Genomic DNA, 57,671 nt, shown 5'->3' with positions numbered 1-57,671 from the left:
GCTTCAGCATCCCGCAAAGCCCCGATGCGTTACGACGCCAATCAGGATCTGCTCTGGTTACTAGCCAGGCCCTGGGTGTGGATACCTCGATTGATTCATGTGCTCACCTCACTGCTCACACTGTCGGTGAGAGTGCTGGCTCAGGGCTCTAACAACGACGAAGAGGCACAAAAAAGGCTCGCAAAAAAACTGCTCATCACCCTCACCAACCTCGGGCCTTGCTTTATCAAGGTGGGCCAAGCCCTTTCCACCCGACCAGACCTAATCAAGCGTGAATGGCTCGAGGAACTCACCAGCCTTCAAGACAATCTGCCCTCCTTCAACCATGCCACGGCCCTCGCCACATTGGCAGAAGATCTTGGGGCTCCAGCTAGTCAACTCTTTGAAGAGTTTCCTAACCAACCAATTGCTGCAGCCAGCCTTGGCCAGGTCTACAAAGCTCGCCTACACGGCAATCAATGGGTAGCAGTGAAAGTACAACGTCCTCAACTGGCGTTCATCTTGCGCCGCGACCTCGTCATCATCCGCCTTCTCGGCGTGCTGTCAGCACCAGTGCTCCCGCTCAACTTGGGCTTTGGACTAGGCAACATCATTGATGAATTTGGTCGCAGCCTATTTGAGGAGATTGACTACGAACAAGAAGCTAACAATGCTGAACGATTTGCGGCTCTTTTCGCCAAAGACCCAACGGTGACGGTCCCGAGGGTGGAGAGATTGCTGTCATCCCGCCGTGTACTAACCACAAGCTGGATCGAGGGCACGAAGCTACGAGATCGCAAGGAGTTACAAGCCCAACTTCTTAATCCAACAGCACTGATCAGGACGGCCGTCATCAGCGGTCTTCAACAACTTTTTGAGTTCGGCTATTTCCATGCTGATCCTCACCCAGGCAACATTTTTGCCCTCAGTGGTCAAAGCAAAAGGATGGGTCATCTTGCCTACTGCGATTTCGGCATGATGGATTCAATTAGTGATGACGATCGTCTCACTCTTACTGGAGCAGTAGTTCACCTAATCAACAACGATTTCAATGCTCTAGCTAAAGACTTTCAAAAGCTGGGATTCCTTAGTTTAACAAGTGATCTAACGACAATCATACCGGCACTAGAAGAAGTACTTGGTGGCTCTCTTGGTGAATCAGTGGAGTCCTTCAACTTCAAGGCAATAACCGATCGTTTCTCAGAACTGATGTTCGATTACCCCTTCAGAGTCCCGGCGAGATTTGCCTTGATCATCCGAGCTGTTGTTAGTCAAGAAGGTCTTGCATTAAGGCTAGATCCAGAGTTCAAGATCATCGCAATTGCCTACCCATATGTGGCCAAACGTCTACTGGCAGGAGACTCAATGGAGATGCGAGAGAAACTGATGGAGGTGATTTTTGATAATAATGGGCACCTGCGCCTTGAGCGAATTGAAAGTTTACTGAAAGTGATAAGCCAAGACGCTGTAGCACCAGATGCAGAACTAATCCCTGTAGCAGGAGCAGGCCTAAAACTGCTACTTGGCCCAGATGGATCCACTTTGCGTAGTCGTCTACTGATGACATTGATCAAAGACGAGCGTTTAAGCGCATCTGATATCAAGGCCTTAATGAGCCTGCTAAGGCGAACCTTCAGCCCTCGCAAGGTCGCAAATGGCATGTTGCAAACCCTTACTCCACGAACCACCTAAACATGGGGATGAAGAATAACAATCGCTAGGGGAAAAGAAACCACTCCAAAATAAAAGTCTCTGCCATTCTTTAATGCCCTGATTCCACAATAGCTATCTATCGATTGGCACGAAGATTTAGCAATAATCCAACTAAGTTATACTCATACCATGCTAAACAGGCAATGACAAAGGGAAGAGAATATGCAACTGATACGGACGAGAGTTGGGATAAATTAATCCAGGAATAATCCCTAAAGCTTAGCTTTGGTTGTCGACTCTCAGAAAACTAAAAAGCAAGTTTCAAACCGCCATATAAGCCTCAAGTTCAAACGAAGAGGTTCGCATCAGCGCCAAGCCTTCCCTCTCCAGACGGCGTGTTCGATCGCGACTCATTCCTAAAGTCTTAGCAATCCCGGTGAGGTTCATCGGCTCGCCTCCGTCGATTCCATAACGCATCCGCAGCACACGACCCTGCAGCTCGGGCAACTTTTCTAGCAAGGTACGTAAATCGCCTTTCATGCAATCCACTTCCACCTTCTCACTCGGTAACTCCTCTTCCCCGGCAAGCAACTCAAGCAACTCCGTTTCATCCCCATCTCCCACCTTCATCTCCAAACTCATCGGCTGACGGGCACGGCACATCAGATCCTTCACCTCCTCCTCGGGCAACTCCACAAACTCTGCAAGTTCGCTCACTGTTGGCGTGCGCCCCATCTCCTGACTTAATTCTCGCTGGCCTTTCTTGAGCTTGTTCAGCATCTCCGTGATGTGGATCGGCAGACGGATCGTTCGGCTCTTCTCCGCAATCGCACGCGTGATCCCCTGACGAATCCACCAATACGCATAGGTCGAAAACTTGTAGCCACGTGTTGGGTCGAACTTCTCTACTCCCCTCACCAAGCCGATCGTTCCCTCTTGGATCAAATCAAGCAGCTCCATATTCCGTTTGGTGTACTTCTTGGCAACACTCACCACTAAGCGCAGGTTCGCAGACACCATCCGCTCCTTCGCACGTCGTCCGCTCTGCAACTTCTTCTTGAGCTGCAACGCAGTCAATCCAGCTGCCTTCGCTAGCTCTTTATGACTCGCTGGCTCACCTGTTTGACCTTCCAGTTCAGACTCAAGCTGCTCTAAAGACATCAACTCCTGCACCTGACGACCCAGCGTGATCTCCTGCTCATGGCTCAGTAGCGGCACTCGACCGATATCGCGCAGGTACGAACGCACCAGGTCGACATCTGAAAGCACCGCCAAGGGAGCCATACTGAATAACGAAACAACCAGGTTTCCTAATTTACCATCGTTTGCCATGAGCAAATCAATGGCTTGCGGACGAATTCCACACCATTGCCAAAATGAAGAAGGCTTTAAAATCGAGAATCAACGTTTTATCTTCAAGCGCCATCAATAGAGACAGTCTTTTGATGCGCCAAGCACTTGCAAAGCCTTATCTATAATGATGCCCTCGAAAACCTCACCACATCTTCCAAAACACTCTTCCAACTATTAAATGTTTGGAGATGGATATGGTGCAGCTGGTTCTCGGCGCCCGCTGAAAACCATGCTGACAACATTGGCATGAAGCAACAAAGACTGCAAAAGCTGATTGCAGCGTCAGGACTCTGCTCCCGGCGCCATGCCGAGCAGCTCCTCCAGCAAGAGCGGGTAACGTTGAATGGCCATCTTGCAAAGCTTGGCGACAAGGCCGATCCAGAGCTTGACAAGATCTCTGTAGATGGGCGTGTGCTCAATTCCAACACCGAAACAAGAGTGTTGCTGTTCAACAAACCTGCGGGGGTGATCACTAGTTGTCATGATCCCCACGGGCGAGTGACTGTCTTCAGCATGCTGCCCGACAAACTATGCAAGGGTCTTCATCCTGTAGGCAGACTTGATGCCGATAGCCGAGGAGCTCTGCTAATCACCAACCAAGGAGAGCTCACGCTGCGATTGACCCATCCACGCTATGCACATCACAAGACTTACCAAGTCTTGGTGGAAGGCAAACCCTCAGCCCTAGTGCTCTCAAGCTGGCGACATGGCGTCATGCTTGATGGGAAAACAACCTTGCCCGCTGAACTAGAGCTTTTGCAATCACACTCAAACCAAAGCCTTTTGAAGATTGTTCTAAGGGAAGGCCGCAACCGGCAAATCCGTCGCGTAGCCGAACAACTAGGTCACCCTGTATTAGACCTTCAACGCACTGCGATTGCAAATGTTGCCCTAGACGCATTACCAGAAGGGTGCTGGCGCGCTCTTGACGAGAGAGAATGGACTCCCCTACTGAAAATCACCAAGCCCTCAATGTGTTGATGCGCTTGATAAAGCCATCCAATTGAAACGCCGATGCGACTAAACCTTCCATGGCAAAAATCAAGATCTGAAGTCGAAACCAGACAAGATCCACAACAGATATTCCAGAGTTCATTACTGGAAGCTGGTCGACAACTCAGAGAGCGTCGCGAACAGTGTGGAATGAGCCTGCGTGATTTAGCTGAAGAAACACGAATCACGACCCCCGTTTTAGAAGCAATTGAACGGGGGTGGGTCAAACGACTACCAGAGCCAGCCTATCTGTGCTCAATGCTGCCGCTGCTGGAGCAGCATCTTGAACTAGCCCCAGGCAGCCTCAACGGGGCCATGCCAGAACGCAATGCCAGGAACCAAACTCATGCCAACAGGGGCCTGACGCGATTCACCCCCGGCAGCATCGATGTCTTCACTACCTGGCAAGGGAGTGTGATTTATGCCGTGGTCATGCTCAGCAGCCTCTTGGCCCTCAATCACCAGCAAAAGCATCTTGCTGCACTCAACAGTCAAACACTCTCGCCAATCACAGTCAGCCTTGAATCCCTTGATGATCAGCACGCAAGCGAGACAGCCAACCCCGCCCTTGATGGCCTAAGACCCCTGGAAGAAGCTCAAAAACGATCTCCAGAACAATGGCTCAACGCAACCCTTATCCAGCACCAAGCTCAGGATGAGATAGGTCTACTGGAGATCAATCTCAGTCAGCCACGTATGCTCAAAATCAAGAGCGCTGGAAAAGATCTCACAAATCTCAGAGAAGCTCAGGGGACACTCACTCTTCAATTGCGGCCACCCCTCCTACTAGAAATCAAGCCTCCAGCTGCTCCTGAGGACAGCGTCATTTGGAAGGGCCAGGCGCATACTCCCGAACCCAATCATCCTGGGATTTACCTACTCGCAGATGCCGTCAGCAAACCGGCTGCCGATTCAAGCGAACGTCCCCAGACAGCTCCTCTCTCGCCATAGCCGCTCAGGGCTCCATCAAGAGCTGAATCAAAGCAAGACAACCGCCAACACCAATTTCCCTCGACAGTGCCAGGGGTGTTGAAACGAGCTGCATCATCTAAATGAAGCAAATCCTGCACTGGGGTCATCACTAAACACGCCTCTGTCGCTAGGCCCAGCTCCAGCAACTGCCAACCAGGGGCATGAACGGCACCCTTCAATCGATCTGCGACCCGCTCACGGGCTTCGAGATCAAGCTGCTGCCACCAACCCAGCGTCGTTGGATTGTCGTGAGTGCCTGTATAAACCACCCAGTGATGACCCTGAATATTTTCAGGTAGATAGGGATTACTGGGATTGCCATCAAAAGCAAACTGGAGAATTTTCATTCCAGGCAAACCAAATTGGTCTCGTAGCGCTTCCACATCAGCAGTAATCACTCCCAGATCTTCTGCAACCAGTGGCAAGCTGCCACCAGCATCACGCCTTAGCCGCTTCAATAGAGCGGCCCCTGGAGAAGACCGCCACTCCCCGTGCTCAGCTGTCGAATCGGAACCAGGAACTGCCCAATAAGACGCAAGCGCCCTGAAATGGTCGAGGCGCAAAAGATCCACCTGTTGCCATTGACGCACAAAGCGGCTACGCCACCAATGGAATCCACTCAAGCGATGCCGCCACCAGCGATAAACAGGCGTGCCCCAGAGTTGTCCTGTACTGGAGAAATAATCAGGGGGAACACCACTTTGGATCTCAAGCTCCCCGCCTTGAAGAATCGAAAACAGGCCCTGATGACTCCAGACGTCAGCGCTATCGCGCGCAACATAGAAAGGCAGATCACCAAACAACAAAACGCCAAGCTCGCCTGCTAGATGTCTCAGTGCTTGCCACTGCCGATCAAGCTGCCATTGCAGCAAACGATGTTCAAGCAGAGCCTCCTGATGATGACCTTTCCAGGCATTGAGGGCACTACGTTGATGAGCTGCCAAGCCTGCCGGCCATTCCCACCAAGGAAGGCCTTGATGCTGACGACGGAGCTCCATAAATAAAACATGGTCCTCAAGCCAGAACTGCTTGCCACACCAACTCTCAAAGGCAAGATGATGATCTCTAGCCTGCTCAGACCAAGCCTCCCTTAAGGCTATGCCAAGTCGCTGACTGCGAAGGTCAGCCAGAGCAAAATCAACCGAGGCGCAAGGCTCCTGGATAGGAACTGTTCCTGGCAACTCACGCAGAACGGATGCGGACAGGAAATCCTCATCAACAAGATCATCGGCATCAAGCAACCAAGGGTTCAGAGCAAAGCTTGAAGGGGAGCTGTAGGGAGACCCTGTCGCATCAGGAGGAGCCAAAGGCAACAACTGCCACACACCGATGTCATGGCGAGCAAGTGATTGCAACCAAGCCCTTGAAGGGGCACCGAAACTGCCGCAAACTGGACTGACAGGCAGTGCTGTGGGATGAAGTAACACCCCGGTCGTGCGGACTAACGCTGAACTGCCCTCAACCATCAAAAAACACCAGACAATAAAAACAACAGTGGAATCTGATCGAAGTCAGCATCTAGATCAGCCATTAGCCCCAATCAATCTTGGAAGGGCTTAGGCCGGGTCGTTACATACTCGCAAGATGCCTTGTCAGAAGTCTCGGTTAGGCCAAAAGCCATTGGACTTTTAACCCTAAAGAGCTGTAGTTGAGCAAGACTGTGATGCCGCTGTCCTCAACACGGTTGATGCCTACACAACATTCAGGCAGAACGCCAACGCCATCAAGCGTGGGTCACTGGATGGGGAAATATCCAGGCCGTACCTTGCTACGCCTGGCTGCGACCCTGGGTGGTCTTTGGCTGGCAAGCACGGCCCTGGGGCTGCTCTGGCCGAAGCCCGATCAAGTCGCCAAAGGCGATCCATCAGTGGACAAAGCAACCTCCCTAGCGCCGCTTCCCAAACAACCAATCATCATCTTGTTAGTGGGCATTGATTCGGACCAACTGAACGATCTCACAAACCAAGCTGCACCGATGGGTTCAGCCAATGCAGACAGCCTGATGCTCGTGAAGGTAGCGGCCAAGCAACCTGTTGAAGTGCTTCAACTGCCGATTGAACTCGCTGTGACCCTGCCTGGAAGCAATGGGATGCAACCACTAGCGTCAAGTTACGGGCGGGGGGGGATTGCCCTTACCGCCGATGTGATTACGGAAATCCTCGGCCTTAGAAAAGGACAACCCCACCGCTTTGTGGTGATCCCCCGCAAAGCTCTAAGAGTCCTTGTCGATGGGCTCGGAGATGTGGAGGTGAACCTCAACGCGCCTTTTAAACACCAAGACAATACCCAGAACTATGCGGTGGACTTGCAAGCAGGACGGCAGAGACTCAATGGAGGCCAGGTAGAACAACTGGTTCGCTACCGCGCTGGTCCTGAAGAAGAAAGCGGTCGGCGTCAAAGGCAACAATGGATCCTGAACGGTCTGTCTAGACAATTGCGACAGCCAAACACCCTCGCAAAACTCCCCAAACTTCTGAAAGAGTTTTCAAAAGAAGTGCAAACCGATTTAACCCCTCGTGAGTTGTTAAGCCTCACGGCAGCGGCTCTTAGCAACAATCAATTCCCAATCATCAGCGAATTACCTTTAGCCCCACGAGCCGGGGAACAAACCCTGCGGCAACTCAAGGCAAGCCACCCCATGCCGCTCTGGCCGCAGGGCAACTAACAGGGCCTCATCAATCGGACGACAGCAGCAGCCGTCGACGCAATTGCACCACGACCTCCTCCAAAGAGGGCCCCTGCTGCAAGCCGCCCCCATTAGGGACTGCTGACAAAGCTGAGGGATCATCTGGAAGCAAACCGAACCAAGGCAAACCATCCGAGCGGCGAAGGCTGAGGTTCCATGGGCCACCCAATTGCAGAACCCCAATCAGAGGAACATTGAGGGCCGCACAGAGCGCTACATAAGCAGGTGCCACTCCAGGAATCTCCCCAGAGGGCAAAGGCGACACCATCAAAATGGTGGGCTGGCGCCATGCTCCCAGAGCCTCCAGCCAGCTACCACCATCTGGATGAAACATGGCTGGATCACCACTCAGTTGCACCATTCCCCCCTCCGCAGGCAACAAACCAAGAACCTGATGGGGATTTTCAGAACAGCGATGATGGCTCAACTCAACGCCCCAAGCGCTAGCTAAAAGCAAGCAACCAGACCGCATCCGAACATCAGGGAGGGGGCCTGCACCAACCAGAAAAGGGATGGGAGCAATCATCAGGCGACCCTACATAGAGAAGAAGTTGAGATGAGAGCCTTTGCACCACTAGCATCGGAGTACAGCTGATATTGCTCGCTGGCGACGTGACGAGTTTTCTGACCGCAGCCCGTACCGAACAAGAGAGCATCAGCTATGACATGCAGCGTCTGCGCTTGTTCAGCGGCACCTCAAATCCAGCTCTTGCAAGAGAGATTGCGGCCTACCTAGGTGTTCCCGATGGTCCAAGGATCTGCAAACGGTTCGCAGATGGTGAGCTCTATGTACAAATCCAGGAATCGATCCGAGGTTGTGACGTCTTCCTGATTCAGCCCACCTGCGCGCCAGTGAACGACAATTTGATGGAACTGCTGATCATGGTTGATGCCTGTCAGCGCGCCTCTGCCAGGCAGATCACTGCAGTAGTTCCCTATTACGGCTATGCAAGAGCCGACCGCAAAACGGCTGGCCGCGAGTCAATCACTGCCAAGCTCACAGCAAACCTGCTGGTGAAATCTGGCGTGAACAGAGTCCTCGCCATGGATCTGCATTCCGCCCAAATCCAGGGCTACTTTGACATCCCTTGCGATCACATCTACGGCTCACCAGTCTTGGTTGATTACCTCGCAGCACAAGAACTAAACGAAGTCGTGGTGGTGTCTCCAGATGTTGGAGGAGTCGCACGAGCCCGAGCCTTTGCGAAACAAATGAGGGATGCGCCACTGGCAATTATTGATAAGCGCCGATCAGGTCACAACGTTGCCGAAAGTCTCACAGTGATCGGCGATGTTGCTGGGAAAACAGCCATCCTGATCGACGACATGATCGACACTGGGGGAACCATTTGCTCAGGGGCTCGCCTTCTTCGACAACAAGGGGCTAAACGGGTGATTGCCTGTGCCTCCCATGCCGTGTTTTCGCCCCCCGCCTGCGAACGATTATCCGAAGAAGGATTATTCGAACAAGTCTTGGTTACCAACAGCATTCCCATCGCTGCGGAACGACACTTCCCTCAATTGCAGGTACTTTCAGTGGCCAATATGCTTGGCGAAGCGATTTGGCGCATCCATGAGGAAAGCTCTGTGAGCTCAATGTTTAGAGGAAAACCCTGAGGTTAAGTCTAAAATTAGCTGGCTAAGCAACAGAGGTGACTCTTCTTAGAGCAGCTCCTCAATTTTTTAGGCACTAACATACAAGCTAAAAGCAAAATCAATAAGCCTTAAGCCTCTAGGCCTTTACAGTTAATCCCAACTTGCTTACTCTTTAAATTCTTCATCATTAGGGCACAGGCATTTCAACTAGATAAGACCATAAGAACTATTCGCAAGGCCCTTGCTTACCGATAAAAGTGTGGCGAAAGAAGAAACTCAAACAGACTCTTGAGAAACCTTCTATAATCACTATAGAACAGCCTGATTATTCGTTTCCACAACCTGCAACTCAAAGCCATCAAAAGAAACTGGCTTGACTTGACTAGTGATAGCCACGCAATAAAAACGTTAAGCATTGCCGTTTCACGCTCATTACTCAAGCAACCTTGATGACTTGCATCACCGACCTAAATACATCTGATTCCTTTCGCAAAAGATCGTTTGTATTTAGAGTTTCAACAGACAGCTAATAAGCCTAAAACGAGATCAGCAAAAACAAGACTCCATGTTCATGCCAATCTGTTATTTGGCAAAATTCTATGCTGACATTGCATATATAGAGCGTTAGCTTAATTTGAGAAGATGATGGCTCTGAGCATATATTGCAGTTAAATGCTGCTCTATTATTCTGAACTTAGACATACTATCGTCAAGAACCACCAAATCAACTTCTGCCGGAAAAAGTCCGCCAATTAACACAGACAGGCAGCAGAGAGTAGAAGCTGAATTTCATCTTGAATTCTACGATTACTGTGATCAGCTTGCCATTCGTAACTAGGCTGTATTGACTTGACTCGTCAAAAACTTGTCACTCTCATTCCCTTGCCATGACTCAACTAAGTCTAATTGAGTTAGAAAAGCAGGCCTCTGATGCCGGCCTGCTCTTGAGGCTGCAGGTGAGAAGACCACTCAATCTCTGGTCCTTAAAATTAGTCGTCGCACAAGCTCTCGATCAGGAACGTATACAACTTTGGGGTGAGATGAAGGCTTGGGCCTATTCAGGCGAGAAGGGATTACAGCTCGACACAATGCGTGTTCATCCTGAAGCACCCGCCGGAGTAGGGGATCTCATCTGGGTGGGCACCATGACCTGGGCACTTGAAGCAACTCCTTGTAAACAGGCTCGACTACTGGCAATTTGTGATGAAGGGCGCCAGCACCATCGTTTAATTCGTTATTTCCGGCAACGTGGATTTCTTACTATCCGAGAGCTAGGAGCAGCCCCAATGGATTTCCCACTCAGGATGATCTGGGGGGGAGCCGGAGCGTTAATGGTTGGAAGCTGCAGTGAGGTGCTGGAGCGTAATCAGCGTCGTTGGCAAACCTGCCAGGGATTGGATCACAGAGGTCATTCTTCACCAGCGTGATAACTACTTCGCACTAGAGGCCCACTACGCACCTGAGCAAATCCAAGCTTGCGAGCAACTTCAGCCAAGTTCTTGAAATCCTCAGGATGCCAATAACGATGCACCGGAATATGTGCCAATGAAGGGCGCAGATACTGACCCAATGTGACCCGTTGACAGTCAACAGAACGGAGATCCTCAAGAGTCTGAACAACCTCTTCTTGCTCTTCTCCTAGTCCCAACATCAAGCCTGATTTGGTAGGGATGTTGGGGGCAAGTTCCCGCGCTGCAGCCAGCAGATTGAGAGAATGGTGATAGGTAGCTCCCCGTCGAACCTTGCTCTGAAGCCTTGCAACGGTTTCGAGGTTGTGGTTGAAACAAACTGGTGCAGCCATGAGCAACTGCGTGAGTCGTTCTCTCTGGGCCTCTAATGCCTTGGCCAGATCAGCGACTCCGCCCCAAAAATCCGGCGTCAGCACTTCTATCTCAATAAGAGGATTGCGCTGGCGAATGGCCGCCATGGTCTCAGTAAAAACACTGACACCATGGTCGGGCAAATCATCCCTTGCTACTGAAGTAAGAACCACATAACGAAGACCCATCTGCTGCACCGCATCTGCAACTCGCTCTGCTTCGAGTGGATCGATTGCCTGAGGAGATTGGCCTTTCATGACCTGGCAAAAAGCACAACTACGCGTACAGATCGATCCGCCTAGGAGAAAAGTTGCTGTGCCGGCTGCGTAACACTCGCCGCGATTGGGACAACGCCCTTCCTCACAAATGGTGTGAAGCTGATTCCCCTTCACCAGCTGCTGCATCTGCTCCAATTGGGAGACGCTGCCGATGGGGCGCCGCAACCATTCCGGAAGGCGCTCCCCAGGCAAAATGGTGCTGTATTGGGTTGGACGATGGGTGGAAGACATTGCTTTATTGCATCGCTCGACGCCCTTCAAGCGCACGAGTCAGGGTGACTTCGTCGGCATACTCCAATTCACTACCAACAGGAAGGCCGTAGGCGATTCGACTCACTTGAGTAAACGGCTTTAATAACCGTGCCAGGTAAAGGCTAGTGGTGTCACCTTCCACACTGGGAGTGAGAGCGAGAATGACCTCGCTAATGCCATCACGATCAACGCGTTGAATCAAGCTGGGGATCTGCAGCATGTCCGGCCCGATACCATCCATTGGTGAGATCAGTCCGCCGAGGACGTGGTAACGGCCCTTATATTCCCTGGTTCTTTCAAGAGCTAACAGATCTCGCGAATCAGCCACCACACAAAGCAATTGATCGCATCGCTTGCCATCACGGCAAATGTCGCAAAGAGGCTCCGCGCTGAGATGAAAACAGGTCTGACATTGACCCACTTGAGAACGGGCCGCGAGGAGTGCATCAGCAAAAGCGCGGATTTGATCTTCTGGTTGTCTCAACAGATGCAGGGCAAGTCTCTGGGCCGTTCGTGGCCCAATCCCAGGCAGACGCTCGAACTGGTCGATCAAGCGAGCCAGGGGTCGAGTAAAGCCGCTCAGGGGTCCGCCGCAGATACTGAGAATCTTGGCAGTTCACCAGGTGGCAATTGTTGATCAAGCCAAGACCGTACGCCGGCAGAATGGTCAGCAAGTCCGGTTCTGTTCCAATGCTTGAACTTGTGCGAACCATTTCACGTGTGGGTTTCGCTTGTGCGCTTGTGATGTTGCTCGCTGCCTGCAGTGGTTCATATGCAGGCATGAACTCCTTCCAGAGCCCAGATGGTCGTTATGCATTCCTTTATCCCAATGGATGGAGCCGTGTGAGCATGAATGGAGGGCCTCAGGTGGTATTTCACGACTTAATCAACAGCGACGAAACACTAAGTTTGGCTGTTTCGAAAGTTGACGAAAAGGGAGATCTGCAAGCCCTAGGGAGTCCAATCGCAATTGGGGAACGTTTAAGCCGTGAAGTGATTGCACCTCAAGGCAGTGGGCGAGAGGCTGAGTTAGTAGACGCCAATCAGCGTGAAGCAGGAGGACACATCTTTTACGATTTGGAGTATATCGTTCATCTTGAAGATCGAGAACGCCATGAGCTAGCAACAGTGGTCGTTGATCGGGGGCGTTTATATACATTAGCAGCAAGCACTAACGAGTTTAGATGGAATAAAGTCAAGGGGCTGTTCGAAGAGGTAATCACATCATTTACATTCTTAATCTGATCATTAAAGGCCGCAAAAGAAAACACATAACAGCAATAGTTTATTGTTCAAGGCCAATAAATTGGATACAAAAGCCAACTTCTAGTCTTTATTGCTATTTCTTGCCTATCATGGAGTTGAAGTTGAACAAACACTTCATATCAAATTTCCCATTAAGAGCTCAAGGAGAAAGGAATGATTCAGTTTTGATCTGCCACCGATCGATTTAAAATAGAAATCGGTAAAGTGAGCCATTGGCTTCCGCAGCATCTGGCCATTCAGTATCTAGGTAACTGATGCCATTACTAAAGAATGGCGTAGCTGCTAGCCGCGTTGTTTCAAGTTCAGTAGTACCCATTGCTGTCATTAAGCCTCCAAGCTCCAAAGGCCCCATATCTGTCTTGATGTTACGGCCTGCAGCACTTATCAATGCTGGCAGTCGAATAAGATTCTCAGCTCGAGTGAGCTTACTAAAGAGGCTCTTGAGGACTAGTTGTTGACGACCTAGGCGACCTAAGTCGCCTTCACCATCATGGCGCCAACGCAAAAACCCCTCGAGATCTTTACCTTTCAAGACCTGAGGGCCAGCTTGAAGATCAATATAAAGACCCTGGGATTGATCTTGGTAATAAAGACGCTTGGGCACATCAACCTCAATGCCTCCCAATAAGTCTGCAATAGTTCTGATTCCTTCAAGATTAACAAGGATATGATGACTAATGGGACGATGCATCAGCCGAGTTAACTCACTTTTTACCGCCTCGATACCACCATATGCATACAAAGCATTAACTTTCATTGGCCCAAAACTACGCGAATTGATATAACTATCACGTGGAATCTGGGTGATTCTTGTTTCGCCCCCCGTAACTCGAATTGTGAAGATCACATCAGTGTTACCAAGCCCTGCATCCATGCCGAGCACCACCACATCACGATTACCAAAGCCCTGCCAGGCATTGAAGGGATTGCTAATCGGGAAAAGAGGAGTGGTTGTGCCTGCAGTCTTTTGCGTGAGTGATCGACTGAGTGGAATTGAAAGGAACAGGCCTGCGATCAGCCCCACGCCAATGGCAGTGGTCATTGAACGCCAACCAGAACTGCCTTGATGCTTGGGAGTCATATCACCATCTTAGAGCCCTTTAGATTTTTCTCTAATAAAAGTAGCCTGCGGCTTTAAACAACAATCTAGCCAATGCTCAATTGTGTTGAACAGCTAGAGTTAATCATAAGCTCAATTTGAATTGCCAGCTGTTGCTTGCTTCAAGATCTTTAGTCAGTACAAAGAAGATGCTGCTTTTATTTCTCAGCAGCAGAAGCGAAGACTTACAAAAAATCAAAGCTCTTTTTGGCAACCTGTATCGACAAGACAACCAAATGAGCCATATTGTAGTTAATTAACAACGAAATAATCGTGCCATGTAGACATTGTGCTAATCAGAAGACATCTCACAAATATGATAAACCAAAGACTCGACAAGGGTTGATTCAGGCCAACAGCAATTCATCAGCACGCAACCCAGCCTGAACTCGCCAGAGATCCCTATAGATACCTGATTGCTTCAAAAGTGAATCGTGAGTACCTTGCTCAACAATATTACCTTGATCCAAAACAATAATCTGATCTGCATGCCTCACAGTACTGAGACGATGAGCAATCACAACAGTGGTTCGGTTTTTGGTGATATGCATCAAAGAACGTTGAATCGCTGCTTCTGTCTCATTATCAACGGCAGCGGTGGCCTCATCCAAGATCAGAATCGGTGCCTGCTTGAGAATTGCCCTAGCCAAGGCAATTCGTTGACGCTGTCCACCAGAAAGACGTTGCCCACGTTCACCCACCAACGTATTGAAACCATGCGGGAGGGCTTTAATAAACTCTGAGGCTTCAGCCAAATCTGCCGCATCATCAATTATTTTCTGAGTTGTCTCAGGACTGCCATAAGCAATGTTTTCAGAAACTGTTCCATGAAATAAATAAACTTCTTGACTGACCAGTGCGATTGAACGACGTAGATCCCTTAACTTGAGCATGTCAATCGGCTGTCCATCCAGAAGAATCCGTCCAGAGCTGAGTGGATAAAGCCTCAGCAAGAGTTTCACCAGGGTGCTTTTTCCTGACCCTGTAGCTCCTACAATTCCGATCGTGCAGCCAGCGGGAATATCAAGATTGAAGTGAGTTAGAAGAGGAGCACGGCCTTGGTAATGGAAGCCCACATCCTCAAAGCACAAAGCGCCCCGCACTCGTGCTGTTATCAACGGCTGTGATCCTTCAACGATGGTAATCGGAGTATCGATCAAATCCAGCACACGATTGGTGGAGGCCATTGAACGCTGATATTCGTCAAGTGTGCGGCCAAGGGTTGTAAGAGGCCACAGCAAGCGTTGTGTAATAAAAACGAGCACGCTGTAAAGCCCAACAGCCATTTGCCCCTTCCATGCCTGAAGGCCTCCGATCACCAAGATGGCCAAAAAGGCAAACAAAATGGCAAAGCGAATCAGAGGAATGAAGGCTGCTGAAAGTTTGATTGCCTGCTTATTGCTGCAGCGATAGGCCTCACTGCGATAGCGAATTTGCTCTAGTTCCCAGGCTTCTGTAGCGAAACTCTTGATTGTGAACATCCCGCCGAGGTTGTTGCTGAGATGAGCAGCCAGCTCACCAGCTTTATCTCTGACCTCGCGGTAACGCGGAGCCAACCGCCGCTGAAATTGAATTGATCCCCATAAGATCACTGGGATAGGCAAAAAGGCGAACAAGGCAACACCTGGAGCGACGAAGACCATCGCCCCACCTACCAACAGCACAGTTGTAATCAACTGCAAGATCTGATTGGCCCCGTAGTCGAGAAATCGTTCTAATTGGTTGATGTCGTCATTAAGAACAGCCATCAGCCGCCCACTGCTATCTGCCTCGAAAAACGCCATCTCCAAATTCTGGAGGTGGTTATAGGCCTTCAGGCGAAGATTGTGTTGAGTTGTCTGGGCAAGATTGCGCCACAACACGCCATAAAGATATTCAAAGAAGGATTCAGCACTCCAGATCAGAAAGGAGAGCAACGCAAGAAATCCCAATTGGCTAGGGACAGTGCTAAAGCCAAGATTGGCCAACCAGGAAGTCTGTTCGTGTACGACGACGTCAATGGCCAAACCGATGAGTACCGGCGGGGCAAGATCAAACAGTTTGTTGAGAATGGAGCAAGTGGTTGCCGCAAGAATCAGGCGCCGATGAGGCTTAAGGCTGCTGAGCAGCCTTCTCAGGGGACTTGCAGTGCGCCGAACGCGAGAATCCATAAAACTTGGGCACTACCTTCATTCAAGCGCTACAAGGTTTCGGATCAAAGCATTGAGCTGAAACCTTGCTGAGCAATCCCGTCTGAACTGTTCATTTGGCCTGAAAGGGGGTAGAACTTAAAGACTTGAAGGAGGTTCGATGACCCGTTCGAGAGCGTTCAATCGATTCCATCGCTTCACCGCAAAGAAACGCAGGCTCAGCCTTCGAGCAGCGGTTCCAAATCTGCAAGACGACATTCGTTCTGGCAATGAAGCGGTTAACCACCGCGAAGAGCTCCACCAACGGGCTTGGCAAAAGGATCTAATGCTCGAATTAATCGATCCAGAAGAAACTTATTAAGAGGAATAAGGCCACCCACAGGGTGGCCTTATTGAAAGGGCTAAGGCTACTGATTTACCAGCGGTTGCCGCCACCGCCACCGCCGTAGCCACCGCCACCGCCACCGCCACCGCCGTAGCCACCACGGCCACCGCCACCTGTGCGTTCACGTGGTGTTGCTTTATTCACGCGAATCATTCGCCCCATCCATTCAACGTCCTGAAGATCGTCAATCGCTTTTTGTTCGTCGGCATCGTTTGTCATCTCAACGAAGGCAAAACCACGCTTGCGCCCCGTCTCTCGATCGAGAGGGAGGCTGCATGTCTTGACTTCGCCGTATTGGCTGAACAGGTCGAGCAAGTCCTCCTGTTCCGCCTGGAAAGAGAGGTTGCCTATGTAAATGGTCATTCCTAAAAGGACCGATGGGATTTGATCAGTGAAGCCTTGGTCCGAAAAGGAAAGTCCTTGAATGCTGGAGCTGGAAAGCCGAAGCCTAGGGAGCGAGCCGTTTGGGGCCGGTGAGCTGATGCTGATGCTCACCTAAGTTACAGGGGAGCGAGTCAGAAGCTCTCAAAAAGCCATAAGACATACAAACAAGCTGTTGTCTGGCGACAAAAACAGGCGATTGTCAAGAGTGGCCAATCACGAGCTCTAGAGTGGATTGTCCTTCTTCTCAATCTTGGTTGCAGCTGCGATGGTGTGCTGAACCAAGGGAATCATCAGAATCGGCCTAACATTCTTATGAGCAGAACAGAACTATTGAAGAAGTAGCGTTCGAATTGATCAGAATGACTGAGGTCCTTGATCTAAATCGCTTTCAGGCCAATGTTCAGATCAATACATTAAAAGCAGGTTTAAATGTCGTAGTGGGCACCTGCCTTGGCTTGGCATTTGGACTGAGCTGAACTGATGAATTCCCCGGCATTCACCTGATCTAAGAAACATTGACAGGTGAACTGGCCCATCCCTGCAGGGGGCGTCTTACCTGCATTGGCCATAGCTGCGTTAAAACCCAGCAAACACATTGTGGTAATAGCGTTCTCCTCCTCGCTGCTTTGAGCTAAACCATCAGCCGTAGACATAGCAAAAAGGACACTGCTCAGACTGATGGATAGGCAGATTCGCTGCAAAAGAGCCATCGACGCTGAATTAAGAAGCACGCTGGATATGCAACTCTCGATTCATCACCTTGAGACGTTTTAGATCTTTAAAAACATCCTCAGGCATTCCTTTGGGAAGATCTACAAGACTGTGCGACTCAAAAATCTGAATGCGACCAATCATCCGTCCTTCAAGTCCGGATTCATTGGCGATGGCACCAACCAGATTGCCAGGCTTGACACGATCGCGATGACCGACTTCCACACGAAAGCGCTCCATGTGATCTTCCGGCGGTCTCGATGAACGCTCAGGCCTTCGGCCAGAGCCTCCACGACTTTCGTGACGATCGTTGCGACGGTTTCGCTGAGTTGATTGCTGCAACCAACCCTCATCAGCCTGCACCAAGATTGGGCCTGGGCCAACAGCAAGCTCTAATGCTGCTAGAGCCAATTGCTCTGGACTGAGGCTGAGCTCCTGCACAACACGCTGGATTAGCTCCTGGAGAAGAGCTGTCTCCTCGGAGTTATCTCTCTCCGTCTTAGCGGCAGTGGTGAGACGTTGACGAAGGCGATCAAGACGACTCTGGTTAATCGCTGCATTGTTGGGGATATCCATCGGTTCGATGGGTTGACCTACAGCACGTTCAAAGCCGCCCACAAAGCGACGTTCCCTAGGATTCACGAACAAAATGGCCTCTCCACTGCGGCCAGCCCGGCCGGTACGCCCGATGCGATGCACATAGGCTTCGCTATCAAAAGGGATGTCGTAATTGATCACCAGGCTGATGCGATCGACATCTAGACCTCGAGCGGCAACATCAGTAGCAACCAAGATATTCACGCTACCTTTGCGCAAACGTTCAACCGTTCGTTCCCGTTGGTTTTGAGGGACATCCCCGTTCAGTACGGCAACATCGTGTCCAGCGGCTTCTAGTGCCTCAGCAACGGTGAGAGTGATCACCTTGGTGCGGGCAAAAATAATCACTCCCTCACCAGTGAAAGCCTCAAGAACCCTTCTAAGGGCTTCAAGCTTGTGGCTGTTCTGGAGAGTGATACATCGCTGACGGATGAGACGAGCCTCCTGATCACGGCTCTTGATCGTGATCTCTGCTGGTTCGTGTAGATAACGCTTCGAAAGTCGACGGATCTCTGATGGCATCGTTGCCGAAAAGAGCACCATCTGACGTTCTTTAGGCAACTGCTCCAGGATCCATTCGACATCATCGATGAAGCCCATACGCAGCATTTCATCGGCTTCGTCAAGCACCAAACACCTCAAACCAGAGGTGTCGAGAGTGCCCTGCCGCATGTGATCCATCAAGCGGCCCGGGGTGCCTACCACGACATCCACGCCACGCTTGAGCGTATTGATCTGAGAGCGGAAATCGGCTCCGCCATAAACCGCCAAAACTTTGAGATGCGGATGGCCAACGGCATAAGCACGGAACGAATCCGCGACCTGCATCGCCAACTCCCGGGTCGGGGCCAGCACCAACACTTGGGGACGACTGCCATGATCATGAAGCCGCTCGATCAGGGGCAACGCAAAAGCGGCTGTTTTGCCTGTTCCAGTCTGAGCCTGACCAACTAGATCACGACCCAGCATCAATTCTGGAATAGCAGCTTTCTGAATTGGAGAGGGTTGCTTATAACCCTTTTCTGCAAGGGTCTTGAGCAACGGCTCGCTAAAGCCAAAACAATCGAATTCGGAAACTAACTCTGTCGCTTCAGTCTCTTCACAGGCCTCAGCGGCTACTGCGACCGAGCCATCCCCTGAATTGTTTTGATTGGTGGCCTCAGCCTCAGTCTTTAAACCATCATCTGCGCTCGTTGAAGAGATCTCAGACGCACTCTTTTCAGGGGAACACGAGACATCCTCGTGCGATTTTGTATGGGTCATCGAGAGAAGGCGTTGTCTGCCTGATTGATCCTTTAAATCAGGCAGACAACGCCCCATACGCGGATACCCGCGTTGTGCTGCCTCGCCTTTTCTTCAAAGGTTGATTGCCTAACTTATCACCCGTCCGTAGTCATCCTCGAGGCGTTCAATATCTGATTCCTGCAATAGCTGACCATGCTGAACCTCAATGACCACCAAATCGCTTTGGCCTCCACGAGCTCGGTGAAGCTCTCCCAGAGGGATATACAAGGTGGTGCCAGCTTGAGCATCGTGCCAAGTGTTTTTACAGAAAAGCTGCCCCTGGCCTGAGACCACAGTCCAATTTTCACTGCGATGTTGATGACGCTGAAGGCTGAGCTGTTGACCGGCAAAGACCAAAAAACGCTTGACCTTATAGCCCTCTCCTTCGAGCAGATCTTCATACCAACCCCAAGGACGCTCAACTCTCTGGGGGGCCTTGCTCATGCCTCTGCTAGCAGTTGCATTCAGCATGGCGGCGTCAGCCTCAGCCGTCACTACGAGCAGATGGCATTGCAGTAACGAGATCCACTCGCTTTCGCGCGCGCGTGATAGCAGTGTAGAGAAGTTTCCTCTCGAAGCTAGAAGCGCTCTCACAACCATCAGCGCTGGTAGCCGACACAGCTGTGATTTCCGGCCAGAGAAGAATGACATGATCAGCCTCACTCCCCTGAGACTTATGAACCGTAAGAGCCAAAGCTGGCTCCACCATGCTCAATCGGGCCGGGTGGATGAAGCGTGTGGTCAGTCCTCCCTGCTCAGAGATCACGCGAAACAGGATGCGCAGATTGTCTCCTTGACCAACCACCAAGCCAACGTCACCGTTTGCTAGCCCCAGTTCCGCTTGGTTCTCGCAACACATCACCGGCGTTCCCAACGGCCAGCGCATCACTCCAGCCTCAAGGCTTTGACCCAACAATGCGCGATGCACATGATCGACTCCCCAAAAACCACGACGTTTCGGACAAAGCACCATCAACCGCTCGAGAGAATCCAGCAAAGACTCAGCTGCAACGGCAAGATCAGTGTTGATCATGGTTGAGGTATAAGCATCGTCTGGCAGCTCGAGCATCAGTTCGGCAGTGAGTCGTTGCAGTGTTCTGCTGTGCTCCTGCAAATGCTGAACTAAAAAGCTTGGCAAGCTGCTGAGGTTGCATTGATGCTGCTCAACATTCGCTGATTTCGGCAGAAGAGAAAGTTGTTGCCAAAAAGCAGACAGGCCCTGATCACACAGAACTCTGCTCAACGTTGCTAGTGAACCGCGGTTGCGATAGAGCTGATGCAGGTGAATGGCACCATGATTGAACTGTTGGCGGATATCAGCCTGTTGGAGTTGATGCCAAACCGCTCCACTACCAACTGGAGGCAACTGATCGGGATCACCAATCATTACAAGCTGACTATCAACAGGAAGGGCGTTTAACAACGCCTGCATCAGGGTGAGATCTACCATCGACATCTCATCAATAACGAGGAGATCAAGCATTAGGGGGTGTTGTTGATGCCTAGCAAACCCACCAGGCCTGGCCTGAAGCCAGCGGTGAAGGGTGCTACAAGGCAGGCTGGTCAATGCCTGCCGCTGGGGGAGAGGGATTATCTCAAGCCCCTTGCGAACAGCCTCCTCTAGGCGTCTTGCTGCTTTGCCTGTGGGAGCAGCAAGACCAATCTTCAGGCCTGGTCTCAACGTGACTGCCCGCGCCAACATTTGCACGATGGTGCTGGTTTTGCCCGTACCCGGACCGCCACTCAACAACACCACGCCATGGTGATCAATGGCTTCTACGGCAGCCTGCTGTTCAGGGTTAAGCCCATCCAACAAAGCAGGATGATGGGATGGTGTGGTGCAGATTGAAGTCGGTTGAACAACATTTGACCTGTTGATCAACTCCTTGATCACAGAGTCCATGTCACCATGCCAACGACGCCAACTCAATTGATTGCCGTTTAAAACCATCGGAGAAGCCGCGCCTTCCAGCCAGCCACTAGCCAGCAGGGCCTGACAATGAGCCTCAGGCCATCCCATCGCTTTGAGTTCTTGAGGGGGAGACATCGCAGTGAGATTCAGCTGCAGCTCACCGCGGGCTAATGCATCCATCAAGGCGTTGACCAAGTCCTCGAGATGAATTGATGAAGCCTTGGGCGGGAGACGCCTCAACAACGTTTGATGCAGTGCTCTGGGAAAACCTGATGGCCAAGTGGATGAATCGCTGGGAGTCATTGTCCTCCGTTCTTGAGCAAGCGATCCAAAAGCAAAACCCGCTCCAATGGTGCGGGCTCCACAATCAAGCCAGGCACTGGTTTAGTAAGGGAGCGACCATTCATAGCCTTAGCGCCTGGGAGACCTCTAAGAAAAACGTAGACGTATCCGCCTAAATGGCGCTGTGGTTCGTAACTTGGCAACCGCCAACGCAGAAAACGATGGAGTGCGACCAAATAAAGATGGGCTTGAAGAGGGTAATGATGAAGGAGCATCTGCTGCTCCATTGCGGAGTCGTCGTAATGGAGCGGACCACAAGCGACAGCCTGCCCCTCTGGATCACGCCGACCGATCCAGTTGCTTTTCCAATCAGCAACCCACCAACGAGCTTCTAAAGATTCTTCTGAATCGGTGAACACAAGATCAATCGAACCGGTAAGAAAACCACGACTGCAAACATTGAGACCTTGAATCATTTCGGCATAGGGCAAGCCAAAGCGAGCCAATGGATTCAGATGAAAAACACTGGCTAGATCAAACGAACGCAACACCTTGCCTTGATGAGCAATTGGCAAATCGAAGCTGAGTTCATGAATGCGACGTTGACCATGCAGTTGATTCAGTCGCAAGCCTCCAAGAGAACCACCAATTGGAGTACTCAACACCCTGTCAAGACCATCCTGAACTGAGGCGAGCAGAGTGATATCAAGGCCTGCGCGTCGGAGCTCTTCTTCAATCACGATGACGGCATTCGGATCTTGCAATGGCTTACAAAAATCCAGTCGTTCAAGAATCCGGTGTAAGCAATCCCCTGCTGCTGCACCACGAGGGAATTGCCCCAGAGGGCTCTGGTCAGACCATTTCAACGTTGGAGTTGAGCGAGAGGCATCAGCAATCAAACTCTGATCTTGAAGTTTGAGCATGGGTTCAAGCTTCTGCTGATCGCTATCTCGACCTTCTTCCAACTCCAAAGGATCAGCAGGAGCACTGCCGTCATAAGTGTGTGTAGCAGACACCCAAGCGGAATAACTACTGCGACCCCAAGACAGATCAAGGCGCCGTTGCGGTGTTGGGCCAAGAGCTAACTCACCTTGAAGCGGCGGCGGTTGCCAGCGCTGTTGCATCGATTTCAGCTGAGCCGGAACAACAGTGATCGGCAACTGCTGGCGATCAAGCCAAGCACTCATTCGTTCTGGAGTGAGATCCTGCATCGCTGCATCGATGGCATCCACACCAAACAGCCAAGCGCTGAGGGGATTGCCTTCCTGTTTGGCGCCCCGAGCCCAAATCAACATCAACAGAGAGCAGGCTCTTGTGATCGCCACATAGGCAAGACGTTCGGCTTCCTGCAGGGATGCTTGATGAGCCTGCTGTGAAAGCTGCCATCCTTTCCCCCAGCCGGTGCTGAGTGCTACACACCAACGCGACTCTGAACCGGATCTCCACAGGGGGCCGTGGGGGAGGGAGGGGGCTTGCCAGAGGTAGGGACAAATCACAACGGGATATTCCATCCCTTTGCTGCGATGCACTGTGACCACAGCAACCGCACTCTCGGCTACATCACTATGAGGTTGTCGAACCTCTGGAACCGGATCAACAGGTTGTAGTCGTTGGCGACGCAACCAATCGGCTGCAGTAGACGCATCCAAGCCTTGGCGATGAATCACCTCCTGTACAAGCTGCGCACATTGATATAAGTCGCCTAAAAGGCGTCCGCGTTCTGAGAGATCAGCCATTGTGCGGCCTTCAAGTAACTCCGCTAGGCAGCCCATAAGACCAAGGCGGGGAAGATTAATGGCCCAATTCCTGAAGCGAAGGGCTAATTGATCGAGCTCACCATTGCATTCAGCATGAGCGAGCTGCTCTGTATTCCATTGCATCAGAGCTGAACAGGCCACAAGCTTCAAACTGCTGCTGTGGGAGGGTCTGGCCAAACAATCCAGAAAACGTTGTAAGACCTGTGCCGCTTCACTGGTGAGAACATCCCCCTGGCTAACAAGCCGAGTGGGCACTGCAGCGACAGCAAGGCCCTGGCGAATGCTGGCTGCCTGTCGATGACGACCAACAAGTATGCAGATATCAGAAGGGCTGAAGTTGTATGAATCACTCTGAAGCAGCTCCAAAACAGCATGGGCAACAGACGTTGGGATCTGTTCTTCCAGCTTGGTTTTAGAGGTCAGTGGAGCAGGTTGCGCACCTGTTGGATGAGTAGCTTCATCAAGATTGAGCAGTTGAAGTGGGTGCACACCAAGGGGCAAAGGCCTTGGTGTTTCTCCACTACAAGCAGTTAAAGATGGAACACTTAGGTTTGAACGCCTCAAACCTGGAGCCATCAAGTGGTTCAAGCCATCAAGCAATGGAGGCGTTGTACGGAAGTTATCAAGTAAGGCGTCGATGCGATCAACCTTTGAACGTGCATGCAAGTAGGTGTTGAGATCACCACCACGAAATCGATAAATCGCCTGCTTAGGGTCACCCACCATCAACAGAAGATGGTCAGGGCTATTTGCAAAGGCCCCTTCAAGCAGTCGCCATTGCACAGGATCCGTGTCTTGAAACTCATCAATCAACGCGACGCGATAACGCTGTCTTAACGCCTCAAGCCATGGTGCTTGTTGATCAGGGTGAATTTGAGCGATGGACTCGGATTGAGGATTGGGATCCAGTGCAGAGAGAAGCTCTGCGTAGCTCATCACACCACGCTGCCTGCGGCGCTCAGCTAACGCAAAGAGCCCCCAATGCAAGGCATGATTCCACACCTGCTCAGCAGGGCCATCACAAAGATCAGCAATTGATCTCTGCAATGCAGGCATCAGAGGAGTGGGGTTGTCTTCGCCGCAACGCCGAGCAACAGTAAAAACAACAGCTGGATGAAAGTAATCAGTGAGCAAGGATTGATCACGGATCGCTGCGTAGCCAGGAGTAAAAGGCTGATGTGAATGTTGTGGTTTTTGGGAGAAAGCTTCAAGCCAATGATTGAGGATGGCGAAACGATCTTTTTTGGGTTTAGGGCTAAAGGGTTTTGTATCTTTAGCGCCCAGAGATCGCCAATCAGCTGCCCGACTCGATAAAGCGATATCCAATTCAGAGCCGTGTCGTTGCCAGTGATCAACAAACTGTTGCCAGCACTGCTGAAGGTATACATCAAACTGACTTAATAGCGGTTGTGAAGACTGCAGATTGCTGGGATGAGTTTCGAGAGCCAAGCTGGGATCGCTATCGAGTTTGAGCAAACCCTTTGCCAAGTTCTCAACGCTCAAGCCAGCATGAAGAAGTCCGCGTACATGCTGAGCATCAAGAGCTAAGACCTGTTGCTGCCAATAATCATGAACAACTTCTAGAACAAGTTGTTGCCCTGAGTCATCCAGGCGTGGGTCCATGACGGAACCACTCTCAAGAGCCTGACGCCGCAAGGTGCGCCTGCAGAAGCCATGGATGGTGGTGATATCAGCAAGATCAAGACTCTCAAGTGCTAGCAAGATGGAGGAGATCCATTGATGCCGTTGCGAGCCATCGTGGCCTTTGCGCTGAAGCCATTGCTCGAGAACAAGATCAGGCGGCTTATTCGTGGAGCCATGATCGAGGGCTTCAAGACCTTCAAGAGCATCCGCAAGGCGTTGGCCAATGCGAGAGCGCAGCTCTGCAGCAGCAGATTCAGTAAAGGTGACCACCAACAGTTCACTGATTTGGTGGCCGCCTTCTGTGAGCAGGCGCAAAACAAGGTGAGCAAGAGCAAAAGTCTTGCCTGTTCCTGCACTGGCCTCTAATAAGCGAAGGCCAGAGCCGAGGGGATAGTCATTTAACTGATGATATTCGTCTACATCCATTTGTAGATCTTACATTGAAGAATGTATCGGTCAAGACAAATAGTGCTTAGTGTTATCGGCTTAAAGTAACGAAAAGGATCTGATAGTATAAATTCAAAAGTCCTAGGTGGATTAGGTTCAGATCTCACGAATAAAGCAAGAGCTGTTCTTAAGTATCATTCTCTAAAGAATCAAATCATCAATCGTGAGCGTATCTACTCCCAGCAGTTGAATCTCGAAAATATTAGAATTATTAAATCCAGCTATTCCAAGCTGAAGCAAGCCATCATCAAAACGTACTTCTCGGTTTTTACCAGTAAAATCAGAAGAGCCGATGTATTCGAAGTCTTTACCTATTGAAGAGAGATCAATTTTGTCATCATCAGATGAGCTGAAGTCAGTAATTACATCTCTAGATTCATGCCCATTTCTTGATTCGGTGTATTTTTTATAGATAAATCTATCCGAGCCTTTGCCACCTGTCAAAATATCAGCACCATTACCACCGTAGACCTTGTCATCTCCATCGTGGGCATTGATATAATCAGCCTTGTGAGTTCCTTTTAACTTGTTGCCTCTTCTTGAACCGAAGATGTCAGATCCATTCTCCTCTGTAGTCAAAGAGATATCATTGCCATCACCACCCTTATACGTGATACGAATATTGTGATATTCACCATCCTTAGATTGATATGCGTGAACAAGTGATCCCTCTGGCAAGTTATCAAACGTTCCTTTTAGGTCACCTCCTACACTTATAATATCGATATTGTTATTAACATCTAGGTCTAAATTTTCAAGATTATCTAACTCCAAGAGCCCATCAAGGGTTAAATCACCAGTAACGTCCAACATGCTTCTGTTGTTGAATTTGGTGAATTGCTTAGTGTCTAACTCAACTAAAAACGTACCTGAGCTATGTTCATAATCTCCCTTAATTTGCGGAGAATATTCACTATTTTTTATTGCATGCACCCCCTGATTATAAACATTACCGACCATTTTCCCACCATTACGGGGAGTCAAAGTAGCGCCTGGCTGATTATGAAATACGCCATCAACTGTGTTGATGCCACCCCAGTAGTCTATAGCGCCTTCATTATTTACGGTACCATAATTATAAAGCCATGCATCGGGACCTACATATATGGATCCAGTTTTTCCATTACGAAGTAGTGAGCCAATACTATTATTGAAAGAATTCCCATCATTCATGAGTTCTAAGTGGCCTTTATTATAAAATTCTTGTTCTATGTAATCAGCAATTGGTTCCAAGTTCTTAAAGGAAGTATAGTTTATACGCATTACTGCGCCTTGTTCATTATAAAAAAATCCAGAATTACTAATAGTTCGCTTTGTGCGAAGTTCGCCAAAATTAGAAAAGGTTCCTTCGTTTATGATGCGATCATTAAGACCAGACACGTCACCCAAAGTGACATCAACCATTGAACCTGGAGAGTTTGTAAAGAGACCTTCTTCTTCGATCTCCAATGGTCCATGCAGATTAAACCACCCTTTATTCGAGAAGGTACCTGACGTGATTCTTAAGCTCCCATTTTTTGTATTACCAAAGGTACCTGAATTTATAAGTTCCGCGCCTTTCGCTACTGTTACAACAGCCGGTTTGTCTGATGAGGAGTTATTAGAAAAAGTACTACTGTTAGTAATTATCGTTGAACTACCAGTGACTAAAAGTTCTCCTTGATTGCCGTAGGGTTCTGTAAGCTGATTTTCGGGGAGCGAATTTGAAACCGTTATCTCATTGCCCTCGGGATTAGGATTGGGCTGCAATGACATAGGGATAAAGAAGCTTTCAGAAGGATAACAGGCAACATCTTGATATGTCAGGTATTGTAATTTAAGGAAAGGCATGTGTTTTGCAATAGATCCGATGCTAGGCACTGATTAATAAATAGAACATATAACAGGTTATTTTAATAAGTCAAAAGAGGTGTTCCGTAAAAAAGAGTGGCCAGTGAAGACAAGCAAAAAGATCGCTAATATTACATGATAAAGGTAAATAAACTAAAAAGGTTATAACAAAAGTCACTTATTAAAGGCAGGGCAGCTTGAGAGTAGCTAACTATATATGGAGGGTAAGAGATGGTAGGCAAAACTAAGCTTGCTTGTCTTACTTATAAAGTTATTTTAGTACTACAATTAATTGATTACATACATAGCAAGATAAAATCATTTAATCGGTACTCGATCTTGGCAAAATACTCAAAATCTGGATTGGGATGAGATAAAATGCTATCTCACGAGAGTCATAAGCTGGTGGAAGAAAGAAAGCATCATGATCTAGAGGCGTGCGAGAAAGTCTTGGCCACAAACTGAAAAATAAATTATCTCTAATAACAACAGAGAAGATTATACTTGAAAGCTCACATATTTTATTGACTTTATAGAGTGACTACGGTTATAGACAGGAATATTATTGTAACAATCTAGATTGTCAAACTTTGTATAGCGTGGAAAACAACATCCAGGGATTTGGTATGTGGTTATTGATTGGACTATGAATGAATATTTTGATTGAGATTCCTAGATGGTTGGTAGAGACGAAGAATCACTGGAAATAAATTCAGACCACTCATCCGCAAACTGATCTGATTCGACATCCACTCCTTCCAGCTTAATTTTTAGGCCATAGTTTCCACGAATGACACCGACTATGGTTTCATCATTATCAGTATTTTTGTTTTTAAACGTCAAGGTATCGAGGTGTTCACCATAATTCAACAATATGATCATGTCCTCACTAGAGTCAAAATCTAAAATTGTATCTTTTCCCTGCTTTTTGCTGAAGACAAATGAATCCTCTCCTGCGCCACCTCTTAGTTGGTCATTACCAAGGTCTCCTTGAATAATATCGTTACCATTACCTCCTGATAGGTAATCATCGCCACGATTACCTCTAAGAATATCAGCACCGAACCCTCCATAGAGATCGTCATCACCATGATTGCCGCTAAGAATATCGTCTCCATCACCGCCAATAATTTCGTCGTCTGCTTGATTGCCATTAAGGATATCGTTCCCGTCACCTCCATCAATTTTGTCATTACCTTTCTTACCTCTGAGAATATCATCTCCCTTACCTCCAATGAGCATATCGTTTTCATCACCACCTGAGAGATCGTCATTTTCACTGTCCCCGTAGAGAAGATCGCCTCCAGATGAAAGGGGTGCCTCGCGCTTAAATGAAATACCTGTAGGAAAAGAGCCTTTCTTAGAATAAATAGGGAAATCTATGTTAGCAATATTCTCAGTATGCCAAAGGACTCGTGCATCTGCTGATAAATTTGCACTAATCGCAGCGTTATAGTCGATATACAAATCATTGGCAAATGTAAAAGGGCTAACCGGAAAAGGATTAAGAAAACCAGGTTCTGTTGGGTTCTGATATTGCTCTTGGTTAGACATATAGAATGAAAATGGGCGGTTCAACGGCATTTCTACATATGGGCTTTGAGGTGAGATTTGTAGATTGTTGTCATACAATAATGTTGAATAGTTATCAGCAAAGAGGGTCTCGAGATTATCATCGTCAAGTTTTGTTCCAGTTCGATTAAAAAGATCGGAAGAAATTTGATCTAGAGTTGATCTAAAGTTGGGATCCTCTTGGTATTTTTTAATGATGTCTAGTGACATCCGGCGCCATTTTTCATAATCATCATGATCGTCTGTGGATTTCCATTCACTTTTCCATTCCCAATCATCGTTTAAATCATAAACTATATTTTTCAACCGTGGGACGTTATCCGCCTGACGAGGTAGCAAAACAGACGTCTTATAATTATTAATTGAATATTCTGCCTTTGATTGAGTCACGCCATTTAGTGTGTAATCTCTGATCGCAGGGTTGACATAAGGGTTGACAAAATAATCAAGGTCATATCTAGTTAGCCCAGGATTTTTATTTTTATCGTTAGTCAATAAAGCGGAAGATAAATAAGACCAGTAATTGAAACTCTCCTTTGATGTATTCTCAAGGGGGTTAACTATTTGCTGTGGATGAGCCAGAAAAATCTGTTCTAATAGCTTGGAAGCGACTAGGCTATTATCATGAGGAGACTCTAAATCGGAATTAAGACCAAAGCTATATAATGATTCAAACTTGCCATCTTTCCCTAAAGGTTGATTGTTGTCAGTGTTACTAACAAAAGGTATCGCCTTTTGTGTGTCATTATAATTTGGCCTCAGGTTAACATCCTCCAAAGCCTCATACCAAGAATCATGGCTGGGGATTTCACTATTCGCATCCATGGACACAAACCCTATTCTATAGCTGTCACTCTTGTGGTCGTAGAATGTTGCCGCTAAGTTCCACTCATCCTTTCTGGCAAACCTTGAATTATCCGGGTTAGCCTGTCGCCAGACCTCCAATTCTTGATCAACTGCTACATCCTCAATACCAGGACCTGTTAAATATATATATTCATCTCCTACTTCAATAATGTCTAGTTTATTGACTCCAGACTGCAAATCACCTCTTACACCTACTGAATATGGGCGGATCCATACCAACTGAGAACTTACACCATTTTCTATAGATTTAGGAGGTAATTCACCATCGGTTAAGTTTAAAGTGTTAGCGTTAGGTTGACTATTGGCGTTACTGTAGGCAAGTGAATAACCATATTGGCACCATGGATTAGTGATGCCTGTAGTAAATGGCTCTTGAATTAATAAGTCGTCATTGAGTGAAAGTTTTAATCCCCACTCACCCTTTGCCACATTGTCATAAACAGGTGATAGGTCATCATAGGTCAGTAGTATAGATACATGATGCTTCCATACAGCTGGTTCATCATTATCCTCTTCCGTATTACCCTCAACTGATCGTGTAATTATAGTGCAATTATTAGAGGAAGTGCCAGTAACGTTGTTATTTAGTAACCCATCAAATCTGATTGCCTGGCCTCGCTTACCACCACCTTCAACTTTATTAAGCTCGCCACTTATTTTCGTTAATATGTCTTCGTGTGTAGAGCCAATCTCAAAGCTAATTAAGATAGGTGGGTAATTAGGGATATCTCCTTCTTGATGTTGATCTGCTTTATATAACTCTGGAAGATCCAAAAAGAGAAATGGACTGCCATGCCAATAATCCTCGTCTTGATCATAAGTCATACTCTGCTCAAATGTAGTGAAGTCTTCCCAAGAGAAATCACCTTTTATAGGATTTTGATTCTTATCTTTTAAGATCTTTTGTTCGTTAATATAAGTAGATGTTGCTGTGACCCTATAATCATCATCGAGGCCGGCAAATCGAAGTATCTCAACATCACTTGAGCCAATAGTTTCTTTTGCTATGATTGTTTCTGTTGACTTTGGAATGGCAAGTGTCATCAACTTGCTCACAATAGACCCTGCCTTATCATCAGTAAGGTTATGATCATTTTTGATATTTTCTTTCAGTTGTATCAAGATTGTGCTATTTTGATTTAATTCTCCATCCACGGCAGAATTAAAATCAGTAAAGTTAAAAGCAACTTTTTTATCTCCATTTCCTACCGTTTGATAATCATTTGAATTAATTACCTTAAGACTGTCTTTATTATGGATCCAGCCTGTAGATGATATTGCTAGATAATCGGAGCTGTTTTGCGGCTTAGAGAAGTGGTAGTTATCAGGATTATGCTTATCAAAATATATAACCTTATCAAAAACTATATTGACATGCAAGTATGAGTCTTCAAGAAAAGATTCGTCGCCATCAAGTGCATTAGTGTTAAGATGCACTGCGACATCATAAAGTCCAAGTGGAGGTGATATATGTCCATTTAATTTTGCAGGCTTACTATCCGATATAGTACCAAATATATCCTGTAATGATATTTGTTGTTCTGCGCTCGGTTCACCTCCACCCAGCTTTAGTCTTGGTTCTAGATCTATCACACCCTTAAGACCAGCGGTCGCACTAATGGCTCCAATGAAAGCATCAAGTTCTATAGATATATCTAACTGTGAATCTAAGTTGAGAACCGTATCTTGCAAATTTATCACTGAAGATTTCAATGCTAGATCAGCAATACTTTTTGATAAAGTAACACTATCTTGAGTAGCACTGGTATCATAGAGATTTAGAACATCATTGATACTGATCTCAGAGGCAAGGCTAGTTTTTACATTAGCGCCTATAGTACCTCCTAAGCCAATATTAGCTAAGGGAAAGAATGGTACTGGTACGCTTCCTCCTGGTATGGGTACGTTTAAGTTGAAATCTAAATCTAATTTCGCTAATGTATTCTTTGCATCTGGACTTAGAAAGTAATTATATATCAGATTCGCTGCACCAGCCTTAGAGAACAGTGGAAATGTAATGTTTGTACCACCTTGACCTTTGTTATCAATAGCAGCCGGCAGATCAAAACCATCATCTTCCCCTTCCATATTGTCTAAAATATCTTCTACACCTTCTTCCAGATCTGTACCTAGACCTATTGGGCTAAGAGGAGTTGAGAAGGGTTCATTTTGACTGGTAGATAGGTTAACATCAAACTCGAATTCAGCTAGGGTAAACTCATCTGAATCAGGAGTGGCATTGATTGCAATTAGCTTATCTGCTAACTCGACAAATGCTTGAGCATCCTTCACCGCTGGAGTTAAAGAGACTGGGTCATTTCCTTGAACAAATTCGCTGCTTGCTTTAGTAATATCTAGTATCTCTATTAATTGTATTTTACCATCTCGATATATGTTTCCAGGTGTGGACTCTATGAAATCAACAACTGGAGATGCTAAAGCACTTGGAATACCAGATGTGATCTTTACCTCTGCTGTAAGGATATCTATTATATCCTTTATATTTCCTGTAAATGATTTTAAAGACTTACCGATATCAGACAATGCAGAAGTCACATATCCAAGATTTAATTTAATATCCTGTACAGATATTTTCATCTTCCTATCTTGTTGACTGTTGAGCTGTTGGGCCAACTGAGTACCATCTGACGTAGTACTTTTATATTTATATAAACCATATTCCATATCATGAGGGTCAGAATATGTAGCTGATACACCTCCAATCTCAAAAAGCCCCCCAATATCTATATCGTCTGTGAATCCACCTCTTATTTCACCAAAGTTCCAATTATCTTGTGTAACTTGACGTATATCAGGAGAATCAATCGTATCAATTAGACTAGATTTAAAGGTATCAGTAGTGGCGTGAGTTCCTGCTTCAAAGTGTAAGGTATCTACAAACCCAAGGTCATTAAAGCTTATACCTCCATTCAACGCCCATAGACTGTCGCCTAGATTATTCTCAACCATGCCGAGCATTAACCCAGCGTCTAGATCAAGATTTAAGTCTGAACCCAGATTTAGTTTATTATCTTTTGTGCCAATATTTCCTATTAAATACCTAAAATATCCTTTGGATTCTTGCCCTAAGGCTGTTCGTTGGGATGACTCCTGGGCAGGTTGAATATATCTAAATTCTGCTTCAGCACTTGATTTAAAATCAGCTACATTAACATCGACTGTAGCTTTACTAATAGTATAAATCTTGTCGCCTAACGTATCCAAATCTACTTCGTCTACATAATTATAATCAAAGTTAGCACTAGTGTTAACACCTACACCAGATTGATTAATATTAACATGCGCTTCTCCATTAAAATCTTTTACGTATAAGCCGCCATCAGTATTTTCCTTAATAAGAATTTTATTTGCTGTAATACCTCCTTGGAATGGAGATTCACCTTCAATCTCAATACTCGCGTTTTGAATTTTATATGTAGGCTCACCTTCATCGTATGTATATACAACTTCTGCGTTAGTTTCAACGGTTAAGCCACCACTTCCCTGAATTTTTAAATCTCCCTTGGCTTTCCATTCCTTGATATTGAATCCATCGTTAGTATCTTCTAATTTAATATATTCCAAAGCGGCTGTCCCCTCTATTCCGTTAGTCTTATCGAAGTTAATTTCACCTCCAGAAATCGTATAGACAGCTAAGTCATCAGATTCTCGTGTATAGCTGACTTTACTATTAACTTTAAAATCAAAAGCAGCTGATTCAAATGCAATATCTCCCCTAGCAGTCCAATTTTGCGTTTGCAAATTACCACGTATTGACTGTAGTAAAATATCATCTGCTATTGCTGTTATTTTAAGTTCGGTAGTGCGCTTCTTTAATTCAAAGTTTATATTGGATGATGAGATTTCATAGGTCGCGATCGAGTCTGGATTTAATAGATAATTAACTGTTCCTGTTGCGTTTAATTGAATGTGTCCTGCATTTATATTAATATCACCGGTTGCATTCCAGCTCTGCGCCTTCCAATCTGTATCTCTCGTTAAGACAACATCTCTTGCTGTGACTTCGCTGCTGAAAACACCCTTCGCCGAACCAACGTCTGCAGATAGTGATGCTGATGAAATTCGATAAGTAGAATCACCACCATAGTCATCATCACTCAATTGATAGGCAACATTCGCTTCTGCTTTTGCTTCAATCTCTCCTGCATCTATAGCAATGACACCGGTTGCATTCCAGCTCTGCGCCTTCCAATCTGTATCTCTCGTTAAGACAACATCTCTTGCTGTGACTTCGCTGTTGACTTCGCTGTTGAAAACACCATTCGCCGCCGAACCAGCCTCTACAGATAGTGATGCTGATGAAATTCGATAAGTAGAATCACCACCATAGTCATCATCACTCAATTGATAGGCAACATTCGCTTCTGCTTTTGCTTCAATCTCTCCTGCATCTATAGCAATGACACCGGTTGCATTCCAGCTCTGCGCCTTCCAATCTGTATCTCTCGTTAAGACAACATCTCTTGCTGTGACTTCGCTGTTGACTTCGCTGTTGAAAACACCATTCGCCGCCGAACCAGCCTCTACAGATAGTGATGCTGATGAAATTCGATAAGTAGAATCACCACCATAGTCATCATCACTCAATTGATAGGCAACATTCGCTTCTGCTTTTGCTTCAATCTCTCCTGCATCTATAGCAATGACACCGGTTGCATTCCAGCTCTGCGCTTGCCATGTTGAACTCTCACCAGCAGTAATTCGCTTGAGGACAACATCTCTGGCTGTGACTTCGCTGCTGAAAACACCCTTCGCAGAACCATCATCTACAGATAGTGATGCTGATGAAATTCGATAAGTAGAATCACCACCATAGTCATCATCACTCAATTGATAGGCAACATTCGCTTCTGCTTTTGCTTCAATCTCTCCTGCATCTATAGCAATGACACCGGTTGCATTCCAGCTCTGCGCCTTCCAATCTGTATCTCTCGTTAAGACAACATCTCTTGCTGTGACTTCGCTGTTGACTGCGCTGTTGAAAACACCATTCGCCGCCGAACCAGCCTCTACAGATAGTGATGCTGATGAAATTCGATAAGTAGAAGCATCACCATAGTCATCATCACTCAATTGATAGGCAACATTCGCTTCTGCTTTTGCTTTAATCTCTCCTGCATCTATATCAATGACACCGGTTGCATTCCAGCTCTGCGCTTCCCACGTTGAACTCTCACCAGCAGTAATTCGCTTGAGGACAACATCTCTGGCTGTGACTTCGCTGCTGAAAACACCCTCCGCCGAACCATCTTCTACAGATAGTGATGCTGATGAAATTCGATAAGTAGAAGCATCACCATAGTCATCATCACTCAATTGATAGGCAACATTCGCTTCTGCTTTTGCTTCAATCTCTCCTGCTTCTATATCAATAACACCGGTTGCATTCCAGCTCTGCGCTTCCCACGTTGAACTCTCACCAGCAGTAATTCGCTTGAGGAGAACATCTCTGGCTGTAACGTCGCTACTGAAAACACCCTTCGCAGAACCATCGGCTACAGATAGTGATGCTGATGAAATTCGATAAGTAGAAGCATCACCATAGTCATCATCACTCAATTGATAGGCAACATTCGCTTCTGCTTTTGCTTCAATCTCTCCTGCTTCTATATCAATAACACCGGTTGCATTCCAGCTCTGCGCTTCCCACGTTGAACTCTCACCAGCAGTAATTCGCTTGAGGAGAACATCTCTGGCTGTAACGTCGCTACTGAAAACACCCTTCGCAGAACCATCATCTACAGATAGTGATGCTGATGAAATTCGATAAGTAGAAGCATCACCATAGTCATCATCACTCAATTGATAGGCAACATTCGCTTCTGCTTTTGCTTTAATCTCTCCTGCTTCTATATCAATAACACCGGTTGCATTCCAGCTCTGCGCTTCCCATGTTGGACTTTTAGTATCAATGGCAGTAATTCGCTTGAGGAGAACATCTCTGGCTGTGACTTCGCTGTTGACTGCGCTGTTGAAAACACCATTCGCCGCCGAACCAGCCTCTACAGAGAGTGATGCTGATGAAATTCGATAAGTAGAAGCATCACCATAGTCATCATCACTCAATTGATAGGCAACATTCGCTTCTGCTTTTGCTTTAATCTCTTCTGCATTTATATCAATGACACCGGTTGCATTCCAGCTCTGCGCTTCCCACGTTGAACTCTCACCAGCAGTAATTCGCTTGAGGACAACATCTCTGGCTGTGACTTCGCTGCTGAAAACACCCTCCGCCGAACCATCTTCTACAGATAGTGATGCTGATGAAATTCGATAAGTAGAAGCATCACCATAGTCATCATCACTCAATTGATAGGCAACATTCGCTTCTGCTTTTGCTTCAATCTCTCCTGCTTCTATATCAATAACACCGGTTGCATTCCAGCTCTGCGCTTCCCATGTTGGACTTTTAGCATCAATGGCAGTAATTCGCTTGAGGAGAACATCTCTGGCTGTAACGTCGCTACTGAAAACACCCTTCGCAGAACCATCGGCTACAGATAGTGATGCTGATGAAATTCGATAAGTAGAAGCATCACCATAGTCATCATCACTCAATTGATAGGCAACATTCGCTTCTGCTTTTGCTTTAATCTCTCCTGCTTCTATATCAATAACACCGGTTGCATTCCAGCTCTGCGCTTCCCACGTTGAACTCTCACCAGCAGTAATTCGCTTGAGGAGAACATCTCTGGCTGTAACGTCGCTACTGAAAACACCCTTCGCAGAACCATCGGCTACAGATAGTGATGCTGATGAAATTCGATAAGTAGAAGCATCACCATAGTCATCATCACTCAATTGATAGGCAACATTCGCTTCTGCTTTTGCTTCAATCTCTCCTGCTTCTATATCAATAACACCGGTTGCATTCCAGCTCTGCGCTTCCCATGTTGGACTTTTAGTATCAATGGCAGTAATTCGCTTGAGGAGAACATCTCTGGCTGTGACTTCGCTACTGAAAACACCCTTCGCCGAACCATCGGCTACAGATAGTGATGCTGATGAAATTCGATAAGTAGAAGCATCACCATAGTCATCATCACTCAATTGATAGGCAACATTCGCTTCTGCTTTTGCTTCAATCTCTCCTGCTTCTATATCAATGACACCGGTTGCATTCCAGCTCTGCGCTTGCCATGTTGGACTACCGCTAGCAGTAATTCGCTTGAGGACAACATCTCTGGCTGTAACTTCGCTGCTGAAAACACCCTTCGCCGAACCATCGGCTACAGATAGTGATGCTGATGAAATTCGATAAGTAGAAGCATCACCATAGTCATCATCACTCAATTGATAGGCAACATTCGCTTCTGCTTTTGCTTTAATCTCTCCTGCATTTATATTAATATCACCGGTTGCATTCCAGCTCTGCGCTTGCCATGTTGGACTACCGCTAGCAGTAATTCGCTTAAGGACAACATCTCTGGCTGTAACTTCGCTGCTGACTTCGCTGTTGAAAACACCCTTCGCAGAACCATCGGCTACAGATAGTGATGCTGATGAAATTCGATAAGTAGAAGCATCACCATAGTCATCATCACTCAATTGATAGGCAACATTCGCTTCTGCTTTTGCTTTAATCTCTCCTGCTTCTATATCAATGACACCGGTTGCATTCCAGCTCTGCGCTTGCCATGTTGGACTACCGCTAGCAGTAATTCGCTTAAGGACAACATCTCTGGCTGTGACTTCGCTGCTGAAAACACCCTCCGCCGAACCATCTTCTACAGATAGTGATGCTGATGAAATTCGATAAGTAGAAGCATCACCATAGTCATCATCACTCAATTGATAGGCAACATTCGCTTCTGCTTTTGCTTTAATCTCTCCTGCATTTATATTAATATCACCGGTTGCATTCCAGCTCTGCGCTTGCCATGTTGGACTACCGCTAGCAGTAATTCGCTTAAGGACAACATCTCTGGCTGTAACTTCGCTGCTGACTTCGCTGTTGAAAACACCCTCCGCCGAACCATCGGCTACAGATAGTGATGCTGATGAAATTCGATAAGTAGAAGCATCACCATAGTCATCATCACTCAATTGATAGGCAACATTCGCTTCTGCTTTTGCTTCAATCTCTCCTGCTTCTATATCAATGACACCGGTTGCATTCCAGCTCTGCGCTTGCCATGTTGGACTACCGCTAGCAGTAATTCGCTTGAGGACAACATCTCTGGCTGTAACTTCGCTGCTGAAAACACCCTTCGCCGAACCATCGGCTACAGATAGTGATGCTGATGAAATTCGATAAGTAGAAGCATCACCATAGTCATCATCACTCAATTGATAGGCAACATTCGCTTCTGCTTTTGCTTTAATCTCTCCTGCATTTATATTAATATCACCGGTTGCATTCCAGCTCTGCGCTTGCCATGTTGGACTACCGCTAGCAGTAATTCGCTTAAGGACAACATCTCTGGCTGTAACTTCGCTGCTGACTTCGCTGTTGAAAACACCCTTCGCAGAACCATCGGCTACAGATAGTGATGCTGATGAAATTCGATAAGTAGAAGCATCACCATAGTCATCATCACTCAATTGATAGGCAACATTCGCTTCTGCTTTTGCTTTAATCTCTCCTGCTTCTATATCAATGACACCGGTTGCATTCCAGCTCTGCGCTTGCCATGTTGGACTACCGCTAGCAGTAATTCGCTTAAGGACAACATCTCTGGCTGTGACTTCGCTGCTGAAAACACCCTCCGCCGAACCATCTTCTACAGATAGTGATGCTGATGAAATTCGATAAGTAGAAGCATCACCATAGTCATCATCACTCAATTGATAGGCAACATTCGCTTCTGCTTTTGCTTTAATCTCTCCTGCATTTATATTAATATCACCGGTTGCATTCCAGCTCTGCGCTTGCCATGTTGGACTACCGCTAGCAGTAATTCGCTTAAGGACAACATCTCTGGCTGTAACTTCGCTGCTGACTTCGCTGTTGAAAACACCCTTCGCAGAACCATCGGCTACAGATAGTGATGCTGATGAAATTCGATAAGTAGAAGCATCACCATAGTCATCATCACTCAATTGATAGGCAACATTCGCTTCTGCTTTTGCTTCAATCTCTCCTGCTTCTATATCAATGACACCGGTTGCATTCCAGCTCTGCGCTTGCCATGTTGGACTACCGCTAGCAGTAATTCGCTTGAGGACAACATCTCTGGCTGTAACTTCGCTGCTGAAAACACCCTTCGCCGAACCATCGGCTACAGATAGTGATGCTGATGAAATTCGATAAGTAGAAGCATCACCATAGTCATCATCACTCAATTGATAGGCAACATTCGCTTCTGCTTTTGCTTCAATCTCTCCTGCTTCTATATCAATAACACCGGTTGCATTCCAGCTCTGCGCTTGCCACGTTGAACTCTCACCAGCAGTAATTCGCTTGAGGACAACATCTCTTGCTTTAATTTTTGCATCTGAATCAAATATACCCTCCGCAAAAGCGTCACTAATAATGGAAGCGTCTAAACGTTTCACCCTATATGTAGACGCGTCATCATACTGACTATCACTAAGATGATAAACAATATTTGCTTTTACATTGCTGTCTATTTTAAGGCCTACATTTTTCAATGGTTTTACCCTAAGTTCACCCTCAACTTCCCAGCTCTGGGCTTGCCACTGTGGACTTTCCTCATCAATGGCAGTAATTCGCTTCAATACAACATCAGAGGCTTTGACTTTCCCACTAAAGACTTCTTGGCCAACATTTTTGCTGCTTATATCAGAGTCAGCAGATATAATTGTATATGTAGTAGCTTCACCATAATCACTATCTTTAAGTTGATAGCCAACAAGAGCTTTAGCATTGCTATCTAAATTAAAACCAATGCTACTTAAGAAGTTTGTCTTAAGTTGACTTTCAATTTGCCAGCTCTGCGCTTGCCATGATTGCTTAGTACCATCTCCCTCACCAACTGTGACTTGCTTAAGGACAACATCCTTCGCTTCAACTTGGACATCTAAATCAAATACACCTTGCGCAAAACTATGGCTATCGACTTTTGCCTTAAAATCTTTAATCGTAGTTGTCGATGCATATTCATAGTTTTCATCGCTAAGCTTATAAACAGCATTTACTGTTGCATTCCCTCTTAAATCAAGGCCTATGCTGTTTAAAACCTCAGCCTCTAACTCACCCTCAACGTCCCAGCCCTGCACTTGCCATGAATAGGCTCCTGTGCTATCAACGACATGTTTTAATTGAACATCAGAAGCACTAAGTGCAACACCATTGATAATACCTAATGGATCTTTATTTTGCATCTTGATATTACCTTGGACTGCGTAAGTCGCGCGCGTCTTGTCGAATGAAACCTCAAGCTTTCCATCAAGACTTAATCCTTTGAAGTTAAGATTCTCGGCATCTGCATTTACTGTCCATTGATAAACCTCCCCATTGACAACCTTTATCCCAGTAAGCTCTGCATTGGCTTCCACTCCACTACTTCTGAGAGTTTTGGGAGCAAGATGAGTAAAACTGCGAGAAATATATTTAGATCTCCTGTCAGGATTACCAACTTCAGCACTGATAATCTCAGGCAGGGAAAAGTCAAAGTCTCCACCCATACCTCGAATATACCAATCGGAGAAATCCTCTTCCTCTGATATTATCTCTACAGGAATTTTTTCAAGAAGATCTTGTGGTATTTTGTTGCTAGAGTCAATTCTAAGTAGTCTGGTTAAATGAGCTTTCTTCGCTGGGATACTCCAAAACCCTTCCTCATTAAGTGTGGGTAGAGCTGAGGCTTCTAACTCACCAAATTTTGATGTCCATGTAGCACCACCTTTGTGAAATAGCTCTCCATTGTATGAAGCAACTAGTTCACTGAGTTGCCCATAGCCTATTAGTGTTTGCCCACGACCTAAAACTGTTTCACTAGCATGAAAACCAGAAATCTCCTTCTCCGCTTGCGATAAGCCCACCCCGACAGAACATCCCCACACCAATAGACGCCCTTGACTTGCAGCCATTGCTTCTGCAAGCACAAGGAGCTGCTCTTTATCAATACCTTCCCCAAGAGCCAGAGAACCTGGCTTACCGTGAGCTATCAAATGCAGATCTACCCCCTTGGGGTGACTCTGCAAAACACTTGAAATCAATAATTGCGTGGATGCCTTCTGAGGAATCTTGAAGCATTGCCAATCAGCCGAGTTGAGATTCTTATCAATTCCTAGGTTTTGGGATAAAATCGAGTCCACTAACACTATTGATTTCTGGCGTTGACCCAAAGCCAAAGTGCCTCTTTCTCGATCGTCACCAATGAGCCTCAGATCAAAAAGGCAACTACTCCTATGCAAGCCTTGAGCTAGTGCCATAGTTATCTACTAGAGCAAAATTCTCTAAAGAACACTTAAACTCATACTACAGCTAAAAAGGAAAAATAGTTCAAGAGTGACTAGCAGCCCATCGAAATCACTGCTTATCTTGATAGAAATACCAGAGCCAAAATATGCGGCCAAAAATCAAGAAAAGCTTTTTGACCTTGTCAGAAGATGTCCTTCTGTAACAGCTGGAACATTTTCCTCCCCAAAGCCGCATCAATCCTCACGACATAGGTTCAGACTTTTAGCTATTCATTGATTTTTGACTACATAATTGAACCAAGGGTATCTGAGCTCAAAGCCTGGCAACTCTTATGCGGATGGCAATATTTTGCAATTCCAATCTTGATTTCATTTGGCCCCAGTTCGGGGATGTTTTGCGAAAGTAGTTTCAGCTCCGCCAGTCCAGTAAGGGCAACCCAGGGATAATCGCCACAGTACTAGTGCGATAGGCACTGTATTCAGGATGCAAGATCAGTAACTTTCGCTCCTCCCGCCGAGCCTTGCCTCTCAGCAAAAGGCACAACGCAAGGAACAACGCCACATGCAACAGGCTGCCAAGGGCAATGGCAACTCCAGCGGAACACAGCAACAGCGCTTGATAAAGCGGATGGCGGCAGCGTCGATAGGCACCCATCGTTACCAGGGCAGCAGCGGGCTTTGGATCAGGCAGTGGTGAAAGGCTTGCGCCAAGACGCCAGAACGCTTGAACCACTAACAACACCCCCACACCAAATAGGCAGGCGCCAAAAATGGTAATTGGCAATGGCCAGCGATATCCCCAACGCTCTAAAGCAGGCCAAGGGGGCAAGAGATGGGCTGCAATCAGGATGATCTGTGCCAACAGCCACCACTCACCCTGGCGATTATCCAGCCAGCCTCCCCAACTCAGTCCCCAACCAGAAAAAGCCATACCCAGAGACTCTGATGGGCTTTGCTTTGTAGAATTTGACATCGAAGCCATGACATGGATCTATTCACACAAGTCTGCGCAGACTGAATAGCAAAAAGCTTGCATGACCTTCAAATCAATGATCAGCCGCAATGACTTCTAGATCGCCAATGTCTCAACCAAAGGGCCATAGAGGCTTGTGTATGCCTGCTCAAAACCAGCGCTGTTGAGAAGCTCTGAAGCTTCGCAGTTCAGACCAAAACAGAGCTGCATCTCAGCCCGTTCACGCTCACCCTGAACATTAAATCCGCCACTCCAAGACTGACGGAAGGCTTGTTCACCCCTACCAGCCGATTTGTTGTTGGCGTTGGCGTAGGCCCAACCACTCATCGGTGGCACCGGCCAACACTGACTCAAACCCTGACAGGCCAAAGCCTGCAAAGCAATGAGTTGTTCTCTTGCTTGCTCGGCTGGAAGTGGCTGCCAACGCAGAGCTATCTCAAATTGATCCTTCTTGGCTGCTGATCCACAACGGGCTACGACGACAGTTGCCGAGGTAAGCGTGTGATTTGCGCAGACCTGCAAATGGCTTAGCCATCCCTCCATCACCCCCCTTGACTTCAACTGACCTGGTTGCACCACCACGACCGTGTCCCCAGCCCAAAGCATTTGCCTGGAGCCATCCGCCAATTCAAGACGTCGTGTCGAGCATGGTCCCATGCTCAGTAGCGTTGCCTGTAAATGTTGCCAACGCTTCTCGAGTCGTTCGCACTCCAACGTCGCAGCTGCTCCTGGTGGAAGGGTGCCTTGGCCGGCATAGCGATGCTTCCAATCACCTGCTTCTGATCCCTGCAACAATGCCTTCTCATCCGTAGGGAGATGGCCAAGCAGCTCTGACAAGCGTTGCCTGAGCAGACCATGCCGATGCCATTCATCTAGATCGAGGGCCTCAAGGTCTTCAACAGGATCAAACCATTCACGTGGTGTTACCTGAAATTGCTCCAGCCAAATCAGCTGGGGAGCGATTAACCAGCGCAACAACAATTCAGATGAGATAACCGCAGAAGCATCCAATGACACCGAACTCCAATGCAAAGGTAGAGCAAGGGCAAGGGGTGGTGGCGCAAGAGTTTTATCCAACCAGCGGCGCGCCTCGAAATGGCGACGGTCACAGCTAGGAGGCGGTTGGCTCCCCTGAGATAGAAAATTACTGCGATCAAGGGGGTTGGCGGCTGGTTCTCGACATAGGCCCTGGAACGTCTCATCGCTGAGCTCATGCCGCAGCCATCCGAGCCATTGCTGCACAGGACTGGCTGCTGGGCGACATTCCCCCGTGTGCTCATCGCGACTGTTCCATGTGATTAGCAAATGCTGTCGGGTCGACATCAATGCTTCCAAAAGCACATAACGATCTTGATCACTACTGCGTGGATCCCCTAGCTGACGCTGCTGCTCCAATAGATGAAAGCCAGCTCGCTCGCGATGGCGAGGGAAAACATCGGCGTCCAATCCCATCAGCACGATCACACGATGAGGGATGGCACGCATCGGCTCCAGAGCACTCACTGTGAGGGCACCAGTGCGATGTCCAAACCGACCGCTATCTGCAGAGAGAGCTTCATTCAACACATCTGCTACAACAGCCGCTTCCAGCAACAACGTGCAATCAGCACCAATCTGACGCCAATCCTCCAAAGCAATCAGCAGGCACTGCCGCTCCCAGGCCCAAGAGCCACCATCACCAAACAACTCCTCGACAAAACCCTGTAGAAGCTCTACCCAAGCTCCACAAGTTCGAGCACGACGAAACTCTTTCAGCTGCCGGCAGAACTGGGCTAAAAGCTGCCACCACTTCGCAAGCTGTGCTGGTTCCAGCCCCTCTGCGAAGGGTGCTGCTCCTCCAGGGGCCAGACCTGGTGTGCTGGGCAACACCAAGCCAAGCAGCCAGCGATCCAGGCACCAGCTGAGGCTATGGGTCTCATCACCACCACGCTCCTCGGCATCAAGGCCCCAGCGAAATCCTGTGCGCTGTAAACAGCGACTAAGGCTACTGGCATCGTCCTGGCTGAAACCTTGCTGCTGCTGTATTGCCGGATTAGCGAGCAAGCCTTCAAGGGCGGTGGCAGTCAATCGCTCGCCTGCGATCTGAAGCAGTTGCAACATCCCCTGCGTCAGCCCAGGGCTGTTCTGCTGGCTGCGATCTGTGAGCCGCCAGGGAAGCTCCACGCCAGTGGCTGCAGCATCGTTGAACACCGATGCGAGCAGAGGAGCAAAACGATTGACCTGTGGGGTCATCACCAACACATCACGGGGTTCGAGGCTGGGGTCGGCAGCAAACCATTGCAAGATCTGATCGCGGACCAACTGCACCTGGCGCCATTGCCCAGGGCAAGCCAAAAACTGCAAAGAACTGTCCTCTTGCCTGCGCCGCAGAGGTTGATGATCCTCCGGCGAGACAAGCTGCTGCTGAAGCTGCTCAAGCAACGTAGGTTCTTGCCCGGATTCACAAGCCATGCTGGCCGGCGCGGCGAATAGATCACCCTCCTGCCACTGGCCAAGCTGACTCTCACCGCCACCTTCCAGCAACTGCTGAAATTCCGCGCCCATGCGTCCAAGAATGGCTTCTAAGCGCGGCGCTTCGAACATCCACAAACCATCAGCTGGCTCGGTCCACTGATTCCCCAACGTCTCCCTTCTGCTACGACATCGCTGCCAAAGATCCGGACAGGGGGTCAGCAGAAACATCTGTACGTCCACAAGACCCGAGAGGGCCTGAATCAACTCCACTTGCGCCGGAGCAAGACTGCTCAGACCAAAAAGCCGCAGTTGACTTGGCAATGCCATGGCGGGGTTGTCTCCGCTGCGCAGCTTTGAAACAGCCCTATGCACCTGAATCCCGAACGGTTCAACCTGCAAACGTTCAGCCAATAAACGCAGCAACTGGGGTTGCCAGCGCAGGGTTAAAGGCATCTCCTGCGATGAGTTCAAAAGCCGATCACTGCCCTGCAGCCATTGATGAATCAACTTGGGGCGGTAAAGCGCATAGTCGTCAAAGGCATCGGCAATGCTTCTGGCTAACTGCCATTGCACTCGGTTGAGGTGGCCTGGCCGAGATGGCTGCCGATTGACCCATTCTCTCAATGGCGCAGCTTCTTCAGTCTCCAAAAGCTGTGGCAACAAATCAAGCAAAGGCCAAACGAGTCGACTAGCCCGCCAGGGATCTTCAGCATCACTATCGATCCCCAATATCATCCGAACCAATTGCCTTAAACGTGATCCTGGGAAAGGGAATCGCACCAAAGCACTGATGCCATTCACGCTTGCCAACTGTTCCCCCAGCCAGCGGCTTGTGGGCCAGGTGTTCACCACGACATCCACTGAGTCAAATAGACCTGGTGGTGCCAGACGCAGCTGCTCCGCCAACACTCGAGCTAACCACTCCGCTCTGTTGCTGCGGTAGATCGTCAGCAAGGCTTAGTAGAAACCAGGGATGATGATGTAGTCATCTCTCGAGTGAACGCCTCTTTGAGCTTGTCGACATCGCATGCAAGATGCTGATTCAACTTGCGGTCACCGCAGACCTGAACAACAGCATCGCGTTCTGGGCAATAGGCGCTCAGCAGCCCCCCGTAGCAAGCCCCCGTATCAATCATCACAATATGGCGATGGCGCTCCACCTGGAAACGAGGGGTATGAGCCACGATCACGCGTCCATAGCGACCGTCGTAATCCTCCCAGAATCGCTGACGAATGCTCAAATCAGTATTGCCATCGAGGTCAAAGCCAGCGTGAGTCGCAATCCATCCCTTGGCTTTGTAAACAAGAGGAAGCCCTTTCAAGCGGCTTAACCACTCTCGAGCCTGGCGATCACCCAATTGCCGGTACGTGTCAATCGCCAGCAAAGCAGCCTGGCCATCTTGAGGGTCGACCTCCAGACAATCGATCAGGTGTTGTTCATGGTTTCCACGCAACCAATGAGCACGACCGCCATAGACCATTTCCCAGGCAAGCAACATGGTGGCCTCAATGGCCGGCCCTCGATTGATCACATCTCCACAAAACACGAGCTGGTCTGAGCTGGGGAGCAAGGCGATGAGCTCTACCAAGGATTGATAACAGCCATGGACATCCCCAATCACCCAGTGACATTCGCGGGGTGACTTCACAATCGCAGCAGCATTCTCTTCAAGATTCTGACTTGGCAGTAGCCATATGTCAGCGCTACTGCGTACGGTGAACAGTCTTGAAGTGGTTGATTTGGATCCACGCACGTTGCCGGTCATCAAACGAGTCGACTTACTCGTCAAATCCCTCAATGGTGCTGAGCGCACCAATGAAGCTTTGGCGCGTTGCGAGGATGCAGACTCCATGATTGACGTCCTTCTAGGTGCGGCAGCCCAGCTTGAGCTTGGTCTCACCCGGGAAGATTTGATGACCACACCACCAATCCGTGACTGGATCTGGTGGAAGGAGAAAGAGGCCCTGATTACCATCGGTGAAACCAAGCCCCGTTACAAACAAGACGATCGAGCCTCCGCAGAGAATTCGACTGGACGTCGCACCTTCCTAGGGTTGTTCAGATTCTGATTGCTCAATGTTGGAGAGCCTATTTTAGGCTTCAGCAGAAGGATAAGTAACGATCGAGACCACCATCACTGCAGGCAGATTCATCGTTTTTACTCAGCCAACATGTCCGGCATCAAAGATTTACTGAGTAAGCATTGATTTGCAGAGATAAATAATGCCTACTCATCCTTACTGACTACCCAAAAAGAGGCTCTCGTCGGGGATTCTGGACAAGACGCTTCATCTCTCTTACAGCTTCTTGAAGGCCTACAGCGATCGAGCGGGCCACAATTGTATGACCAATATTCAATTCTTCAATCCCTTCAATCGCAGCCACGGCTTCTACATTCTGATAAGTGAGGCCATGCCCAGCATTCACCCGTAAGCCAAGGCTGCGCGCTCTTGTTGTCGCTTCAGTCAAGCGTGCAAGTTCAAAGGATTGATCAGCCCAACAGGCTTCGGCGTAAGCGCCAGTGTGCAGCTCCACCCAACGGGCACCACTCGTACTAGCTGCCTCCAGTTGTTGAGAAACAGGGTCTACAAACAAGCTGACGGGAATCCCTGCAACCTGCAGCTGATCAACCATGCCTTTCAAGGATCCCTGCTGGGCAGCAACATCCAAACCTCCTTCTGTGGTCACCTCCTGCCGTTGTTCTGGTACGAGTGTCACCATGTCAGGTTGAATTTTTAAAGCAATCCCCACCATTTCAGCAGTGGCTGCCATCTCCAAATTGAGACGACTGCGCACTGTTGCCCGAAGCAGGTCCAAGTCTCGATCCTGAATATGACGGCGATCTTCTCTTAAGTGAACTGTGATGCCATCGGCTCCACCAAGTTCCGCCAATAGAGCCATCGGCACTGGATCGGGTTCCACGGTTTGGCGAGCCTGGCGCACATTGGCAATGTGGTCGATGTTGACCCCGAGGCTGGCCATAAAGAAAGGGAAACAGGCCTGATCCTATTGGGGATAATTGCCCCCCTTCTATTCTCTAAGGGATTTGACCGCCGGTTCAACTGCCCAATCAACATTGGGTTCAGAGGTTCTTGGCCTTTAACTTCGGATGTTTGAACTCGCCAGAGACGGTGTCCTCGGCCCTAGCGACTCGTGAAAATTCCCTGGGTCTCGCAATAGACCCTTTTTTGGCCCCCGTTGCCATGGTGGCGACGCAAGACATCGTCCTGCGCCAATACTTTCGAGAGCGCATCGTTCTGGGGCAAGAGAATCTGCCCATGCAAGGGCCAGTGTTGCTGGCTCCCACCCATCGTTCACGCTGGGATGCATTGATGTTGCCCATGGCCGCTGGCCGTCGGGTTACGGGTCGTGATTGTCGATTTATGGTCACTGTTGATGAAATGAAGGGCCTACAGGGATGGTTTCTCCATCGCTTGGGATGTTTCCCGGTTAATCAGAGCAAACCTTCGCTCACCAGCCTGCGCTATGCGATTGATCTGATGGCCGATGGACAACAGGTCGTGGTTTTTCCAGAAGGAACAATCAATCGCACAGACAAACCCATCAAGCTCTATCAAGGTTTGGCACGTCTGGCTCAACTTGCAAAAAGCCAAAATATTGATGTCCAAGTTGTACCAGTTGGTCTTGGCTATAGCGAAGTCATTCCCAAAGCCTGTGGACGGGCATCAATTTGCTTCGCAGAACCGATGAAGGTCTTGGAGACTGGTCGTGAGGCAGTGAAAAGCTTCAATACAGAGTTGTCAGAAAAGATGCATGCAGCTGAACAAGCGGCCCTCCATGCAGTAGGCCGTCTCAAGAAAGCACCTTAAAGTTTCGCCCATCTGTTCTTCAGTTCATGCGTTGTCGCCTTCCGCTGACGGCCCTTGCTCTTTCTGCTGGCCTACTTCTCTCATCTGGTTCAGCACTAGCTCAAACAGCAGCTTCATCCAATGACAAGGTGCTGGCCCAGGCAGGCATTGGATTCAACGTTTCTGCAGTCCAAAACATGCTGAATCAAGGAGATGCTGCTGTATCCGCTGGAAATCTGACTCAAGCCCGAACTGACTACGACAACGCTCGCGATGCTTCAAAGCAGCTGCTTGGCTTTTATCGGAACCTCAGTGGAGCCTTCCGCGGACTGGATGCTCGTATTCCTCGTGAAATGGATGCCAAAGGGCGTAAGGCCATGGGGCTTCTGGCACAGGCCAACCTTCGCCTTGCCGCACTTTTTCGCCAACAGAACAAACTTGAGCTCGCTGTACCGGTGTTGGTTGAAGTGGTCAAACTAGTCTCGCCCTCCCGCCCCGAAGGCCAAAAGGCCTATCAGAGCCTTCTGGAGCTGGGCTTCGTAGAAACCCCCTATGCCGGCGCCAAGCTGACAGCTCCCAACTGAGTCAACTTTCGACTTGGATCTGCCAGCATCAAGCTTTGAAGTCAACATTGGTCTCCATGGTTCAATCCGACGAGGTGGGTGCAGCGATCCGGCTAGCCCTACCTGATGCCCAAGTCACCGTTGAAGACCTCACTGGTGGCGGCGACCATCTACAGGTGAGCGTCATCTCAAACGCCTTCGCTGGCCTTTCCAGAATCCGTCAGCATCAGTTGGTCTATGGGGCCCTCAAAGATCAGCTCGCCAGTGAAGTTATCCATGCCCTGGCCTTAAGCACCTCTACTCCCAACTAAACCCTATCCCCCCTCGTTTTCGATGGATCCCACTACCAAAACACGTATTGAAGCCCTGATCCAATCAAGCCCGATCATGGTGTTCATGAAAGGCACAAAACTGATGCCACAGTGCGGCTTCTCCAACAATTGCGTGCAGATCCTCAACTCCCTCGGCATGAGCTTCGAAACCTTTGATGTGCTCTCCGACATGGAAATTCGCCAAGGGATCAAGGACTACTCCAATTGGCCGACAATTCCCCAGGTTTATGTAAAAGGAGAATTTATCGGCGGATCAGATATCTTGATTGAGATGTACAACGCGGGAGAATTGGCCGAGAAGCTTGAGATCGCTCTTAACAGCTAGAATCTCAAGCTTTAATTCGTTAAGTCTTAGCAATTAAATGCCGTTACTACTCGCCACAACCTTGCAAGCAAATCTCCTCTATGGAGTGGCTGTGATCGGATTTTTTGCTGGTTCCTGGTTTTTGGGTCGAGCGATCACAGTGATCACCAAAGGCAATAACCCGCTGGTTTGGCGAGGCTGGAAGAAATTGTTTGGCCTTAAAAAGGACTGAGCTACTCAGCAGCATTGCCCCCCTAGGGCATCCCCATCAGCCCTAGAGAGGCTTGGGATGATGGGCTTAACGAGATACCTCTCCAAAACTTAGGGAACCAGACCCATGTTGGTCGCCAACGAGCCAATCATGGCCAACACAGCTAGCGAAAACAAAAGGCAGCTAACCAATTCCTGGGATGTAAACAGGGAACTTGCCCTGGCCGGCTGGTCTGCAAAGGCTGCTGGAATTCCAAAAAGGAATTACCAACCCGCTTCTTTTTTGCGATAAAGAGTTCCAATATCGCCATCTGGGCCAATAAAGCTGGAGGGATCCAAAATCCAACGATCGACAAGATCTTCAAACCTGGCCTGATCCCTTATCTCCAGTTGCCCACTACGCCTTAGGGCATGAATGTAGCCGTCTGCATAGAGCCGCAGCTCCGACTGACTGTGGTAACGACTGGTCAGTTCCTGACAAGCATCACAAAGCGACTGGAAGTGTCTAATCGCCTCAGGGTGATCAAGAGATGTCATGGTCGGAGATCACGGCAGCCTCTTTTGGCAGCTTGCCATTGGATTGGGTTTAGCGTAAGCGCGATCTGTGATCACATGTGACCTCCATTCCCCGCAATCTTCATTCCAATGAGGACACCCAAGTGTCTTCATCGGGGTCTTTGCAGATGCAGACCACGCCAAAGCAGCCCTCAAGGGTCCTTGTGGTGGAACCTCACCAAACTCTTCGCACGGTGCTGGTCCATCGCCTCCGTCAGGACGGCCATCTCACCGCTGCAGTGGCATCCGCCGTGGAAGCCCTTGACGTCTGCCGAGATCAATCACCTGATCTTCTCGTTAGTGCTGAGTTACTTGAGAGGAGTTCTGCAATGCGACTCTCTCATCAGCTCCGTTGCCCTGTGATCGTGTTAACAGCTCGAACAGGCACAGAGCCCATGGTGGGCCTCCTGAATGAAGGCGCTGACGATGTGTTGCGCAAACCATTTGGACTTGAAGAACTCGCCGCACGCTGTCGCACCTTGCTGAAACGGGGACATAGCGGTTTACAGGAGCGCGTCACAGTGGGCCCCCTTGAAGTCCACTTGTTGCTCAGACAAGTAACTCTGCGCGAAAAACCTGTGGAATTAAGCCCCAGAGAATTTGCACTTCTCTGTGCACTTTTAATGCCTCCAGGTATCGTACGAAGCCGCCAGGAATTATTGCGAATGGCTTGGCCTCCCTTCAGCGGCGGGCCTCGTTCTGTAGACACCCAGATCCTTACCTTGCGACGCAAACTTGAGCAAGCTGGGCTTGGCGAAGGAGGTGGCATCACCACCATGCGCCAGCAGGGCTATCGATTCAGCCTGGATACTCTTCCTGATTCTGAATCATAAATATTGAACCTCAAAACCATCGATTAACCAATGATTAAAGACCCTGGTTGAAGTGACAGAAATAGATTCTAAGCATTACTACAAGTTCATGATTTATGATTTAATCAAAAGATGAGTGAACAATAGATTGATACTCAGACAACTAGAGCAAGCGATCAATCCTTAAGGAAGTCTATCATAAAAACAAACCCTAAAAGGCTTACAAGCATGGGTGAGCAGCAATTGCCCAGATCAGCGGAGCGGTACCAATAGCGGTTGCAGTCAGCAATTGAGCACCGACAACAGCGAAGTGTTTTGCAGTCATGATCTAGGACTGATGGCTTCACACACCATCCATCAGATCAACCAAATCTGTTCTAACCTTGCTCAAATACTGCAGTGAGATTGATCACAGTGATGAATGCTGCATCGAACATCATCAACATTTATTAGTCAACAAGTTAACAGCGGCTTAATCAGCCAGCAAGAAGATGTTGATGCTCTCAAGCATGAGCTACTCATCAAAGATGCTTTCTCCAGCTTTAAGCGCAATTTGCATGCAAAGATGTTTAACAGCTGCATTTAAATGCAGCTGTTAAACATCACCTGAAAACTCACCTCGTCTACTTGCTGTCCTGTTGTTTCTTGACAGCCTCCTCAACCTTGGCCTTCACATCTGCTGGCACCTCCTTAGGGCAGTACTGAATCGCCCCAGTGATGATCTGAAACTCAGCACCAGCGAAAAGCTGTTTGGTGGTGAGTTTGCTAGTTCCTGCCGAAGCCACTAATCCACCATGGCGGCCCGTAAGGATCTGAGCGTACGTAGCGGCAGCGATACCAACGGCCTTGGGGAATTCCACGCCAGCGGCACGTGCATTACAAACGTACGAAGAGCCAATGCCTCGATAGAGAAAAATGTCTTCGTTGCTAGCCGGTGTTGCTTTGGACCCACCAGCTTGCTGAGCAAACGCAGCAGGACTAATCAAACTGAGGGGCATCAACAACGAAGCCGCCAAAACTGGACGAAGTCGACGGGAAAGGGTTCGCAATGGATCTGGTCTTCAAGACTTCGCCATGGTGCCCTATCCGACAAGGGTTTAACCACCCCAACTGAGTCAGTCATGACATTTCAACGCTTTAGAGAGTCGAATCAACTCCTATCCCTTCTGAATCGAGGCTGATGCCCTCTCAAGCAAATTCTGATAGTGGATAAACCCTCGTCTTCAATCAGCCCGTCCCACTCATCGCCAGGTTTTTCGTCAATGAGACGCACTGCTTGTATGGCCAACAGCTACAGCGATAACGGCTATCCCCCTCTTTGGCTTATGCAACAACCTCCACGCGGATCAACTGATCCACATGTGGGAGCAACCAATTCTTGCAATGGGAAGAGAGCTATCAGCAACGCCCACTGAGCAACAGACTGTTCATCAAGGTCTTAGCGGCTCTACCAGTTCAAGTAAAAACCCATAATGTGAACCTCAACCTTGCCAGGCACCCGCCACAGTGGATGGGGTCAAAGCCAATCAGCGACAACAGCTTCAGCTCCTGCTTGTAGCAGCTCGCCATCAGCTCTCCAGAAGCGATCTGCGATCAATGATCCAGTTTCTGGAGAATGAAGACTGCGGCTTCAATGTCACGCTGCAGATGGCTGATCCAAGTGAACAGCCGGAGTTGCTTGAACTGCATCGACTAGTGGCTACCCCTGCACTTATCAAGCTATCGCCAACGCCAAAACAAGTTTTCGCAGGCAGCAGTATTTTCCAGCAACTACAAAACTGGATCACTCGCTGGCAGCAAGACATCGTCGTCACTGGCCTGGGCCTGAGTTTGAGGCCAACAGAACTAGATGGCAGCCGCACTCAAAGGGAATTGCAACTGGAAGATCAGCTGCTGGTATTGCGCCAGGAGAACGAAACCCTGATCGACCGCCTCAATGCACAGGAAAGAACACTGAGAATGGTGGCTCATGAGTTAAGAACTCCTCTAACCGCAGCAGTCCTAGCGTTGCAGAGTCAACAGCTGGGGCAAATCAATATTGAACACTTTCAGGATGTCGTCAAACGGCGTCTTGATGAAATCGAATTGCTATCAAAAGACCTGCTGGAAGTAAAAAGCACGAAATGGGAAGACCTTTTCAATCCACAAAATCTTGATCTAGGAAATATCGCCGCAGAAGCGATCCTAGAGCTCGAAAAGCTATGGCTTGATCGAAACATCGAGATCCGTACAGACATTCCCTCCGACCTACCCAAGGTCTTTGCTGATCAGAGGCGCATGCGACAGGTGCTGCTCAACCTGCTGGAAAATGCCCTGAAGTTCACTGAGGATGGCGGAGAAGTTTCACTGACCATGCTGCACCGCACAAGTCAATGGGTGCAGGTGAGTATCTGTGACAACGGGCCAGGGATTCCAGAAGATGAGCAAGAGCGGATTTTTCTTGACCGAGTGCGCTTGCCACAAACTTCAGTGTCAACATCTGGATTCGGAGTCGGCCTATCGGTATGTCGCCGCATCGTGGAGGTCCATGGGGGCAAAATCTGGGTTGTCTCAGAACCCGACAAGGGCGCATGCTTTTACTTAACAGTTCCAGTCTGGCAACGAAATGGACAAGATTGAACTCCGCTTGCCTTGACGGAGGGTCAGGCTTAAACGTAGTTTTCCCGAGTGATCACAAGCACAGACAACTGTGATTACGGCCTCGCCCCCATCGTCTAGAGGCCTAGGACACCTCCCTTTCACGGAGGCGACAGGGGTTCGAATCCCCTTGGGGGTATCAGTTGATAAAGGATTGAGCTTGCTAAAGGTGGGCTTCTATTCGCAAAAGCAATGACCTTTTTCGTAGACCCTTAGCTCGAACAATTTAAACAAATGCTGCTCAAGATCATCTGCACATTTTGAGATGTTTAAACCAAGGACTGGCGACGCAAGCCCTCCATCTCCACTGCAAGTAGATTTGCAGTGAGATCATCTCTCAATCGCTGTTCAATCAAGGCAACTGGCATACCAATGCAGCCCTGAACAGTGAGCTCGTAGAGAAGGGAAGTTGACGTTCCATCAGCCAGCTCACGCATGATCCAACTTCCCTCAAAACGTCTGAAGTCCCCTTTAAGCAAATGGAACTGCAACTGGCCCTCAGATCGATATTCCACCAACTCCAACTGAACCTGAGCTGAAAACCTCAGCCCCAGCAACTGTTGAGAACCCACCTGGTTCAGCCGCACTCGATTGCCAGTGCGTTCCAACACTGTGCTGCTGGCAAGGTTTGGGATGAATTCACTAAGTTTGTCGTAATCGGTCAGAACGTCCCATAGCAAAGACTCTTTGATCGGCGTTCTCAGCTGGACCGCCAGTCGTCGCGCCCCATGAGGCAAGCGTTCCATCGTCTGCTCGATGGCCTGTCGCTTCACAGAGACCGACTCTGGTGAGGCTATGAGCACGGAACCCGAACGTGGTTGAAGATCCTGGATAGGTACCACAAGAAGAGGCTGTGCTCAAGACGCCTAAGAATACCGAAAGAATTCAATGACCGTTGAGCCAATGCCCAGAGACTGAGCTGTGCCAATCGCTAAACGTAACCCGAAAACGCGGATGAGTATGCATACCATCACACCTTCTAAGGTATTCTCGCCGTCACGCTCTTGCTCTTGATGGCTTTCAACCAAACTGAAGTAGTTCTCGGTGGAATCGCCCATATCCCTCTTGTTATTGGCGCTTTCTACGTTGTCAAAGCACTCTTTTACCGAGGCCAAGACGGAAAGTTAGCTCCTTTTAGCTTTTCTTACCGCCAAGCAGCTCAAAGAAAATCATCATCGACAACCACCTCAACCGAAAAGCCTGATACCAAAAGCCCAGCCGCTCAAACAGCGATACCCATTAACCTTTACAAGCCGAAGGCACCCTTTGAAGGGACTGTTCTAGAGAACTACAGCCTGGTCAAAGAAGGTGCTGTTGGCAGGGTCAATCACATCACTTTCGACCTTGCCGGGAGTGATCCACATCTCAGTTATGTAGAAGGCCAGAGCATTGGCATCATTCCTGCTGGTACAGACGTCAACGGCAAGCCCCATAAGCTCCGCTTGTATTCCATTGCCAGCACCCGCCATGGCGACAACCTAGAGGGCAAAACAGTCTCTTTATGTGTTCGTCAGCTCCAATACGAGCTAGACGGCAAAACGATCGACGGTGTCTGCTCCACCTATCTCTGCGACATCAAGCCTGGAGCCAAAACGAAGATCACCGGACCGGTAGGCAAAGAAATGCTTCTACCAGATGATGAAGAGGCCAACGTGATCATGTTGGCCACCGGAACCGGCATCGCTCCAATGCGTGCCTATCTTCGCCGCATGTTTGAGCCCACAGAGCGCTCCAAGAATGGCTGGAAATTCCGCGGCAAAGCCTGGCTCTTCATGGGAGCTCCCTACACGGCCAACCTGCTTTATGACGAAGACTTTGAGCGTTATCTCAGAGAGTTTCCCGACAACTTCATCTATACCAAGGCCATCAGCCGTGAACAGCAGAATCCTAAAGGCGGCAGGATGTATATCCAAGACAGGGTGATGGAGTATTCCGATCAGATCTTCAAAATGATTGAGAACCCCAAAACCCATGTTTATATGTGCGGCCTCAAGGGCATGGAGCCTGGCATCGACGAAGCCATGACCGCAGCAGCAACTGCTAAGGGGATCGATTGGTCAGAGTTACGACCCCAGCTGAAGAAAGCTCATCGCTGGCACGTGGAAACCTATTAATCCTGCACTCTCCAGGTTTTTTAACCTGATAAAAAGACCCGCCCAAATGGGCGGGTCTTTTTATGCTTCCTCAAATTTTTTTGGGCATACGACGACAAAGCATGCCGGGATGGTCTGGAGCACTTTGAATTCACAGATCCTTGGTTACCCGTCAGAAGAGGTCTGTGTTCCATGAGCACCACGATCACCAACCCTTTACGGGTTGGACTACGTCAAGAGCGGGTTATCGCTCCGCAGTGCCTAGTCATCTTTGGTGCAAGTGGCGACCTGACCCACCGAAAATTGGTTCCAGCCCTTTTCGAGCTATACAAACAACGGCGGCTACCGAGTGAATTCGCCCTACTTGGCTGCGCGCGACGTCCTTGGAGCAACGAAATATTTCGCCAAAAAATGGCTGAAGCCCTCGGCGAGACGATCAACGAAAACCATCTTGCTTGGGATCAATTCGCCGCTGGTCTTTTTTACGAACCTGTCGATCTACAGAAGCCAGAAGACCTCATCAAACTCAGCCATCGGCTGGAAGAGATTGATCGACTCCGCGCCACCCGCAGCAATCGAACCTTCTATCTTTCGGTGTCACCAAAGTTCTACGGCAGTGGCTGCAAAGCTCTTGCTAATGCCGGTCTTCTAAGTGATCCCAAACGCAGTCGAGTGGTCATCGAAAAACCATTCGGGCGTGATTACGCCAGTGCTCAGTCTTTAAATCAAATCGTCCAAAGCTGTGGCCAAGAGAATCAAATCTTCCGCATCGACCACTACCTCGGCAAAGAAACAGTCCAGAACATCCTTGTGCTGCGATTCGCAAATACCATCTTTGAACCAATCTGGAACCGGAATTACATCTCCAGCGTTCAAATCACAGCCGCTGAAACCGTAGGGGTTGAAGAACGAGCCAACTACTACGAATCGTCAGGGGCCCTGCGCGACATGGTGCAAAACCATCTCACCCAGATGCTGGCCATCACCACGATGGAACCGCCAGGGCGCTTTGACCCTGAGGCAATCCGCAATGAAAAAGCCAAGGTTTTGCTAGCGGCTCGCCTAGCGGATGAGTTGGAACCTTGGAACTGCTGCATCCGTGGCCAGTACGCACCTGGCGGCACCAAGGAAGCTCCGATAGCAGGCTACCGACAGGAGCCGGGTGTCGATCCCAGCAGCACCACCGAGACCTATGTAGCGATGAAACTTTTCATCGACAACTGGCGCTGGCAGGGAGTGCCCTTTTACGTTCGCACTGGCAAACGACTGGCAAAGCGTCTTAGTGAAGTGGTTCTCACCTTTCGAGAAGCACCCGTGCACCTTTTCGATGCCGCTGGGGGCAGCCCTACAGCGAACCAACTCATCCTGCGAATCCAACCGGATGAAGGAGCCGAGTGGCGCTTTGAGGTGAAGTCACCTGGTTCAGGCATGCGCAGCCGACCAGTAGAGATGGAATTCTCCTATGACGAATCCTTCGGTGAGCCATCCGATGAGGGATACGTCCGACTTTTAGCCGATGCCATGCTCAGTGACCCAACTTTATTCACCCGCAGTGATGAGGTTGAAGCAGCGTGGCGCCTTTACACCCCTCTCCTGGAACTGATTGAAGACAGCCCATGGCAATTGCCCATTCATCCATATGAATCACGTACCTGGGGGCCCGCTGCTGCCGATACCCTGCTTGCCAATGACGGATTGCTCTGGCGCCGACCCTGATTCCGCCTGGCTCATCTCATCTTGATTACTCAGCTCTATCCATGTCCCCCCAGCTCACGCTTCAGAGCCCTCTGCAACTCCCTCCTAGTGAGGTCCCTAGCTATCTCGAGCAGCT

At 48.6% G+C, this 57,671-nt stretch carries 41 protein-coding genes and 1 tRNA gene (1 of these 42 cut by a window edge); 20 read left to right on the top strand and 22 right to left on the bottom strand.

What is annotated here, in order from left to right; all coding sequences use genetic code 11:
* Positions 1–24: 24 nt before the first annotated feature.
* On the top strand, positions 25–1,671 hold the full coding sequence (locus SIB79_RS03200) for an ABC1 kinase family protein (RefSeq protein WP_063403155.1): 1,647 nt from the start codon (positions 25–27) through the stop codon (positions 1,669–1,671).
* A gap of 282 nt (positions 1,672–1,953) precedes the next feature.
* Here SIB79_RS03200 and SIB79_RS03195 read toward each other — a convergent pair whose 3' ends face one another.
* The gene (locus SIB79_RS03195; RefSeq protein ID WP_413681136.1) at positions 1,954–2,916 is read right to left on the bottom strand and encodes an RpoD/SigA family RNA polymerase sigma factor; all 963 of its coding nucleotides are present in this window, start codon (positions 2,914–2,916) and stop codon (positions 1,954–1,956) included.
* Between the two features lie 315 nt (positions 2,917–3,231).
* Between SIB79_RS03195 and SIB79_RS03190 the strand changes: the two genes are divergently transcribed.
* Together SIB79_RS03190 and SIB79_RS03185 are read left to right on the top strand one after the other, a co-directional pair.
* The gene (locus SIB79_RS03190; protein ID WP_063402889.1) at positions 3,232–3,966 is read left to right on the top strand and encodes a pseudouridine synthase; all 735 of its coding nucleotides are present in this window, start codon (positions 3,232–3,234) and stop codon (positions 3,964–3,966) included.
* A gap of 33 nt (positions 3,967–3,999) precedes the next feature.
* Positions 4,000–4,929, top strand: coding sequence for a helix-turn-helix domain-containing protein (locus SIB79_RS03185; protein WP_063402876.1), 930 nt, complete (start codon positions 4,000–4,002; stop codon positions 4,927–4,929).
* Here the strand turns inward: SIB79_RS03185 and malQ are convergent.
* Positions 4,851–6,416, bottom strand: a complete 1,566-nt coding sequence (gene malQ / locus SIB79_RS03180) for a 4-alpha-glucanotransferase (protein ID WP_063402877.1) — start codon at positions 6,414–6,416, stop codon at positions 4,851–4,853. The two genes, SIB79_RS03185 and malQ, sit on opposite strands and share 79 nt — an antisense overlap.
* 221 nt (positions 6,417–6,637) lie before the next feature.
* Here malQ and SIB79_RS03175 point away from each other — a divergent pair, with 221 nt between their 5' ends.
* Positions 6,638–7,615 carry an LCP family protein gene (locus tag SIB79_RS03175; protein WP_063402878.1) on the top strand — a complete coding sequence of 326 codons (978 nt, stop codon included), beginning with the start codon at positions 6,638–6,640 and terminating at the stop codon, positions 7,613–7,615.
* Positions 7,616–7,625: 10 nt separating this feature from the next.
* Here SIB79_RS03175 and SIB79_RS03170 read toward each other — a convergent pair whose 3' ends face one another.
* Positions 7,626–8,162 carry a hypothetical protein gene (locus SIB79_RS03170; RefSeq protein WP_063402879.1) on the bottom strand — a complete coding sequence of 179 codons (537 nt, stop codon included), beginning with the start codon at positions 8,160–8,162 and terminating at the stop codon, positions 7,626–7,628.
* A gap of 86 nt (positions 8,163–8,248) precedes the next feature.
* Here SIB79_RS03170 and SIB79_RS03165 point away from each other — a divergent pair, with 86 nt between their 5' ends.
* Both SIB79_RS03165 and SIB79_RS03160 read left to right on the top strand, forming a co-directional pair.
* Positions 8,249–9,253, top strand: coding sequence for a ribose-phosphate pyrophosphokinase (locus SIB79_RS03165; protein ID WP_063402890.1), 1,005 nt, complete (start codon positions 8,249–8,251; stop codon positions 9,251–9,253).
* Between the two features lie 866 nt (positions 9,254–10,119).
* Positions 10,120–10,659, top strand: coding sequence for a hypothetical protein (locus SIB79_RS03160; RefSeq protein WP_063402880.1), 540 nt, complete (start codon positions 10,120–10,122; stop codon positions 10,657–10,659).
* Here SIB79_RS03160 and lipA read toward each other — a convergent pair.
* Both lipA and recR read right to left on the bottom strand, forming a co-directional pair.
* On the bottom strand, positions 10,641–11,561 hold the full coding sequence (lipA, locus tag SIB79_RS03155) for a lipoyl synthase (protein ID WP_063402881.1): 921 nt from the start codon (positions 11,559–11,561) through the stop codon (positions 10,641–10,643). The two genes, SIB79_RS03160 and lipA, sit on opposite strands and share 19 nt — an antisense overlap.
* 4 nt (positions 11,562–11,565) lie before the next feature.
* Positions 11,566–12,135 carry a recombination mediator RecR gene (gene recR / locus SIB79_RS03150; protein WP_011130449.1) on the bottom strand — a complete coding sequence of 190 codons (570 nt, stop codon included), beginning with the start codon at positions 12,133–12,135 and terminating at the stop codon, positions 11,566–11,568.
* 137 nt (positions 12,136–12,272) lie between these two features.
* Between recR and psbP the strand changes: the two genes are divergently transcribed.
* Positions 12,273–12,827 carry a photosystem II reaction center PsbP gene (gene psbP / locus SIB79_RS03145; RefSeq protein WP_063402891.1) on the top strand — a complete coding sequence of 185 codons (555 nt, stop codon included), beginning with the start codon at positions 12,273–12,275 and terminating at the stop codon, positions 12,825–12,827.
* Positions 12,828–13,032: 205 nt separating this feature from the next.
* On the opposite strand, the gene SIB79_RS03140 is transcribed toward psbP, so the two are convergent.
* A complete protein-coding gene (locus tag SIB79_RS03140; RefSeq protein WP_063402882.1) occupies positions 13,033–13,929 on the bottom strand; it encodes an LCP family protein in 897 nt (298 codons plus the stop codon).
* A gap of 365 nt (positions 13,930–14,294) precedes the next feature.
* Positions 14,295–16,097 (bottom strand): ABC transporter ATP-binding protein, encoded by a 1,803-nt coding sequence (locus tag SIB79_RS03135; protein ID WP_063402883.1) that lies wholly within the window; start codon positions 16,095–16,097, stop codon positions 14,295–14,297.
* Between the two features lie 139 nt (positions 16,098–16,236).
* Here SIB79_RS03135 and SIB79_RS03130 point away from each other — a divergent pair, with 139 nt between their 5' ends.
* The gene (locus SIB79_RS03130) at positions 16,237–16,437 is read left to right on the top strand and encodes a hypothetical protein (RefSeq protein WP_063402884.1); all 201 of its coding nucleotides are present in this window, start codon (positions 16,237–16,239) and stop codon (positions 16,435–16,437) included.
* Between the two features lie 54 nt (positions 16,438–16,491).
* On the opposite strand, the gene SIB79_RS03125 is transcribed toward SIB79_RS03130, so the two are convergent.
* The 11 genes from SIB79_RS03125 to SIB79_RS03075 all read right to left on the bottom strand — a co-directional run bounded on the left by SIB79_RS03125 (position 16,492) and on the right by SIB79_RS03075 (position 46,173).
* The gene (locus SIB79_RS03125; RefSeq protein WP_063402892.1) at positions 16,492–16,824 is read right to left on the bottom strand and encodes an RNA recognition motif domain-containing protein; all 333 of its coding nucleotides are present in this window, start codon (positions 16,822–16,824) and stop codon (positions 16,492–16,494) included.
* A 446-nt stretch (positions 16,825–17,270) separates the two neighbouring features.
* Entirely contained in the window at positions 17,271–17,555 is a 285-nt protein-coding gene (locus SIB79_RS03120) for a hypothetical protein (RefSeq protein ID WP_063402885.1), read from the bottom strand.
* A gap of 10 nt (positions 17,556–17,565) precedes the next feature.
* Complete coding sequence (locus tag SIB79_RS03115; RefSeq protein WP_081215612.1) at positions 17,566–19,473, bottom strand: DEAD/DEAH box helicase; 1,908 nt, start codon at positions 19,471–19,473, stop codon at positions 17,566–17,568.
* Between the two features lie 51 nt (positions 19,474–19,524).
* On the bottom strand, positions 19,525–19,908 hold the full coding sequence (locus tag SIB79_RS03110; RefSeq protein WP_063402894.1) for a phosphomannose isomerase type II C-terminal cupin domain: 384 nt from the start codon (positions 19,906–19,908) through the stop codon (positions 19,525–19,527).
* Positions 19,909–19,921: 13 nt separating this feature from the next.
* Positions 19,922–21,652, bottom strand: coding sequence for an ATP-dependent DNA helicase (locus tag SIB79_RS03105; protein ID WP_063402886.1), 1,731 nt, complete (start codon positions 21,650–21,652; stop codon positions 19,922–19,924).
* The gene (locus tag SIB79_RS03100; protein ID WP_063402887.1) at positions 21,649–25,458 is read right to left on the bottom strand and encodes a UvrD-helicase domain-containing protein; all 3,810 of its coding nucleotides are present in this window, start codon (positions 25,456–25,458) and stop codon (positions 21,649–21,651) included. The genes SIB79_RS03105 and SIB79_RS03100 overlap by 4 nt, the downstream gene beginning before the upstream one ends.
* Positions 25,459–25,620: 162 nt before the next feature.
* The gene (locus SIB79_RS03095; protein WP_063402888.1) at positions 25,621–27,309 is read right to left on the bottom strand and encodes a hypothetical protein; all 1,689 of its coding nucleotides are present in this window, start codon (positions 27,307–27,309) and stop codon (positions 25,621–25,623) included.
* Positions 27,310–27,981: 672 nt separating this feature from the next.
* Entirely contained in the window at positions 27,982–41,022 is a 13,041-nt protein-coding gene (locus tag SIB79_RS03090; RefSeq protein ID WP_413681135.1) for a hypothetical protein, read from the bottom strand.
* A gap of 484 nt (positions 41,023–41,506) precedes the next feature.
* Positions 41,507–42,079, bottom strand: coding sequence for a methyltransferase family protein (locus SIB79_RS03085; RefSeq protein ID WP_081215616.1), 573 nt, complete (start codon positions 42,077–42,079; stop codon positions 41,507–41,509).
* A gap of 87 nt (positions 42,080–42,166) precedes the next feature.
* The gene (locus tag SIB79_RS03080; protein ID WP_063402931.1) at positions 42,167–45,478 is read right to left on the bottom strand and encodes an exodeoxyribonuclease V subunit gamma; all 3,312 of its coding nucleotides are present in this window, start codon (positions 45,476–45,478) and stop codon (positions 42,167–42,169) included.
* The gene (locus tag SIB79_RS03075; protein ID WP_081215617.1) at positions 45,472–46,173 is read right to left on the bottom strand and encodes a metallophosphoesterase; all 702 of its coding nucleotides are present in this window, start codon (positions 46,171–46,173) and stop codon (positions 45,472–45,474) included. The genes SIB79_RS03080 and SIB79_RS03075 overlap by 7 nt, the downstream gene beginning before the upstream one ends.
* A 46-nt stretch (positions 46,174–46,219) precedes the next feature.
* On the opposite strand from SIB79_RS03075, the gene SIB79_RS03070 reads away from it, so the two are divergent.
* Positions 46,220–46,594, top strand: coding sequence for a hypothetical protein (locus SIB79_RS03070; RefSeq protein WP_236066052.1), 375 nt, complete (start codon positions 46,220–46,222; stop codon positions 46,592–46,594).
* Positions 46,595–46,769: 175 nt separating this feature from the next.
* Here SIB79_RS03070 and SIB79_RS03065 read toward each other — a convergent pair whose 3' ends face one another.
* Positions 46,770–47,507, bottom strand: coding sequence for a pyridoxine 5'-phosphate synthase (locus SIB79_RS03065; RefSeq protein WP_063402933.1), 738 nt, complete (start codon positions 47,505–47,507; stop codon positions 46,770–46,772).
* A gap of 110 nt (positions 47,508–47,617) precedes the next feature.
* On the opposite strand from SIB79_RS03065, the gene SIB79_RS03060 reads away from it, so the two are divergent.
* From SIB79_RS03060 to SIB79_RS03040, 5 genes are all read left to right on the top strand, one after another.
* Positions 47,618–48,355, top strand: a complete 738-nt coding sequence (locus SIB79_RS03060; RefSeq protein WP_063402934.1) for a lysophospholipid acyltransferase family protein — start codon at positions 47,618–47,620, stop codon at positions 48,353–48,355.
* A gap of 26 nt (positions 48,356–48,381) precedes the next feature.
* Entirely contained in the window at positions 48,382–48,918 is a 537-nt protein-coding gene (locus SIB79_RS03055; RefSeq protein ID WP_063402935.1) for a hypothetical protein, read from the top strand.
* Between the two features lie 56 nt (positions 48,919–48,974).
* Complete coding sequence (locus SIB79_RS03050) at positions 48,975–49,208, top strand: BolA family protein (protein WP_011130466.1); 234 nt, start codon at positions 48,975–48,977, stop codon at positions 49,206–49,208.
* Positions 49,209–49,230: 22 nt separating this feature from the next.
* Positions 49,231–49,554: a Grx4 family monothiol glutaredoxin gene (grxD, locus tag SIB79_RS03045; RefSeq protein ID WP_011130467.1), complete on the top strand. Its 324-nt coding sequence runs from the start codon at positions 49,231–49,233 to the stop codon at positions 49,552–49,554.
* 61 nt (positions 49,555–49,615) lie between these two features.
* Positions 49,616–49,765, top strand: a complete 150-nt coding sequence (locus SIB79_RS03040) for a hypothetical protein (protein ID WP_169276521.1) — start codon at positions 49,616–49,618, stop codon at positions 49,763–49,765.
* A 242-nt stretch (positions 49,766–50,007) separates the two neighbouring features.
* Here SIB79_RS03040 and SIB79_RS03035 read toward each other — a convergent pair whose 3' ends face one another.
* Complete coding sequence (locus tag SIB79_RS03035) at positions 50,008–50,280, bottom strand: DUF6761 family protein (RefSeq protein ID WP_063402936.1); 273 nt, start codon at positions 50,278–50,280, stop codon at positions 50,008–50,010.
* A 146-nt stretch (positions 50,281–50,426) separates the two neighbouring features.
* On the opposite strand from SIB79_RS03035, the gene SIB79_RS03030 reads away from it, so the two are divergent.
* Positions 50,427–51,131, top strand: coding sequence for a response regulator transcription factor (locus SIB79_RS03030; RefSeq protein WP_236072498.1), 705 nt, complete (start codon positions 50,427–50,429; stop codon positions 51,129–51,131).
* Between the two features lie 602 nt (positions 51,132–51,733).
* Here the strand turns inward: SIB79_RS03030 and SIB79_RS03025 are convergent.
* Positions 51,734–52,159, bottom strand: coding sequence for a hypothetical protein (locus SIB79_RS03025; protein ID WP_063402937.1), 426 nt, complete (start codon positions 52,157–52,159; stop codon positions 51,734–51,736).
* A 457-nt stretch (positions 52,160–52,616) separates the two neighbouring features.
* On the opposite strand from SIB79_RS03025, the gene SIB79_RS03020 reads away from it, so the two are divergent.
* Together SIB79_RS03020 and SIB79_RS03015 are read left to right on the top strand one after the other, a co-directional pair.
* Positions 52,617–53,729, top strand: coding sequence for a histidine kinase (locus SIB79_RS03020; protein ID WP_063402938.1), 1,113 nt, complete (start codon positions 52,617–52,619; stop codon positions 53,727–53,729).
* Between the two features lie 84 nt (positions 53,730–53,813).
* Positions 53,814–53,886 (top strand) — tRNA-Glu (locus tag SIB79_RS03015).
* A 130-nt stretch (positions 53,887–54,016) separates the two neighbouring features.
* Here the strand turns inward: SIB79_RS03015 and SIB79_RS03010 are convergent.
* Complete coding sequence (locus tag SIB79_RS03010; RefSeq protein ID WP_074161301.1) at positions 54,017–54,589, bottom strand: SRPBCC family protein; 573 nt, start codon at positions 54,587–54,589, stop codon at positions 54,017–54,019.
* A 171-nt stretch (positions 54,590–54,760) separates the two neighbouring features.
* On the opposite strand from SIB79_RS03010, the gene SIB79_RS03005 reads away from it, so the two are divergent.
* From SIB79_RS03005 to SIB79_RS02995, 3 genes are all read left to right on the top strand, one after another.
* On the top strand, positions 54,761–55,861 hold the full coding sequence (locus tag SIB79_RS03005; RefSeq protein WP_063402939.1) for an FAD-binding oxidoreductase: 1,101 nt from the start codon (positions 54,761–54,763) through the stop codon (positions 55,859–55,861).
* Between the two features lie 171 nt (positions 55,862–56,032).
* Entirely contained in the window at positions 56,033–57,556 is a 1,524-nt protein-coding gene (gene zwf, locus SIB79_RS03000) for a glucose-6-phosphate dehydrogenase (RefSeq protein WP_011130474.1), read from the top strand.
* Between the two features lie 41 nt (positions 57,557–57,597).
* On the top strand, positions 57,598–57,671 hold the 5' portion of the coding sequence (locus SIB79_RS02995) for a glucose-6-phosphate dehydrogenase assembly protein OpcA (protein ID WP_063402940.1). 1,216 nt of this gene lie beyond the right edge of the window; 74 of the gene's 1,290 nt are visible here — the first part of the coding sequence; its start codon is at positions 57,598–57,600; its stop codon lies off the right edge, out of view.

Source organism: Prochlorococcus sp. MIT 1342, from assembly GCF_047304495.1.
GTDB classification, from domain to species: Bacteria; Cyanobacteriota; Cyanobacteriia; order PCC-6307; family Cyanobiaceae; genus Prochlorococcus; species Prochlorococcus marinus_D.
The sequence above is the reverse complement of the archived record's forward strand: the minus strand, read 5'-3'. Positions and strand labels throughout refer to the sequence as shown.

What these genes read in the sequence shown, in the direction of transcription:
- SIB79_RS03200 (WP_063403155.1), top strand. Translation starts at nt 25, where the DNA reads ATGCGTTACGACGCCAATCAGGATCTGCTCTGGTTACTAGCCAGGCCC.
- SIB79_RS03195 (WP_413681136.1), bottom strand. Translation starts at nt 2,916, where the DNA reads ATGGCTCCCTTGGCGGTGCTTTCAGATGTCGACCTGGTGCGTTCGTAC.
- SIB79_RS03190 (WP_063402889.1), top strand. Translation starts at nt 3,232, where the DNA reads ATGAAGCAACAAAGACTGCAAAAGCTGATTGCAGCGTCAGGACTCTGC.
- SIB79_RS03185 (WP_063402876.1), top strand. Translation starts at nt 4,000, where the DNA reads ATGCGACTAAACCTTCCATGGCAAAAATCAAGATCTGAAGTCGAAACC.
- malQ (WP_063402877.1), bottom strand. Translation starts at nt 6,416, where the DNA reads ATGGTTGAGGGCAGTTCAGCGTTAGTCCGCACGACCGGGGTGTTACTT.
- SIB79_RS03175 (WP_063402878.1), top strand. Translation starts at nt 6,638, where the DNA reads ATGCCTACACAACATTCAGGCAGAACGCCAACGCCATCAAGCGTGGGT.
- SIB79_RS03170 (WP_063402879.1), bottom strand. Translation starts at nt 8,162, where the DNA reads ATGATTGCTCCCATCCCTTTTCTGGTTGGTGCAGGCCCCCTCCCTGAT.
- SIB79_RS03160 (WP_063402880.1), top strand. Translation starts at nt 10,120, where the DNA reads ATGACTCAACTAAGTCTAATTGAGTTAGAAAAGCAGGCCTCTGATGCC.
- lipA (WP_063402881.1), bottom strand. Translation starts at nt 11,561, where the DNA reads ATGTCTTCCACCCATCGTCCAACCCAATACAGCACCATTTTGCCTGGG.
- psbP (WP_063402891.1), top strand. Translation starts at nt 12,273, where the DNA reads ATGCTTGAACTTGTGCGAACCATTTCACGTGTGGGTTTCGCTTGTGCG.
- SIB79_RS03140 (WP_063402882.1), bottom strand. Translation starts at nt 13,929, where the DNA reads ATGACTCCCAAGCATCAAGGCAGTTCTGGTTGGCGTTCAATGACCACT.
- SIB79_RS03135 (WP_063402883.1), bottom strand. Translation starts at nt 16,097, where the DNA reads ATGGATTCTCGCGTTCGGCGCACTGCAAGTCCCCTGAGAAGGCTGCTC.
- SIB79_RS03130 (WP_063402884.1), top strand. Translation starts at nt 16,237, where the DNA reads ATGACCCGTTCGAGAGCGTTCAATCGATTCCATCGCTTCACCGCAAAG.
- SIB79_RS03125 (WP_063402892.1), bottom strand. Translation starts at nt 16,824, where the DNA reads ATGACCATTTACATAGGCAACCTCTCTTTCCAGGCGGAACAGGAGGAC.
- SIB79_RS03120 (WP_063402885.1), bottom strand. Translation starts at nt 17,555, where the DNA reads ATGGCTCTTTTGCAGCGAATCTGCCTATCCATCAGTCTGAGCAGTGTC.
- SIB79_RS03115 (WP_081215612.1), bottom strand. Translation starts at nt 19,473, where the DNA reads ATGGGGCGTTGTCTGCCTGATTTAAAGGATCAATCAGGCAGACAACGC.
- SIB79_RS03110 (WP_063402894.1), bottom strand. Translation starts at nt 19,908, where the DNA reads ATGCTGAATGCAACTGCTAGCAGAGGCATGAGCAAGGCCCCCCAGAGA.
- SIB79_RS03105 (WP_063402886.1), bottom strand. Translation starts at nt 21,652, where the DNA reads ATGACTCCCAGCGATTCATCCACTTGGCCATCAGGTTTTCCCAGAGCA.
- SIB79_RS03100 (WP_063402887.1), bottom strand. Translation starts at nt 25,458, where the DNA reads ATGGATGTAGACGAATATCATCAGTTAAATGACTATCCCCTCGGCTCT.
- SIB79_RS03095 (WP_063402888.1), bottom strand. Translation starts at nt 27,309, where the DNA reads ATGCCTTTCCTTAAATTACAATACCTGACATATCAAGATGTTGCCTGT.
- SIB79_RS03085 (WP_081215616.1), bottom strand. Translation starts at nt 42,079, where the DNA reads ATGGCTTCGATGTCAAATTCTACAAAGCAAAGCCCATCAGAGTCTCTG.
- SIB79_RS03070 (WP_236066052.1), top strand. Translation starts at nt 46,220, where the DNA reads ATGTCAGCGCTACTGCGTACGGTGAACAGTCTTGAAGTGGTTGATTTG.
- SIB79_RS03065 (WP_063402933.1), bottom strand. Translation starts at nt 47,507, where the DNA reads ATGGCCAGCCTCGGGGTCAACATCGACCACATTGCCAATGTGCGCCAG.
- SIB79_RS03055 (WP_063402935.1), top strand. Translation starts at nt 48,382, where the DNA reads ATGCGTTGTCGCCTTCCGCTGACGGCCCTTGCTCTTTCTGCTGGCCTA.
- SIB79_RS03050 (WP_011130466.1), top strand. Translation starts at nt 48,975, where the DNA reads ATGGTTCAATCCGACGAGGTGGGTGCAGCGATCCGGCTAGCCCTACCT.
- grxD (WP_011130467.1), top strand. Translation starts at nt 49,231, where the DNA reads ATGGATCCCACTACCAAAACACGTATTGAAGCCCTGATCCAATCAAGC.
- SIB79_RS03035 (WP_063402936.1), bottom strand. Translation starts at nt 50,280, where the DNA reads ATGACATCTCTTGATCACCCTGAGGCGATTAGACACTTCCAGTCGCTT.
- SIB79_RS03030 (WP_236072498.1), top strand. Translation starts at nt 50,427, where the DNA reads ATGCAGACCACGCCAAAGCAGCCCTCAAGGGTCCTTGTGGTGGAACCT.
- SIB79_RS03005 (WP_063402939.1), top strand. Translation starts at nt 54,761, where the DNA reads ATGGCTTTCAACCAAACTGAAGTAGTTCTCGGTGGAATCGCCCATATC.
- zwf (WP_011130474.1), top strand. Translation starts at nt 56,033, where the DNA reads ATGAGCACCACGATCACCAACCCTTTACGGGTTGGACTACGTCAAGAG.